The 57,671-nt window shown below is 55.3% G+C and carries 48 protein-coding genes, 3 tRNA genes, 2 rRNA genes and 2 pseudogenes (1 of these 55 running past the window's edge); 31 read left to right on the forward strand and 24 right to left on the reverse strand.

What is annotated here, in order from left to right; translation table 11 throughout:
• Positions 1 to 4: 4 nt before the first annotated feature.
• From rrf (ABFX35_RS13925) to rrf (ABFX35_RS13935), 3 genes are all read left to right on the forward strand, one after another.
• A 5S ribosomal RNA gene (rrf, locus tag ABFX35_RS13925) occupies positions 5 to 120 on the forward strand.
• Between the two features lie 13 nt (positions 121 to 133).
• Positions 134 to 209: transfer RNA gene (locus tag ABFX35_RS13930), tRNA-Thr, on the forward strand.
• Between the two features lie 41 nt (positions 210 to 250).
• Positions 251 to 366, forward strand: a 5S ribosomal RNA gene (gene rrf / locus ABFX35_RS13935).
• A gap of 143 nt (positions 367 to 509) precedes the next feature.
• Here the strand turns inward: rrf (ABFX35_RS13935) and nudI are convergent.
• The 4 genes from nudI to rsgA all read right to left on the reverse strand — a co-directional run bounded on the left by nudI (position 510) and on the right by rsgA (position 6,492).
• On the reverse strand, positions 510 to 935 hold the full coding sequence (gene nudI, locus ABFX35_RS13940) for a nucleoside triphosphatase NudI (protein ID WP_346081766.1): 426 nt from the start codon (positions 933 to 935) through the stop codon (positions 510 to 512).
• Between the two features lie 163 nt (positions 936 to 1,098).
• On the reverse strand, positions 1,099 to 4,452 hold the full coding sequence (gene mscM, locus ABFX35_RS13945; RefSeq protein WP_346081768.1) for a miniconductance mechanosensitive channel MscM: 3,354 nt from the start codon (positions 4,450 to 4,452) through the stop codon (positions 1,099 to 1,101).
• Between the two features lie 14 nt (positions 4,453 to 4,466).
• Positions 4,467 to 5,363 (reverse strand): archaetidylserine decarboxylase, encoded by an 897-nt coding sequence (gene asd, locus ABFX35_RS13950; protein ID WP_346081770.1) that lies wholly within the window; start codon positions 5,361 to 5,363, stop codon positions 4,467 to 4,469.
• A 79-nt stretch (positions 5,364 to 5,442) separates the two neighbouring features.
• Complete coding sequence (gene rsgA, locus ABFX35_RS13955; protein WP_095846247.1) at positions 5,443 to 6,492, reverse strand: small ribosomal subunit biogenesis GTPase RsgA; 1,050 nt, start codon at positions 6,490 to 6,492, stop codon at positions 5,443 to 5,445.
• A 182-nt stretch (positions 6,493 to 6,674) separates the two neighbouring features.
• Here rsgA and orn point away from each other — a divergent pair, with 182 nt between their 5' ends.
• The 6 genes from orn (at position 6,675) to ABFX35_RS13985 (ending at position 11,337) form a co-directional block, all read left to right on the forward strand.
• Positions 6,675 to 7,220: an oligoribonuclease gene (gene orn / locus ABFX35_RS13960; RefSeq protein WP_095846246.1), complete on the forward strand. Its 546-nt coding sequence runs from the start codon at positions 6,675 to 6,677 to the stop codon at positions 7,218 to 7,220.
• 170 nt (positions 7,221 to 7,390) lie between these two features.
• Positions 7,391 to 7,466: transfer RNA gene (locus ABFX35_RS13965), tRNA-Gly, on the forward strand.
• A gap of 252 nt (positions 7,467 to 7,718) precedes the next feature.
• On the forward strand, positions 7,719 to 8,771 hold the full coding sequence (locus tag ABFX35_RS13970; protein WP_346081774.1) for an ABC transporter substrate-binding protein: 1,053 nt from the start codon (positions 7,719 to 7,721) through the stop codon (positions 8,769 to 8,771).
• Positions 8,771 to 9,496 carry a substrate-binding domain-containing protein gene (locus ABFX35_RS13975; protein ID WP_346081776.1) on the forward strand — a complete coding sequence of 242 codons (726 nt, stop codon included), beginning with the start codon at positions 8,771 to 8,773 and terminating at the stop codon, positions 9,494 to 9,496. Before ABFX35_RS13970 ends, ABFX35_RS13975 begins: the two co-directional genes overlap by 1 nt.
• 220 nt (positions 9,497 to 9,716) lie before the next feature.
• Positions 9,717 to 9,792, forward strand: a tRNA-Gly gene (locus ABFX35_RS13980).
• A 225-nt stretch (positions 9,793 to 10,017) separates the two neighbouring features.
• Positions 10,018 to 11,337, forward strand: a complete 1,320-nt coding sequence (locus ABFX35_RS13985) for a tyrosine-type recombinase/integrase (protein ID WP_428832195.1) — start codon at positions 10,018 to 10,020, stop codon at positions 11,335 to 11,337.
• A gap of 2 nt (positions 11,338 to 11,339) precedes the next feature.
• Here ABFX35_RS13985 and ABFX35_RS13990 read toward each other — a convergent pair whose 3' ends face one another.
• Positions 11,340 to 11,594, reverse strand: a complete 255-nt coding sequence (locus ABFX35_RS13990; RefSeq protein WP_346081778.1) for a helix-turn-helix domain-containing protein — start codon at positions 11,592 to 11,594, stop codon at positions 11,340 to 11,342.
• A gap of 86 nt (positions 11,595 to 11,680) precedes the next feature.
• Positions 11,681 to 11,938, reverse strand: coding sequence for a helix-turn-helix domain-containing protein (locus ABFX35_RS13995; RefSeq protein ID WP_346081780.1), 258 nt, complete (start codon positions 11,936 to 11,938; stop codon positions 11,681 to 11,683).
• Between the two features lie 104 nt (positions 11,939 to 12,042).
• Here ABFX35_RS13995 and ABFX35_RS14000 point away from each other — a divergent pair, with 104 nt between their 5' ends.
• Together ABFX35_RS14000 and ABFX35_RS14005 are read left to right on the forward strand one after the other, a co-directional pair.
• Positions 12,043 to 12,288: a helix-turn-helix domain-containing protein gene (locus ABFX35_RS14000; protein ID WP_346081782.1), complete on the forward strand. Its 246-nt coding sequence runs from the start codon at positions 12,043 to 12,045 to the stop codon at positions 12,286 to 12,288.
• 800 nt (positions 12,289 to 13,088) lie between these two features.
• A pseudogene (locus ABFX35_RS14005) lies at positions 13,089 to 13,242 on the forward strand (phage integrase N-terminal domain-containing protein); the annotation flags it as partial.
• A 21-nt stretch (positions 13,243 to 13,263) separates the two neighbouring features.
• Here the strand turns inward: ABFX35_RS14005 and ABFX35_RS14010 are convergent.
• Complete coding sequence (locus ABFX35_RS14010; RefSeq protein WP_346081784.1) at positions 13,264 to 14,895, reverse strand: FRG domain-containing protein; 1,632 nt, start codon at positions 14,893 to 14,895, stop codon at positions 13,264 to 13,266.
• A gap of 1,072 nt (positions 14,896 to 15,967) precedes the next feature.
• Between ABFX35_RS14010 and ABFX35_RS14015 the strand changes: the two genes are divergently transcribed.
• Both ABFX35_RS14015 and ABFX35_RS14020 read left to right on the forward strand, forming a co-directional pair.
• Positions 15,968 to 16,288: a DUF2845 domain-containing protein gene (locus ABFX35_RS14015; RefSeq protein ID WP_346081786.1), complete on the forward strand. Its 321-nt coding sequence runs from the start codon at positions 15,968 to 15,970 to the stop codon at positions 16,286 to 16,288.
• 86 nt (positions 16,289 to 16,374) lie between these two features.
• Complete coding sequence (locus tag ABFX35_RS14020; RefSeq protein WP_346081788.1) at positions 16,375 to 17,010, forward strand: hypothetical protein; 636 nt, start codon at positions 16,375 to 16,377, stop codon at positions 17,008 to 17,010.
• A 655-nt stretch (positions 17,011 to 17,665) separates the two neighbouring features.
• Here ABFX35_RS14020 and ABFX35_RS14025 read toward each other — a convergent pair.
• Complete coding sequence (locus tag ABFX35_RS14025) at positions 17,666 to 17,935, reverse strand: helix-turn-helix domain-containing protein (protein WP_279028428.1); 270 nt, start codon at positions 17,933 to 17,935, stop codon at positions 17,666 to 17,668.
• Positions 17,936 to 18,038: 103 nt separating this feature from the next.
• Entirely contained in the window at positions 18,039 to 18,302 is a 264-nt protein-coding gene (locus ABFX35_RS14030; protein ID WP_279028419.1) for a helix-turn-helix domain-containing protein, read from the reverse strand.
• A gap of 106 nt (positions 18,303 to 18,408) precedes the next feature.
• On the opposite strand from ABFX35_RS14030, the gene ABFX35_RS14035 reads away from it, so the two are divergent.
• On the forward strand, positions 18,409 to 18,654 hold the full coding sequence (locus tag ABFX35_RS14035; protein ID WP_279028421.1) for a helix-turn-helix domain-containing protein: 246 nt from the start codon (positions 18,409 to 18,411) through the stop codon (positions 18,652 to 18,654).
• 262 nt (positions 18,655 to 18,916) lie between these two features.
• Here ABFX35_RS14035 and ABFX35_RS14040 read toward each other — a convergent pair whose 3' ends face one another.
• The 3 genes from ABFX35_RS14040 to ABFX35_RS14050 form a co-directional block, all read right to left on the reverse strand.
• A complete protein-coding gene (locus ABFX35_RS14040) occupies positions 18,917 to 19,171 on the reverse strand; it encodes a phage integrase N-terminal domain-containing protein (protein ID WP_279028422.1) in 255 nt (84 codons plus the stop codon).
• Between the two features lie 360 nt (positions 19,172 to 19,531).
• Positions 19,532 to 20,269 (reverse strand): SDR family oxidoreductase, encoded by a 738-nt coding sequence (locus tag ABFX35_RS14045; protein WP_279028424.1) that lies wholly within the window; start codon positions 20,267 to 20,269, stop codon positions 19,532 to 19,534.
• 585 nt (positions 20,270 to 20,854) lie between these two features.
• Entirely contained in the window at positions 20,855 to 21,094 is a 240-nt protein-coding gene (locus tag ABFX35_RS14050; protein WP_346081792.1) for a ribbon-helix-helix domain-containing protein, read from the reverse strand.
• Between the two features lie 402 nt (positions 21,095 to 21,496).
• Between ABFX35_RS14050 and ABFX35_RS14055 the strand changes: the two genes are divergently transcribed.
• Together ABFX35_RS14055 and ABFX35_RS14060 are read left to right on the forward strand one after the other, a co-directional pair.
• Positions 21,497 to 22,477, forward strand: coding sequence for a bifunctional helix-turn-helix transcriptional regulator/GNAT family N-acetyltransferase (locus tag ABFX35_RS14055; protein WP_346081794.1), 981 nt, complete (start codon positions 21,497 to 21,499; stop codon positions 22,475 to 22,477).
• A gap of 207 nt (positions 22,478 to 22,684) precedes the next feature.
• Positions 22,685 to 22,783, forward strand: a pseudogene (locus ABFX35_RS14060) (hypothetical protein); the annotation flags it as partial.
• Positions 22,784 to 22,866: 83 nt separating this feature from the next.
• Here ABFX35_RS14060 and ABFX35_RS14065 read toward each other — a convergent pair.
• Complete coding sequence (locus ABFX35_RS14065) at positions 22,867 to 23,493, reverse strand: TetR/AcrR family transcriptional regulator (RefSeq protein ID WP_346081796.1); 627 nt, start codon at positions 23,491 to 23,493, stop codon at positions 22,867 to 22,869.
• A gap of 226 nt (positions 23,494 to 23,719) precedes the next feature.
• Here ABFX35_RS14065 and ABFX35_RS14070 point away from each other — a divergent pair, with 226 nt between their 5' ends.
• Genes ABFX35_RS14070 through ABFX35_RS14085 form a run of 4 tightly spaced genes read left to right on the forward strand, consistent with a single transcriptional unit; the run spans position 23,720 to position 28,195 of the window.
• Positions 23,720 to 25,195 carry an efflux transporter outer membrane subunit gene (locus ABFX35_RS14070; RefSeq protein WP_346081797.1) on the forward strand — a complete coding sequence of 492 codons (1,476 nt, stop codon included), beginning with the start codon at positions 23,720 to 23,722 and terminating at the stop codon, positions 25,193 to 25,195.
• The gene (locus ABFX35_RS14075; RefSeq protein ID WP_346081799.1) at positions 25,192 to 26,766 is read left to right on the forward strand and encodes an MFS transporter; all 1,575 of its coding nucleotides are present in this window, start codon (positions 25,192 to 25,194) and stop codon (positions 26,764 to 26,766) included. Before ABFX35_RS14070 ends, ABFX35_RS14075 begins: the two co-directional genes overlap by 4 nt.
• Before the next feature lie 21 nt (positions 26,767 to 26,787).
• On the forward strand, positions 26,788 to 27,798 hold the full coding sequence (locus ABFX35_RS14080) for an HlyD family secretion protein (RefSeq protein ID WP_095846225.1): 1,011 nt from the start codon (positions 26,788 to 26,790) through the stop codon (positions 27,796 to 27,798).
• 58 nt (positions 27,799 to 27,856) lie between these two features.
• Positions 27,857 to 28,195 (forward strand): DUF190 domain-containing protein, encoded by a 339-nt coding sequence (locus tag ABFX35_RS14085; protein ID WP_346081802.1) that lies wholly within the window; start codon positions 27,857 to 27,859, stop codon positions 28,193 to 28,195.
• A gap of 16 nt (positions 28,196 to 28,211) precedes the next feature.
• Here ABFX35_RS14085 and ABFX35_RS14090 read toward each other — a convergent pair whose 3' ends face one another.
• Entirely contained in the window at positions 28,212 to 29,213 is a 1,002-nt protein-coding gene (locus ABFX35_RS14090) for an alpha/beta fold hydrolase (protein WP_346081804.1), read from the reverse strand.
• 606 nt (positions 29,214 to 29,819) lie between these two features.
• On the opposite strand from ABFX35_RS14090, the gene ABFX35_RS14095 reads away from it, so the two are divergent.
• Positions 29,820 to 30,758, forward strand: a complete 939-nt coding sequence (locus ABFX35_RS14095; RefSeq protein WP_121554927.1) for a LysR family transcriptional regulator — start codon at positions 29,820 to 29,822, stop codon at positions 30,756 to 30,758.
• On the opposite strand, the gene ABFX35_RS14100 is transcribed toward ABFX35_RS14095, so the two are convergent.
• The gene (locus ABFX35_RS14100; RefSeq protein WP_095846219.1) at positions 30,755 to 31,696 is read right to left on the reverse strand and encodes a LysR family transcriptional regulator; all 942 of its coding nucleotides are present in this window, start codon (positions 31,694 to 31,696) and stop codon (positions 30,755 to 30,757) included. The genes ABFX35_RS14095 and ABFX35_RS14100 overlap by 4 nt on opposite strands.
• Before the next feature lie 160 nt (positions 31,697 to 31,856).
• Between ABFX35_RS14100 and speB the strand changes: the two genes are divergently transcribed.
• The 4 genes from speB (at position 31,857) to ABFX35_RS14120 (ending at position 37,664) form a co-directional block, all read left to right on the forward strand.
• Positions 31,857 to 32,861: an agmatinase gene (gene speB, locus ABFX35_RS14105; protein WP_346081806.1), complete on the forward strand. Its 1,005-nt coding sequence runs from the start codon at positions 31,857 to 31,859 to the stop codon at positions 32,859 to 32,861.
• Between the two features lie 4 nt (positions 32,862 to 32,865).
• Positions 32,866 to 33,702 (forward strand): transporter substrate-binding domain-containing protein, encoded by an 837-nt coding sequence (locus ABFX35_RS14110; protein WP_095846217.1) that lies wholly within the window; start codon positions 32,866 to 32,868, stop codon positions 33,700 to 33,702.
• A 48-nt stretch (positions 33,703 to 33,750) separates the two neighbouring features.
• Positions 33,751 to 35,286 carry an amino acid ABC transporter permease/ATP-binding protein gene (locus tag ABFX35_RS14115; protein WP_346081808.1) on the forward strand — a complete coding sequence of 512 codons (1,536 nt, stop codon included), beginning with the start codon at positions 33,751 to 33,753 and terminating at the stop codon, positions 35,284 to 35,286.
• Between the two features lie 446 nt (positions 35,287 to 35,732).
• The gene (locus tag ABFX35_RS14120; RefSeq protein ID WP_346081810.1) at positions 35,733 to 37,664 is read left to right on the forward strand and encodes an oxidoreductase; all 1,932 of its coding nucleotides are present in this window, start codon (positions 35,733 to 35,735) and stop codon (positions 37,662 to 37,664) included.
• 143 nt (positions 37,665 to 37,807) lie between these two features.
• Here ABFX35_RS14120 and ABFX35_RS14125 read toward each other — a convergent pair whose 3' ends face one another.
• The 4 genes from ABFX35_RS14125 to ABFX35_RS14140 form a co-directional block, all read right to left on the reverse strand.
• Positions 37,808 to 41,197, reverse strand: coding sequence for a TIM-barrel domain-containing protein (locus tag ABFX35_RS14125; RefSeq protein ID WP_346081842.1), 3,390 nt, complete (start codon positions 41,195 to 41,197; stop codon positions 37,808 to 37,810).
• Positions 41,198 to 41,220: 23 nt separating this feature from the next.
• Positions 41,221 to 42,441, reverse strand: coding sequence for a hypothetical protein (locus ABFX35_RS14130; protein WP_346081812.1), 1,221 nt, complete (start codon positions 42,439 to 42,441; stop codon positions 41,221 to 41,223).
• Between the two features lie 24 nt (positions 42,442 to 42,465).
• Complete coding sequence (locus ABFX35_RS14135) at positions 42,466 to 42,666, reverse strand: hypothetical protein (RefSeq protein ID WP_147439838.1); 201 nt, start codon at positions 42,664 to 42,666, stop codon at positions 42,466 to 42,468.
• Between the two features lie 954 nt (positions 42,667 to 43,620).
• Positions 43,621 to 44,100 carry an Lrp/AsnC family transcriptional regulator gene (locus ABFX35_RS14140; protein ID WP_346081815.1) on the reverse strand — a complete coding sequence of 160 codons (480 nt, stop codon included), beginning with the start codon at positions 44,098 to 44,100 and terminating at the stop codon, positions 43,621 to 43,623.
• A 361-nt stretch (positions 44,101 to 44,461) separates the two neighbouring features.
• On the opposite strand from ABFX35_RS14140, the gene ABFX35_RS14145 reads away from it, so the two are divergent.
• The gene (locus ABFX35_RS14145) at positions 44,462 to 44,884 is read left to right on the forward strand and encodes a DUF2000 domain-containing protein (protein WP_279025286.1); all 423 of its coding nucleotides are present in this window, start codon (positions 44,462 to 44,464) and stop codon (positions 44,882 to 44,884) included.
• A 70-nt stretch (positions 44,885 to 44,954) separates the two neighbouring features.
• Here the strand turns inward: ABFX35_RS14145 and gltP are convergent, their stop codons facing one another.
• On the reverse strand, positions 44,955 to 46,271 hold the full coding sequence (gene gltP, locus ABFX35_RS14150; RefSeq protein WP_279025283.1) for a glutamate/aspartate:proton symporter GltP: 1,317 nt from the start codon (positions 46,269 to 46,271) through the stop codon (positions 44,955 to 44,957).
• Positions 46,272 to 47,108: 837 nt separating this feature from the next.
• Here gltP and acs point away from each other — a divergent pair.
• The 3 genes from acs (at position 47,109) to actP (ending at position 51,121) form a co-directional block, all read left to right on the forward strand.
• Positions 47,109 to 49,067 carry an acetate--CoA ligase gene (gene acs, locus ABFX35_RS14155; RefSeq protein WP_346081818.1) on the forward strand — a complete coding sequence of 653 codons (1,959 nt, stop codon included), beginning with the start codon at positions 47,109 to 47,111 and terminating at the stop codon, positions 49,065 to 49,067.
• A 93-nt stretch (positions 49,068 to 49,160) separates the two neighbouring features.
• Complete coding sequence (locus ABFX35_RS14160) at positions 49,161 to 49,472, forward strand: DUF485 domain-containing protein (RefSeq protein WP_279025280.1); 312 nt, start codon at positions 49,161 to 49,163, stop codon at positions 49,470 to 49,472.
• Positions 49,469 to 51,121 (forward strand): cation/acetate symporter ActP, encoded by a 1,653-nt coding sequence (gene actP / locus ABFX35_RS14165; protein ID WP_279025279.1) that lies wholly within the window; start codon positions 49,469 to 49,471, stop codon positions 51,119 to 51,121. The genes ABFX35_RS14160 and actP overlap by 4 nt, the downstream gene beginning before the upstream one ends.
• A 76-nt stretch (positions 51,122 to 51,197) precedes the next feature.
• Here the strand turns inward: actP and ABFX35_RS14170 are convergent, their stop codons facing one another.
• From ABFX35_RS14170 to ABFX35_RS14185, 4 genes are all read right to left on the reverse strand, one after another.
• Positions 51,198 to 51,542, reverse strand: coding sequence for a DUF4156 domain-containing protein (locus tag ABFX35_RS14170; RefSeq protein WP_095846204.1), 345 nt, complete (start codon positions 51,540 to 51,542; stop codon positions 51,198 to 51,200).
• Positions 51,543 to 51,839: 297 nt separating this feature from the next.
• A complete protein-coding gene (gene groL, locus ABFX35_RS14175) occupies positions 51,840 to 53,486 on the reverse strand; it encodes a chaperonin GroEL (RefSeq protein WP_279025276.1) in 1,647 nt (548 codons plus the stop codon).
• Positions 53,487 to 53,531: 45 nt separating this feature from the next.
• Entirely contained in the window at positions 53,532 to 53,825 is a 294-nt protein-coding gene (locus ABFX35_RS14180; protein ID WP_095846202.1) for a co-chaperone GroES, read from the reverse strand.
• A gap of 241 nt (positions 53,826 to 54,066) precedes the next feature.
• A complete protein-coding gene (locus ABFX35_RS14185) occupies positions 54,067 to 54,555 on the reverse strand; it encodes an FxsA family protein (protein ID WP_279025274.1) in 489 nt (162 codons plus the stop codon).
• Positions 54,556 to 55,188: 633 nt separating this feature from the next.
• Between ABFX35_RS14185 and aspA the strand changes: the two genes are divergently transcribed.
• Both aspA and ABFX35_RS14195 read left to right on the forward strand, forming a co-directional pair.
• Positions 55,189 to 56,625, forward strand: a complete 1,437-nt coding sequence (gene aspA, locus ABFX35_RS14190; RefSeq protein WP_346081822.1) for an aspartate ammonia-lyase — start codon at positions 55,189 to 55,191, stop codon at positions 56,623 to 56,625.
• 117 nt (positions 56,626 to 56,742) lie between these two features.
• Positions 56,743 to 57,671, forward strand: partial view of an anaerobic C4-dicarboxylate transporter gene (locus ABFX35_RS14195; protein ID WP_279029510.1) — the 5' portion only. 373 nt of this gene lie beyond the right edge of the window; only the first 929 of its 1,302 coding nucleotides appear in the window; it begins with the start codon at positions 56,743 to 56,745; the stop codon falls past the right edge of the window.

The raw sequence follows: 57,671 nt of genomic DNA on the forward strand, positions 1-57,671 counted from the left end.
TTTGCCTGGCGGCAATAGCGCGGTGGTCCCACCTGACCCCATGCCGAACTCAGAAGTGAAACGCCGTAGCGCCGATGGTAGTGTGGGGTCTCCCCATGCGAGAGTAGGACACTGCCAGGCATCAAATTTGCGTGCTGATATGGCTCAGTTGGTAGAGCGCACCCTTGGTAAGGGTGAGGTCCCCAGTTCGACTCTGGGTATCAGCACCACTTATAGTGAGTGGGTTAGTAGTTCGGCACAAAAGAATTTTCCTGGCGGCGATAGCGCGGTGGTCCCACCTGACCCCATGCCGAACTCAGAAGTGAAACGCCGTAGCGCCGATGGTAGTGTGGGGTCTCCCCATGTGAGAGTAGGGAACTGCCAGGAATCAATTAAAGTAGAAAGCCCCGTGCGAAAGCGCGGGGCTTTTTGCTTTGTGCCATTCGTTAATCTGCGGCAGCGGTGTTTATCCTTATGCCTGGCCGGGAAAGCGGGTGTCCATCGGCACCACATTTCCCCCGCGGACGGCTCTACAGCAGCCCTTTGTGCGCCAGCGTGATACGCGTGGCCTCGTTCAGATCCAACTGCCCTAGTTGATGCAGGCTCACCCAGGCAACCTCCTGGAACTCCTCATTGAACGTGATCTGGCGGTTGGCGCTGACGCAGTCAAAGATAAGATACACCATGTAGATTTCTTCTTGTTTACCACCTGGGTAGGTTTTCACCCGAATATCATCTCTGAACGTCCATGGCGTGATCTGGGTTATTTGCAGCGCATCACCCAGTTCTTCCCTGATCTCCCTTCTTAGCGCCGTTTCCATGGTTTCCCCCGGTTCCATCCCGCCACCGGGTAGCGCCCACTGGCCGGGAAAGACGCCCCGATCGGCCGCCATTTTACACAATAGGTATGCCCCGTTATTTTCAATCAGTGGGCAGACGATAATCCTCTGGCGCATATGCCGCCTCCGTAGCGCAATTATTGCTATCACTATATCAAACATCCCGTGGCTACAGGTTACCAGCATCAGTGATAGCTGGCTGGCACGCGGGATATAAAAAAAGCCGGCAACGCAATGCGCTACCGGCTTTTCTGCCCCGGATTACCCGGCGTGTTATCGCCTACAGCCCGCCAGACTCGCGTTTAGTGCTGGGCGTTGGGGTTGAAGGCGCCGTGCGGCCGTTGTTGGTCATCCGCGATAGCGTTTCCGTACGCACCTGGAACGGCGGATAAGGCAACGCAATACCGTGCTGCTGATAGCCGGCCAGGATCAACTGATGTATTTCGTGGCGTAGCGGCATACGGTGGCCCATCTCGGCGGCATACATTCGCAGTTCGAAGATTTGAATACCCTGCTGCAAATCGACCAGATACACCTCCGGCGGCGGGTTATCCAGCACCAGCGAGCAGCGCACGACCGCGTTATGCAGAATGCGGGTGACCTCTTCGCTGTTGGCTTCTGCTGGCGCCGGCACCGTCAACACCACACGGGTAATGGCGTCTGACAGCGACCAGTTAACAAACTGCTCGGTGATAAACGCCTTGTTCGGCACGATAATCTCTTTGCGGTCCCAGTCTGAAATCGTCGTGGCGCGGGTATTGATCTTGGTGATGGTGCCCGTCAGGTTGCGGATCGTCACCGTATCGCCAATGCGGATCGGCTTCTCGAACAAGATAATCAGGCCGGAGATAAAGTTCGAGAAGATTTCCTGCATGCCAAAGCCCAGCCCCACGCTGAGCGCGGTAACCACCCACTGCAGCTTCGACCATTCGATGCCAATCCAGGCGAAGCTGGAGATCGCGCCAAACAGCAGCAGCAGGTATTTGGTAATGGTGGTGATGGCATAGCCGGTGCCCGGCGTCAGATCCAAATGCTGCAGCACCGCCAGTTCCAGCAGCGCCGGCAGGTTGCGCACCAACAGCATGGTAATGATCAACACCACGATGGCAATCATCACCGCGCCCACGGTGATCGGCTGGATACTCTCCACGCCGTTGATCGTCGAGGTGACATCCCACAGCGTGATGTTTTCCAGGAAACTGAAGGCGGAATGGAGTTCCGACCACAGCACGATCATCGACACCAGTGCGGTCAAGGTCAGCAGAGAGCGCACCAGGCGCAGCGACTGCGCGCTGATGGTATCCAGATCGATCTCGGCGTCATCCACGTCGATGGCGCCTTCAGTGCTGTTTTGCGGGTGCGATGTTTCTTCCTCGCCGCGGGCGCGCTGAGCCAGAATATCAGCGCGCCGCTGTTTGGCGCGATCGAAGGCGATGCGGCGCCGTTGGATCAGCATCCAGCGGCGGATGATATGGTAAATCACCAACAGCAGGAACCAGATGGCCACCGAGGTTTCCAGGCGCGCCAGTAACGCCTGCGCCGTTGTCAGGTAGCCGATGGCGGCGGCAAGCGCTGCAACCAGCGGCGCCGATTGCAACAGCCCCCAGAGCGCGCTGTTGAACATGTTCTCGCCGGAGCCTTTCTTATCCAGATACAGCGGGATCCCGGCACGTTTCAGGCTGTTGGTGACCAGGCTCAACGCCAGGCACAAAAGAATGAAGCACAGCCGCCCCAGCGTATTGGAAAACTCACGGTCGTTAAGATTATCGAAGGTGATCAGCGCCATAATCAGCGGCACAATCAGCCAGACCGACATCTTGTAATAGCGCATGGCGCGCGAGACTTGCCGCACCGGCCAGCGGAAGTGAACAATGAACAGCCCCTGTGGATGGGCGAAGGCGGCGCTGATCATGCATAGCCACAGGATCGGCAGCGTGGCCGTCACGCCATCGCCAATCGCCACCGCCACCGGGTATGGCCAGGCGTTTTGCAGGCCATAGCCTAACGCCGCCCACAGCACCGGCAGCGGGATCGCCACCAGTATCGACCAAAATACCGTGCGCATCGTCAGGAAGAATTCATCCTGGGTGACCTTGCCCACCCGGCTGCTGGCGCGGGCGAGGAAGGCGTGATAGTGCTTGCGGGAGTTGATGCTGAAAATCACCAGCAACACCGCGCCTAACAGCGGGATCACCGTGGCCCTGCTGGTCACCATCATCATAAAGGCGCCGCTAAGCTGCGACAGCGTATCCAGCGACAACAGGCGCGTTAGATCGTGCGCGACGTTAATCGGGTAGGAGAGGGTGATTGGGCTGACATCCGGCACCCAGAACAGATAGCGGTGCGCCGCATCCCGGATTTCGTTCAATGCGTCGGCCAACTGGGTATTGGCGACCTTCAGCTTGGTCAGTTCCAGGATCTGGGTGTCGCAGCCGGAAAGCAGCGAATTCAGCAGTTCCCGTTGGGTGCGGATCTGCGCATCGACAATGCGCTGCTGTGCTTCGGTCAGATCGGCGCCGTCGTCCTGTTTCAGTGCCCGTGCGCGCTGTGGTAACTTTTCCAACTGGCTTTCGAACTGCAGGCGTTGTACGCGCAGTTGCACCATATCACTATCAAGTTGCTGTGGCCTTGGCATATCCGGCAGCGTTGCCACCTGCGCCCGCAGGGTTTCCCCCAGCACCGGTGATGAACCCAGCCATTGGGATTGTTCGATGATGGTACTCAGCGCCTGGCGCACCTGCAGCGTTTGTGCCGCAGCCTGGCGCTGCTGGGAAGCGATCAAATCCATACGCTGCGCCTGCTGGTTAAGCGCGGTGGAGAGTTCGCGGTTGATTTGCAATTGTTGATTGATGCTGGCCGGCAGATCGCCGTTCTGCTCCGCCAGTTGTTCGGTTTTTTCCAGCGCCAGTTCGGCTTCACGCTGGCGCTGGGCATTCAGGTTATTGCGCAGCGCCTGTAATTGGATGTCGATTTTCTCATGGCGCTTTTTGAAGATATCGGCACGCATACGCGCCAGTTCCTGCCGGTTATTGGCGGAAAGCTGCGCCAGATCCAGCTCATCAACCTTGCTTTTACGTGCGGCGGCTTCGGCCTGCAACAGAAAAAGCTGCGCCTGGGCCAGCGGCGTGGTGGGGTTGGCCGGCTGGGCTTGCAGGCGGCGTTGCACTTCCGTTAACGCCCGCCGTGCCTCACTTTGCTGCTGCGGCAGTTGGCTGAGCGAATCGCTTATTTCACGCGTGCGATCCTGCTCTTGCTGCAGCAAACGCGCTTGTTCCAGCAGTTGGCTGCTGGTTTGCAGGATCTGCTGTTCCAGCTCGCTGGCCGGCAGGTTATCCCCGGAGGGAAGCGTTTTGGCTTCTTCGATGGTCTGCTGGCGGCGCAGTTCCTGCGTCATTTTCGGAAAGTCGTCGATCACTCGCTGGTACTGCTCGGCGTTAGTGAGTGATTCTTTACGCTCCGCCAGCCAGTTAATCGCGCTTTGCAGCGCCACGACCGCTTCGGCCTGGCCGGGCGCGCTTTTGTTGCTTTCCGCCTGTTTCAGCTCCTGCCGGAGCTGTGCTTCAGTGGGAATGGATGCTGCCAGCGCTGGAAATGCCAGCGACCAACTGAGCAATAACATGACAATCAGGCGCACAGCATCGGCCCCTTTTAAACGTGTGGAGAGTCAGGTACGGCCGGCGCCGCAGCGATTTCAGCAAAGGCTTCACCCATCCGGGTGACGGTGCCGTTATTCAGCCGTGGCTCAAAATGCACACTGCCGGCGGTAAACAGGTTGATCACTGTGGAGCCAAGCTTGAAGCGGCCCATTTCTTCCCCCTTGGCCAGGCTGATGGCCCCTTCCTCGCCTGCTGCCGGGTAGGTCCAGCGTTTGATAATGCCCTCGCGCGGCGGGGTTACGCTACCAGCCCAGATGGTTTCGATGCTGCCGACGATGGTCGCGCCCACCAAAATTTGCACCATTGGCCCCACGGCGGTATCAAACACGCAGATCACACGCTCGTTGCGGGCAAACAGGTTGGGGACGTTGGCGGCGGTTAACGGATTGACCGAGAACAGATCGCCCGGCACGTAGAACATCTCGCGCAGCACGCCGTTGCAAGGCATATGCACGCGGTGGTAATCACTGGGGGCCAGATAGGTGGTGGCGAACAGGCCATTGCGGAACTTATCCGCCAGCAGGTAATTGCCTGCCAGCAGCGCTTCCAGGCTGTAATTGTGGCCCTTAGCCTGGAAGATCTGATCGCCTTGAATCGGCCCCAACTGGCTGATGGCGCCATCTGCGGGCAGCACCAGCACGTTATCGGTGCCGGCAATCGGGCGCACGCCGTCGCGCAGCGGGCGAACGAAGAAGTCGTTGAAGGTAGCGTAGGAAGCCAATTCCGGGTTTTGCGCTTCTTGCATCTTGACCTTGTAAACGCGGGCGAAAGCTTTAATCGCCAACTGGGTCAGCCAGCCGCCTTTTTTTTCTGCGCCCCAACCGGCCAGGCGAGTTAACGCCTGTTTTGGCAACCAATACTGTAAGTTAATCTTGATGCTATCCAGCACGTAAACCTCTTGAATTTGGGTAAAGGGCGCGCATTGTAGCGGCATGGCCGCCACTGTCAACGCGCGCCCGGTTTGGGGTTTAGCCTTCGGCTTCCGGGAAGTTTTTACGGACTTTCACCTGCGCCATGCTTTCCAGGATGCTGTGGTAGTTGCTAAAGCGCACCTGTGCGATTTCACCGCGTTCGACCGCCGCACGCAGCGCGCAGCCGGGATCGTTGTCATGGCTGCAATCACGGAATTTACAACCGCCTAAATAATCACGGAATTCGACAAAACCCTGGGTAATTTGTTCCGGCTCCAGGTGCCACAGGCCAAATTCACGCACGCCTGGCGAATCGATCACATCGCCGCCATGCTGGAAGTGATAAAGCCGTGCGGCCGTGGTGGTATGTTGCCCCAGGCCAGAGACATCGGAAACGTCATTTACCAGAATTTGCTCTTCGGAAGGGGGCAGCAGGGCATTGAGCAGGCTGGATTTGCCCACGCCGGATTGGCCGGCAAAAATACTGATACGGCCGGCCAACGCCTGTTCAAAGGCTTCCATACCTTCGCGGGTACGGCTGGAAACCTCCAGCACGCGGTAGCCGATATTGCGATAGATAGCCATCATCCCGTCAACCTTGGTGCGGGCCTGCTCATCTAACAAATCGATTTTGTTCAGTACGATCAGCGGTTCGACTTCCAGTGTTTCGCATGCGACCAGATAGCGATCGATAATATTCAGCGAAAGCTCCGGCAAAATGGCGGAAACGATGACGATCTGATCGATATTGGCGGCGATCGGTTTAACGCCGTCATAGAAATCGGGGCGCGTCAGGACCGATTTGCGCTCGTGCACGGCTTCAACGATGCCCTTCACCCCGGCATGGCTGCCAACGCCGGGCCGCCAAACCACGCGATCGCCTGTCACCAGCGAACGCAGCGTACGGCGAATGTTACAGCGGTGCTGGCTACCATCCGCTGCTTCAACGTCGGCGTGCATGCCAAAACGGCTGATGACGATGCCCTCCTGCGGTTCACCCAGTTGGGAGTCATCCGGCTCAGGCTTATTGTCTGTGCGTTTCAGACGGCGTTGGACATTCGCCTGAACGCGGCGTTGTTGACCTTTGGACAGTTTGTTCTTGCTCACTGCACCTCACATGCTCGGCTTTGTCGCCGGTGGCGACTAAAAAGACTATGATACACACTATTTTATATTAAATAACCGTTGTTCACCGCCAGGCGGCGCGTACTGAACCCCGTGGGCGAACGGCACAGCACGCCCGGCTGCCCAGGCTTGGTTTACCTTTCGGCTTTTATGCAGGAAATATCATGACAGGAAATGAAAACAACCTGATTTGGATCGATCTGGAGATGACCGGGTTGGATCCTGAACGCGATCGCGTTATTGAGATCGCGACCCTGGTCACCGACGCCAATCTGAATATCCTGGCGGAAGGGCCGGTGATTGCCGTGCACCAGTCTGCCGAGCAGTTGGCGCTGATGGATGACTGGAACGTGCGTACCCATACCGCCAGCGGCCTGGTTGAGCGGGTAAAAGCCAGCCAATACGACGATCACGCCGCCGAGTTGGCGACCATTGCCTTTCTGGAACAATGGGTGCCGGCAGGGAAATCGCCTATCTGCGGCAACAGCGTGGGGCAGGATCGTCGCTTCCTTTTCCGCTATATGCCGCAGTTGGAAGCTTACTTCCACTATCGCTACCTGGACGTCAGCACGCTGAAAGAGCTGGCGCGCCGCTGGAAGCCGGAAATTCTGGCCGGTTTTAAAAAGCAGGGTACCCACCAGGCGCTGGATGATATCCGTGAATCGGTGGCGGAACTGGCGTATTACCGTGAGCATTTTATTCAGCTTTGAATGATACCGGGCGCCAGCGGCGGAAAACTCGCCCAATTGCCGATTTAATCAGCAGTCGGCGCTAAAATGCATTTTTTTGCTATAAGGGGCTTGCGGCGAAGCGAATTTCTCGTATAATGCGCACCCCGTACCGGTGAAGAATTTTGCAAAAAGTTTGTTGCTGATACGCTGCGGGAATAGCTCAGTTGGTAGAGCGCAACCTTGCCAAGGTTGAGGTCGCGAGTTCGAGCCTCGTTTCCCGCTCCAAATTACAGGCCTGTGGATAGCTCTGCAGGCTAGCGAAAAAAGGGCCTTCGGGCCCTTTTTTTGTTGCTTTTCCGCTGAGCTGGCGCTCGCTATCTGAACATCCCCAACGTGTTTTTCTTCAATGCTGAAAGATAAATCCGCGGCAATTCCACCAACGCGGTTATGGAATCGTATCGTTGCCTGCTTTACCGGTTAGGTGCGCCCCTTTATCATTATATCGCGAGTTATATAACGATAATGTGGAGTCATAAAATGGGATATGGTGTGCGCCGTGGCGTTATAGCAGTATGTCTATTGCTGCTACCGCTATTTAGCTGGGCAGACCGCGTGGTGACCGATCAGTTAGGGCGGCAGGTGACGATACCGGATCGGGTAGATCGCGTGGCGGTGCTTCAGCACCAGACCCTCAACCTGCTGGTGCAACTCAATGCGACAGACAAAATTGTGGGCGTGCAGGCCGACTGGAAACAGCAACTGGGCGAACACTATCTTCGCCTGGCCCCACGGTTGGCCGGTATGGCGCTGGTGGGGGATCTCACCCATGTGAACGCCGAATCGCTGGTGGCGTTGCATCCGCAGGTGGTGTTCGTCACCAACTATGCGCCGCAAGAGATGATCGACAGCATCAGCCGCCTGGGCATACCGGTGATCGCCATTTCATTGCGCCATGACGATCCGGGCCAGCAGGCGCGCCTCAACCCCAGCATGGCGGATGAAGAACAGGCTTATAACCTGGGCGTGCGCGAAGGGATCCAACTGATCGGCGAGGTGGTGAATAAACAGCAAGAGGCCAAAGCGCTGATCGATGCCACATTCGCCACCCGCAAACTGGTGAGCGAACGCCTGAAAAACCTGCCGGCGGCCGAGCGCGTTCGTGCTTATATGGCCAATCCCGAACTGACCACCTATGGCTCTGGCAAATACACAGGGTTAATGATGGCGCATGCCGGCGCACTGAACGTGGCGGCCGCCACCGTCAAAGGTTATAAGCAGGTTTCTATGGAGCAGATTGTCGCCTGGAACCCACGGGTGATTTTTGTTCAGGATCGTTACCCGCAGGTGGTGGATGCAATCAATACTGGTGCCGAATGGCAGGTGATCGATGCGGTACAGCACCACCGGGTTTATCTGATGCCGGAGTATGCCAAGGCGTGGGGCTACCCGATGCCTGAGGCCATGGCGCTCGGCGAACTCTGGATGGCGAAAAAGCTCTACCCGGAAAAATTCCGCGATATTGATATGCAACAGCAGGCCGACCGTTGGTACCAGCGTTTTTACCGCACCCACTATCAGGGCGCCGAATAATGCTACGCGTGCTGGCGGCGGGCAGTCTGCGCAGCGTGTGGGGGCCGCTGATGACATGTTTTAGCGCGCGCAGCGGCATCAACGTCAGTAGCCAGTTTGGCCCGGCGGGGTTACTGCGCCAACGCATTGAGCAGGGTGAAGGTTGCGATCTTTTCGCTTCCGCCAACCAGGCGCACCCGGCCGCGCTGTGCCGGCAAGGGTTGGCGTTGGCGACGTTGCCGTTTGCCGCCAACCGGTTGTGTTTAACCGTGGCGAGCAACTGCCTGACCGCTGGAGAGAATTGGCTGAGCCTGCTGATGAACCCGGCGCTGCGCCTGGCGACTTCCACCCCGGTGAGCGATCCCTCCGGCGATTATACCTGGCAACTGTTCGATACCCTGGACCAGCGCCATCCCGGTCTGGGCGCTACGCTACGCCAGCGGGCGTTGCCGTTGGTCGGTGGCCCACACAGCCCAGCGGTGCCATCTGGGGCGCTGGCGGCAAGCTGGCTGATCCGCAGCGGGCAGGCCGAGATGTTCATCGGCTATGCCAGCTACGCTGAAAAGCTGCGCCGGCAGCCCGATCTCGCGGTATTGCCGATCCCTGATGATTACAACGTTGCCGCCTGCTACGCGCTGGCCCAATGTACCGTGCAGGCAAAGCCGCTGGCCGATTTCCTGCTTTCGCCCGCAGCGCAGGGCATACTGGTGGCTGCGGGCTTTGGTGGCGCCAAACTCGGCTGTTAAGCACGCCACTATGGCAATGGCGTGGCGATTTTTGGGCAGCAGGCGCGGTTGTTGGCCGAAAGTTGCCCGCTTTGGCGTTGTTGTAACCAATCGAACCGCTGGCGTGAAAAAAGCACTTGCCATGCCCGGCCATCAGGGCCATAATTCGCGCATTCCAAACGCTTTCAAGTATTAAAGCCTTTATTAATTAAAGAGTTAAATACTTTATTGCGTTGGTATTGCGGGAATAGCTCAGTTGGTAGAGCGCAACCTTGCCAAGGTTGAGGTCGCGAGTTCGAGCCTCGTTTCCCGCTCCAATTTCTTTTCTATAGACTTCCTCCAAAGTCTGTAGCTCTCTGATTCAACAGGGTAGTCGCTCTGTTGAGCATCCAGCGAAATCCACTGAAAACCACCGTCAACCACGCCGAAGTAGTACACAAATTAGTACACGAAAATCGGGTGCGTTACGGATGTGGATTGTTTGCTGAGTCGCTTCCCTGTGCGCGGTACACCTCTCTTCAATCTTGAAGGAGGCAACCCCTATGGCGTTAACCGATGCCGTCGCCCGGCAGGCCCGCACCACCGGCAAAGCCTATACCCTGAACGATAGCGATGGGCTGTCACTGTTCGTGACCGGTAAAGGCGCGAAGAAATGGCACTTCCGCTTTTCGTTGCAGGGGAAACAGCTGCGAATATCGCTCGGTTCTTATCCCGCCGTCTCCCTGAAACAGGCGCGCCAGCAGCGCGACGAACTGCGTGCGCAGTTGGCTGCGGGTAACGATCCGCGTAGCTATCGCCAGCAGTCCAACGCTGCGGCGCAGAATACCTTTGCTGCCGTATTCCGCCAGTGGCGCGACTTCAAGGCGCTGAGTCTGGAGAGCGGACGACAAAGCACGCTGTCGCAGATCGATCGCATTTTCGCTAAAGACGTGCTGCCGTCGCTGGGTAGCCTGCCGATTTTCGATGTAGAGCCGTCACATATTTTGGACGTCTTGCGCCGGATAGAGCGGCGGAGGGCATTTACCACCGCGGAGAAAGTAAGAACGTGGCTGAACCAACTGTTTCGCTATGCCAAAGTGGAAAAAGGCGTGCGTTACAATCCGGCAAGCGATCTGGATATTGTAGCCGCGCCCCGACCGCCGGTGACGCACAATCCCTTTTTGCGTATGGATGAGTTACCGTCGTTTTTGCGCAAGCTGCGCGACTACAACGGGCAGGAGACAACCCAACAGGGCTTACGCCTGCTGTTGTTGACCGGCGTGCGTACCGGCGAGTTGCGCCTTGCTGAACCTGACCAGTTCGATCTTAAGCGTGGGCTGTGGATTATTCCGCCCGCATCGGTCAAACAGTTGCAGGTCAGGATGCGCCGGGAAGGTAACAGCGTCCCGGCTTATGTGGTACCACTGCCGCGACAGGCCATCGACATCGTGAAAGCGCTTTTAACGTTGCAGAAGCGACGACCGGCGCAACGCTACCTGCTTCCCAACTGCAACAACCTGCAAAAGCGCATCAGCGAAAATACGCTTAACAGCGCGCTGAAACGTATGGGTTATGCAAACCGACTAACCGGTCACGGCATCCGGGCGACGATCTCGACGGCGCTTAACGAACTCGGCTATCCGAAAGAGTGGATCGAGGTGCAGCTATCCCATGCCGATCCTAATAAGATCCGGGCGGCCTATAACCATGCGGTTTACGTTGAGCAGCGGCGGATGATGATGCAGGAATGGACCGACAGGTTGGATCGGTGGGAGGGGGGGGGAAGCGGTGATGAAAACCGCTGTGCCGCGAGGTGTCGGTGCGATCGGTATCGCGGCAAGCAACTGGATGCAGCCTGTGGAAGGCGCGCCGTTGTTACGTGAAATTATTTTGCGCTAAGCGGCTTATGTTTCGCCGGGATCTTGCCAATGATGCTAGTGGGATCGATTGAGAGCAAACGGGCAAGGTGGACAAATTCGACGATGTCTAACCGGCGCTCTCCGTTTTCGACCTTGGCGATAAACGACTGAGGGCGATCCAGCACCTGAGCCAGACTTTCCTGCGTGACCCCTTTCTCTATGCGTGCCTCGCGCAGCGCCTTGATAACGCGTTGATATTCATCGGAGTAAATGGAAGCCATCTGATCAATTCCGTTAGAAAAACCGGATTGACTATCCATGACGGATTGATTTATCCCAAAATAGGATTAACAGCATTGGCGGTTGATCAGGATTTATGTCTATTTAACTGTTTTTTATTAATTATTTTTTCTAAGACAGTGGCGATATCGATGGATAGCAGATGCGCGATACAGGCAAATTCTACAACATCCAGCCTGCGTTCACCATTTTCGACTTTGGCGATAAACGACTGTGGTCGGCCTAACGATTCGGCCAGACTTTGCTGGCTGATGCCTTTCCTGATTCTGGCTGCCCGAAGCGTTTTTATAACGCTTTGATATTCTTCTGAATAAATTGACGCCATTTCGTTAACCTTGACTGATATCCCAAAATCGAATATCAGTCATTTCATTAATTATCCCAAAATAGGATAATTAATGAAATTCGTTACGGAGAGGAGTTAAAGAGATGAATAAAAATGACTGGCATCCTGCTGATATCATTGCATCTTTGAGAAAGAAGGGAACAACGCTGGCTGCGGTTTCCAGAGCGGCGGGACTGGCCTCGTCCACGCTGGCGAATGCGTTGACGCGACACTGGCCGAAGGGTGAGCGCTTAATTGCTGACGCACTGAAAAAACAGCCGGAAGAGATCTGGCCTTCACGTTATCAGGATATCGGGCGTGGGCAGGGCGGAGAAGGGGAGATGGATTGAAAACCCACCCGGTGAAAATTTACAAAATTTTTTTCATCCTGTTAGTGGATTTAGACGCTCCTTACTGGATTTCTATGGAATAGAAATCCAGTAAGGAGCCAACAAGCGCAGCGCGTTAGCCGCTTGATAGACGGATTTTGGCGCAGTAGATTGTCAGTGTCACACCGCTGCTGCAAGCAGCATTCCCATGTTGCCACGACCTTCAAGGCAACGCGCAGGCCCAGCCTGTGTGGTCGACTCCCAACCCGCCCCGCTACCACTTTGCGGGTGATCGCTGCGGCGATGGTAGCTCACTTATCCCAACGCCTTAGGGCTGCATCCCGTTTGTTCTTCGTCAAGCAACTGCTTTTTGCATACGCACTGATGCGTACAACACTCCTTATAGCTGGCGCAACCGTCTGCGGCCTTTTGCTGCCTCAGCGAATGCATCCATGAGGCAGCGGCGTCACTTCATACGGCGCAAAGCCGTTGCAAGTGACGCCGCTAACGATCCCTGCGCTAGCCCCTACGCCACAGCGCTTTCCGGCGCGACCTGTCATCTGACGCACATTTTCTGCGCCAATTCTCATCAACCCACTTATCAGAGGAGGACTGAACCGATACCTGAGGCAGGCTTTCAGCCTGAGGGGATTACCCTGCTGATGCAGGCGGCTGCACCGAGTGCATAACCGATATCCCCGCCATACCTCAACCGCTGCCGCTCCGGCGCGCAGGTATTGTTCAGTACGGCACGGTTTCCCCCGTGTCGTAAATCGCCATGCGCCGGAGAACAGAGGTTATTGAGGATCGGGGGATAGCATATGTCACGATTAAGCCGGGAAATGCAGACGTTAGCCCGACAGGCTGGCGGCAGCCAAGACGGTACATGACCGACTAAAGATTGCAGAGCGGCTTGCCAGTCACCTGCTGACTTTGAATATTCAGATCCGCACGGTGCAGCATCTGAAAGCAAAATGCTTATTCTATTGATTTGATTTAAGGATTACCGACGAAATCCAGCTTAGCGGGGTTGAATAGGATGACTGGCCTCTTTTGAGCGAGTTGGGCTGGGATTATTTGACGTGCAAAAAGTCTAGCGAATGCTTCGAATTCAAACATGCAGTCTGGCTTTGAACAGGAGTAGAACGCCCCGTGAGCGGAGGAGACCATCTTCTGGTCCTTACAACTGTCTCTCCAGCTCGAATCAAGACATTGGAAGAGCGCATCGCCGCTGCAAGAGGCGCGTGAAATCGTATTTAAAATGTCGTTTCCAAATTCGATCTCAAAAGCATCGGGCATCCATTTCTTAAAGCTGCTGTTCCTAATGTGCCCCACCATTGAGTCGCAATTACCAATTAAGAATAACTGCGTAAGTGCCCCCATTGCTTCGGCGATATCGTCGTCCTTGTAGGGCAGATTTCGCATGCCATTCCATGCGGATTGAATTGCGCATAGATACTGGTCGACTTCCAATTGCCCCACAAGCCCATCGACTTTCCAAACCGTTGCACGAGCCCGCAAGCCTGATTCTCGCGACAGAGCGCCAAGAAATGCGGTTCTGACCTGCAAATGAGCGGAAGGTGCACCGAGCCCAGACCGAACACTGATGTCGATACTATTTCCCACTACGTCATGGAACTGTTCCTGACGCTCCAAGAGCCATGGAGAAAGCTTCGCCTTGCTCCAGCTTTCGAGTTGCACTGGTGCTTTGGCAAACACCGACTTCTCGTATCTTGCCGGATCGCTGATCAACGATGCTATCTTGACCTTTACCCCTTTCCTGATTAGATCATCTATCATCTTATGCATGTATTTTTGCCCTCTTCTCCGCTGTTCTAAGACTTTAAATTCGTCGAGGAGTTGTTCAAGATGGCTCTTTTGTGTGGGATAAATTTGATGTCGAGGCGGATACGCAGGTAACCCAGTCCATGGAAATTCAATTCGATCCATGTCGTATATGCGATACCAATCGTGGTTTACATATAGGAAGTGGCCGTGCTGAGCCTGAAGACGCCATAGATTGCTGACATCAACTGACACTGGTTCGACCTTGATATCCGCACCAATAAACTTTGCGTGTTCCTTGTAGAAGTTGACAAGATGTTCGGTGTTAAGACAGAAGATTGCTGAGACTGTGCTTTCATCGAGTTGCTGCGACGTATCCGATGCGAAAAATCCGGCGACGCTCGGATCAGTGGTGAAGTCGATGTAAGTTGTCGGGTAGCCGTAATGTTGTAGTATTGCGAACAATGAATTTTGGTTGGCGGTGTCTGCGAGGTACGCCAATTCAGGGACAAGACGTGCCCAATCAAGGAAACGGGCAATATCTTTGTTGAGGTCGTCCAGTTTCGCGCCATATTTCAGCTTCCGTTCCATTGACGATGATGGCATCCAATCAGCCCGCACTTGGCCGCGAAACCAGTTGTATTTCCCCTCACGCTTGAGGTTCGAGGCGAGTTCAATCGCCTCTTCGACGTTCGCCACTGTTGCAATTCGCATAAATATTTCCGAAAGCTCGCCATATGATGCAGCAAGCATAGTGCGACAAGGAGGTTTTTCAAAAAGAACTTTGCAATGACGAACTCCTTCAGCAATCTTCCAGCGCTGCTCGTCACGAACTGTGCCCACAACGATAACTGTGGTTGTTTAGTACTGTGGGGCGATCTCATTGTGCCTACCCACTGCGACGAGCTAAGAATTAAGGAGAGACCCTGTATACCCGGCTTTACTAGCGTGCATGGATGTCGTGCGCTCTTCAAGCTCGATATCAAATCACAATTGAAGGGCTTGACAACGTAGCTGGGTAGTTGTGAAGCCACACACTAGCCAGCGTACCTTGTGTCCGGCCACCTGCGCCGGGTCGCCGCCATATACGAACACTCGCCGAGAACCTGCTGTTCCTAGGGGGGAGACAATCGTTTCCAGACTGGCAGCTTGGGAGTACTGCTTACCTCTGTAGAGCGTCTACCTTTTGCAATATAGCGACCCTACACGTCAGAACTGTGATCGTGAGGCTCGCTACAAAGCGGTCACCGGCCTGCGACAGCCCTTATGCTTCCGAGGGCTCTGGCATTACCTGTCATCTGACACACATTTTTTGAGCCAATTCTTATAAACCTACTCATCAGAAGAGGACTGAATCTATACCTGAGGCAGGCTTTCTGCCTGAAGAGGTTACCCTGCTGATGCTGGCAGCTGCACTGAGTGTATAACCGATATCCTAACTGCTCCGGTGTGCTGGTATTTTTAATAGTGTGGCACGGTAAATCGGTGTCGTAAATCGCCGCGTGCCTGAGAACAGAGGTTATTGAGGATGGGGGATATCCTATGTCACGATTAAGCTGGGAAGTGCAAGCGTTTGCAGCTCTGCAACAGAAATGCACAGGACTAGCGCTGATGTTGCAATTGGCTAAAATGATAGATTGGTGATGGGCACGAGCGGTTTGTGAAGCAGGGTTATGGTAGAATATAATAGGCCAGTTAATTTATAATTTCTGTCTGCTAGCGAGACCAAAACGACGCAGCGTTCAGAATATTTTAGGCATATTTCAGCACAAAATTACTCCGTGCTGACCACAGAAAATCCTTTAATATGTAAATTTTTAGTGAAATCATTCAGTAATGACATGTAATCATTCAGGTCGATGCTGCATTTCGACGTTGCTTAATTCAGGCGTTATACCTAAAAGGAGACAGATGTATGGAATGGTATTGGTGGGTAATATTTTTAATTGTTGGTTTTGTAGTGTTAAATGCCTTCCATAATAAGAATAGGCGAGCGAAACTCATGAATAAATACGGTGACGCTGCTCTCGTAGATAGGTTGATGAAACGAATGTTTTGGCAGGGGCAATCAAAAGAGCAATTATTGGATTCTTTGGGTAAACCATTAGATATTGACCAGAAAGTTTTGAAAACAAAAGTCAAAGAAGTTTGGAAGTATAATCAAACTGGAAAAGGCCGCTATGCCTTAAGAATTACTATAGAAAACGGAGAAGTTATTGGGTGGGATAAAAAATAGTCATAAAAACGGCTATTTTTTATTTTTTCCACGGATTTTCTTCTATTTTTTAGATAAATTTGAGTGTCGGTTTTTATGGAGAATATATGATTGTAAATGAATCCTGTAATCTATATGGGGCATGGGTAGAGCCTAAATATATAATCCCTGCTTTTATGATGCTGTTATCTTCGGGACTATTTCCATTTATTCTCCATAAATATAAGATGATAAGGGAGCGTGAAGAAAAGTTATTTGATACTCGAAAAACGGAGTATCAATCCTACTTCAAAACAATGGAGGCAGCAGCCAAGCTGGCAGGACAGGACTACGATAAATTCCTTTCGGAAACACTTCCGGCTGCGAGTTTAAAACTGTATCAATCAAACAGCTCTCCTGAGTCAATCGTTGAGTATCAAAGAGTAATGCAGAATTTTACCAAGGGAATAAATGAAGGATTTCAAAAGGCTACAAATGAGTTGGTCAGCCTTCGTATTGTATGTTCGGACTCGCTCACAGAGTTATTAGACCAGTTTGAAGGTATTTATCATAAAATTATGAGCTTGCAACCTCAAATGCTCGAAGAACTTAGAAGTACAGTGACTCTTGAATCATTTATTACAGGTAAATTTTATTTTGATACTCCCAGTAAGGTTAAAATGATGGAATTAGGGTCCGAGTTAGTTGAAGTAAGAAACCAAATAATCAAGAGAATGAGATATGAACTAGGCTATAAGAATTAATAAAATTTATCTATTAACTAATGTTAATTCGTGAAATGAGATGTCGGAGATTTAAATGGATTGTTGACGATTTTAATTTGATGTAGATATTGGTTTTCTCTTGAAATAATATCATCTTCGTATTATAGATAATAATATTTTACTAAACATTAAAATTCTTTATCATTGAATCAAGGGACATAATAATAGACTGTTATTAATTAATAAATAAAATTTCATTTCCTAATTGGAAATTAATAATAAATGATCACGAAATATTGAGATACTTGCTTTTTTGGCTGTTTGCTCAAGAATTGACCACTACGAAAAAAGTCATATTGGAAGATAAAATATAATTTACCGACACCTTGCCAACCTCCCCAGCCTAGTACACAATATAGCCAGTTAACCAACGAGGTGTACCAAAAACCCTTTTTGAATCAGCAGATTGAGCGATAAATGACTATCTCGTTTCCCGCTCCAAATTACGGGCTTGTGGATAACTCCGCAGGCCAACAAAAAAAGGGCCTTCGGGCCCTTTTTTTGTTTCCAAAGCACACCTCTTAAAATCTCCGTCAACCACGCCGAAGTCGTACATCAATCAGTACTCGAAAGGATTGTTGGTTGGGTGATTCCTTTGTGTTGTTCGTCATCGCCGCTGTTAGTGAGTTTATTATTATCCCTTTTTCCACTGCACGGCTTCACCCTCATATAATTTCAGGATGATGTCTGCAAAGTCGTCATCAAGGGTATAAAAATAGCTTTCAGGGACGTTTAGGACACGCGCAAAAGCGCACATCGTTTCAAATGTCGGGCGATGTGTGCCGCTTTCATACTGAGAGACGCGCGATCGTGCCGTTGCTTCTTCAATGCCAGCGAGTACTCCCAATTTTTCCTGAGTCATTTTGGCACGCAAACGGGCAGCTTTAAGGCGAGCAGGTAACATAGTGGCACCATCAATAATCAATATTGACGTCATGTTTAGCATTGCTTTACATATGAGTTGTTTAGAGTCCCTGAACAGCGTCAGCCAGTGAAAAGAGAAAGATTCAGAAGGAATACGTTTTGTATTGGCGGTAAAGATCGAGAAGCATGGCCGCAAATTTATCATCAACGGTGTAGAAATAACCCTCCGGCACATTTAGGACTTTCGCAAAGGCACACATCATTTCGAATGTCGGGCGATGTATGCCGTTTTCATACTGCGAGACGCGTGACCGCGCGGTCTCCTCTTCAATACCCGCCAGCGTACCTAGTTTTTCCTGAGTGAGATGCGCGTTTAATCGCGCGGATTTAAGACGCCTGGGAAGCATGATCAACACCGTAGATAAGATATTGACTTAGTGTTTAGCATTACTTAACATTGTAGTTGTTTAGAGATACTGAACATGGCGGTTTGAAATCATGGAGGAGAAGAATATGGACGGTAATGACTGGCATCCGGCGGATATCATTGCTGGTTTAAGAAAACAGGGAACAACGCTGGCTGCGGTTTCCAGAGCGGCGGGGTTGGCCTCGTCCACGCTGGCAAATGCGCTGACACGGCACTGGCCGAAGGGCGAGCGCTTAATTGCTGATGCATTGAAAAAACAACCGGAAGAGATCTGGCCTTCCCGCTATCAGGGGAGCCAGCGCGGGCAGGGTGGGGAAGGGGAGCAGGATTGAAAACCTGAAGGGGCTTGATGGCTGTTTGTGGCGTCATCTGCTGGCGACCATATCTGGGATACTGTGAAATAGGGCAGAGAGCCTTTTTCTGGGAGGCCCACAGCTCCTTGATATCTATTCCCTTCGGCCATTTCCTGCCTTTTTGATCCAGAAACCCCTTTTTATCGTCCAAGATAGAGTGACACGATTTGTCGTCTTTCATGTCCCAGTTTCCGACTAATGACTTGCCTCGCCTTACGGTCGATGGCTTGTTGATCCGGCTTCAATTGGCCATATCGCCGGGGCCAGCCAGCCGGTTCTTTAGTGTGCCGGCGGACAAATCCTCTGATTGCCAGCGCGTCAGTAGGGTGTTGATATTCTTACCTTTAAGCGAAGTAGCGCGCATCTGGCGGAAACCTCCCTCACGTAACTGGCGAGCCATCAGCGTCAGAGACTGTTTTCTGTCAGCCTGCGTGGTATGGCTGCCGTCCCGGTTGTGTCGGCAAAGCTGTTTCAGCGTCCATGTCAGGTCATCCAAACCAGCCTCCTTTTGGTCGGTCTTTTTGCTACAGTTAATTCGCTTGTTCCGAGAGGAGATCGGGTTAGTGTAATGGCCAACTCGCCGCATTCACTGCGACAAGATCCCCGAAGGGCAGGGGCCAGACGCTCAGAACGTCTGTTGCCTCAGATTGAGGTATCCGCCTTGTTTCCTGCTGGAAAGCTGAGCTGAGGGGACTGCCTGAAAAACGTGATAAAATCTCCTTTGTTGCAGATGGATGGAAAGAAATTGATGCAACGCAGATTGAATAAACAGTGGCAAGATGCGGCTAAATCTGACAGTTGGCGAAGAGCGAGGAGTGGACGTTGAGCACTCTGCTCAACGTCGCCAAATTGAGCCTTAATCTCCCAGTTTTTCGCGAGTGGGGCCTTCAAAGTAGATGTTACTTATATGGCAACTACGCGGTTGACCCAGCACAAAACGAATGGTTTCCCAGATCGAACGCGCATTCATTAGACGTTCCCCCATTTTGGATTGGCTATCGACAAACGTATTTAACCCTGTCAGTTCGAAATCCGGGGGGTACAACCCAGTCACACGTATATTCTCTTCGGACAGCAGGTGAGAAAGTTTATTTGTAAAACCACTAAGCCCATGTTTACTGGCAAAAAAAGCGGGGTGCGCAATTGAATCCGTAAAATTTGGAATCCCACAGGAAGATATAATTGAGACAATATCCGCGCTTTCTGAACGTCTTAACCCGGGCAGCAATGCCTGAGTCAGTAAAATCGAACCTGTCAGTCCTGAACTGATAGTACTGATAATTTCCGTGTCTGGTTGATCGTCTAACGATCCTGACAGCCACTGAGCAGCATTGAGAATCAAAATGTCTATGGATTTGTCTGAAGTTAATAACTGTGAAGAAAACAGAGAAAGGGCATCAGGTTGGGTTAAATCACAGGTATACCCTTTTGCAATCCCGCCTTCAGCCGTAATGATGCTGCAGGTTTTGTGAATATCATCAGCACGCCTCGCGCTAAAATCCACCTCGACGCCTTCTCGCGCCAACCACACGCAGAGCGCCTGACCAAATCCACCGCCGCCACCGGTAATCACAGCTCTTTTACCTCTCAGCATCTTCATCCATCCTTTCTTAATGACTGTGTGTGGAGGTAGATATACATGAGGAGGTGGATTGGCATCTTTCAGTTAGTGCCATTTTCACATAAAAGGGAGGAATAAGCTGTACTACAAGATGTTTAATAGCGAACTAGGTGGGAAGACAACGTCTACTCCTGGCACTGAGCTGACAGTCAGATCTGATAGAACCAGAGTGGTAATATGTCAGATTAAGTACGAATCAACGCGCCCTAACTCATTTAATAATAACCACTCCTAAGCACCATCAAATGCCAAAGTCCTCTCGAAACCGATCGATCTGATGCATCCGCTCGTGCAGAACCGTCACGATACCGATGTCGCCGTTTGATAGTCTGCGCCAGTAGATAACATGTCTCTGTAGCGAAAGAAGAAACCGTCTACTCCAAGTTCAGCGGATATTTTCCGCGATACGACTTCATGGGGTTATATCTTGTAATTTACTGAAAAATAATGATAATGTAGCAATCTGCTTGCTCTGTACCCCATCGCTTGCGCGTGTATCGGTAGATCTCGTCAAGACGATAAGAGGCGGCTTCCTGTATGCGAACATTAGCCATACGGTCAGGTCTTGTTGCGTGCGATGATATCTGCGGCAGTCAGTGATATGTCTGAAGACTCTGGTGCAGCAAAGGCATGAGTCAGTTCGGCCTTGAGTCGTTCGAATGCTTCCGCCTCCACTCGCTCTTTGTCCCGGACGTACTCGCTGACGTTGTCGTAAGCGCCGTTTTCGCCTACGTTGGCGGCCACAAAGTCGCTTAACGATCCTTTGAGGCGAACGGTCATTGTCGTGATTCGGGACATGGTCTGTTCCTCATTGATGAATCTCGTATTGAATATAAGCAAAAAATAATACAAAAACAACGTCAGTCCATATGCCATAAGGTATAGGTTAGATAAATAAAATGGTTTTTTATCATAATGTTATGTATGTTTTCGCATTGCCTCGGGTTTCTATCCTGGATTTTGCCTAAACAGACGAGCCGGCAGCATGATGAAGTGCGCAACTGTACGCACCGTCCCTGAGGTTTCCCCACGTTTTCATGGAACCAAGGCCATCGGATCGATGATGGACTGGGCGGTGACCGTACTCGATCAAACCATCTCAAGCACATTATTGAATCGGAACGATACCGACGCTGCAGTTGACAGGGAAAAAGGCACATGGTTGTATTGTGCAACTACTTGCTCTGTGGCGGAAAGTAAATGACTGCTCTCGATCTTATCAATGATATTCGTATGGCTTCGCGGTTGATGGTTCGTGAACTGGGGTTTATGAATACCACGCTGGCCGCCACGGATTATTCCCCCTCTGCCGTGCATACGCTGGTGGAGATTGAGAACCATGGCGCGTTGACGGCGGCACAACTGGTGCAGATTCTCGGGCTGGAGAAATCGAGTGTCAGCCGGATGCTGGCGAAACTCATCAGCGCCGGTGAATTGCAGGAAGTGCCGTCGCCAGACGATGCACGATACAAAAAACTGCAACTGACTGAAAAGGGCAAGCAGAGCGTCGCCCGCATCAACAGCTACGGCGCAATGCGGGTGCGCGAGGCGATGGCGCACCTGAATCCTTCGCAGCGTGAAACCGTTGCCCGGGGCCTGTCGGCCTACGCGTATGCACTTGAGATGTGCCGAAAAGGAACATCGCAACGGGATGGCGCGAAAGTGGAAATCATCACCGGTTACCGGCCAGGAATGATCGGCCGCATCAGTGAGATGCATGCAAACTATTACTCACAACATTATGATTTTGGCTACTTTTTTGAAGCGAAAGTGGCCGCTGGGTTGGCTGAATTTGCCGGCAGGCTCGATAAGGACTGCAACGGTATCTGGCTCGCCATGCGTCACGGGCGCATCGTGGGGGCGATCGCCATTGACGGGGAAGAGCTGGGAAATAGCGAGGCCCACTTGCGCTGGTTCATTCTTGATGACGACTGCCGTGGTGGTGGCATCGGGCGCCAGCTTCTCGCCCAGGCGATGGCGTTTTGCGATCGGCAGGCGTTCTCTGCAGTACAGCTCTGGACATTCAGTGGGCTTGATGCCGCTCGTCGGTTGTATGAATCGTTCGGTTTTAGGCTGACCAAAGAGTGGCAGGGGGAGCAGTGGGGACGCCCGATGCTGGAGCAACAGTTCACATACATAAAAAGCGCCTTTGAGCCTGAGATTTCCTCGACGTTGCCGTAAGCGCCGTTTTCTTCGCCTGCTATGGCCCATCATGGTTCGGGACAGGGTTCGTCCCACATGCATGTGGCCGCGTATTAGAAAATCATCAAAAAATAATACAAAAACCACGGCGAGCCATATGCCATAGTTCAGTATTTTCATGGTGATAGCCATGGCGCCAGTATGAGGTTAAGGCGCTACCGAATATTCCCGTACTTCGCACACACTCCGTTATACCTGCGCGATGTTGGGGGACGTAAGGAAAATATTCCGGCGCTGGCACAGGCCGCATCTGACGATGTGTGTACCTGTTTCTCTCACAACTAACCAGCCAGACGATCACCGAACTTGATAATACAGCGGCATCGTCCATTTCTGCGATGCCGCCTGGATTGCCCGCTACACCCCTCTCACGCGCGCCGCACCGCGAAGCGCCCGATAAACGTCTCCACGGCCAGCCGCACCCAGCGGTCCAACTGCTCGACCGAGGGCCGCGAGCCGGGGTGCAACAACCCTTCCAACTGGCCTTCGGTGCGCACCATGCTGATGAAAAGCGAAGCCGCAGTCTCTGCGCCGATGGTGTGGATGTCGATATCACCCGCCCGCGAGGCATCGCTTAACCGCTCGGCCACCATCGCCGTCACCATTTTAGGGCCGGCCAGGTAGAAGAGCCGACCGGCCTGCGGAAAACGCGGCGCCTCGGCGACCACCACGCGGAACAGCGCCACGCCGGTATCAGACAGCACAATATCCAGATAGGCCCTGCCGATGTCCGTCAGCGTTTTGGCCAGGTTGCCCGGCGCCGGTTGGATCGCCTTAACGGTGGCGGCCATTACCGCGCACTGGCGATCAATCACTGCGGTAAACATGGCTTCTTTACTGGGAAAGCACGCGTACAGCGTCTTTTTCGAAACCCCGGCCTCCCGTTGGATCATGTCCGTCGTCGCTGCGCTAAAGCCGTGCGTCAGGAACACCGCCGCGGCGGCATTCAGGACAATGGCCGTTTTTTCATCATGGGGATCAGCAGTTTCGCTCACGGGGGCTCCTGGGTTGCAGTGAAGGCCAAATACTGCCGGCAGTATACCTATCGGTTTCCAATCAGAAAACCTATTCATATTGTGAATGTTTGGTAATTGACGTGTTACGGATTAATCTATAGGATACCGATCGGTATCCATTGGCGCAGCCCGTTCGCGATGCCCCTTTGTTTGTAATGGTTAAGTAAAGAGACCAGCCAGTACTGCTCTCGGTTTGAGGAAATAAATGAATCGTTCTGCCCGATGCGGATTGTTGTATCAAGGCCCCCCTGCGTTAGCACTTCTTCTGTTATTGGCTGGCTGCAGCACCGCCCCCTCGGTGCAGGCGCCATCGATTGGCCCGGCAACGGCGGCGTTGCAGGCGCGTGAATCGGCAGTCAGCAGCCAACCCGCCCTGAGCGATGCGCCGGCACCGGCGCGCTGGTGGGCACTGTTCAATGATGCCACGCTGCTGTCGCTGGAATCGGCGGCGGGCGCCAACCTGGATCTTCAGGCGGCGGCGCTGCGGATTGAAGAGAGCCGCGCACAGTTAGGGATCGCCAATGCAGCCCGCCAGCCCACCCTGGCGGCCGATGCGGGCTATGCACGTTCGGCCATCAGCGAGAACTCGCCAACCCACCGCCTCGGCGCCCCCACCCGTGGTTACGACACTTGGTCGATGGGGCTACAGGCTGCATGGGAGCTCGATTTTTGGGGCCATTTGCGCCATGTCGGCGAATCCGCCCAGGCGAATCTGGAAGCGGCTTCCTATGGCAAAGCGGCGGCGGAGGTTTCCGTTACGGCGGAGATCGCCCGCACCTATCTGCTATTGCGTGGCATACAGGCGCAGGCGGAACTGGTGGAAGAGAACCAGCGTATCGCCCACGATCTGGTGCGCATGGCGGAGAGCCGCGAGCGCAACGGCGTTGCCAACCGCTTCGATGCGGCATCGGCGCGTGCGGATGCCGCCGAACTGTCGGCGCGCTTAACGCAGTTGAACCACCAGCGCGATGGCTTGATGAATGCCTTAGCGCTGCTGTTGGGCAAACCGCCGCGTGAGCTTGATACACGCCTGGCGGCGGCGAAGCTGCCGGCGATGCCGGCGCAACTGCCGATTGGCGTGCCTTCCGAGCTGGCCCGGCAGCGGCCGGATATCCTGCAGGCGGAGGCGAAGCTGCGTGCCGCCGTGGCAGACATCGGCGCCGCCCAGGCCGATTTCTACCCGCGCATCAGCCTGACCGGTTCGCTTGGCGTGCAGGCGTTTGATCTGACGGATCTCGGCAGTTGGGATTCCCGCCGCTATTCGTTCGGGCCAATGCTTTACCTGCCGATCTTCGAAGGCGGGCGGCTGCGCCGCCAACTGGAACTGAGTGAAACGCGCCATACGCTGGCGGGCATTGCCTATCAGCAAACGGTGCTGCGCGCCTGGCATGAAGTAGACGATGCGCTGGGCGCCTATGCCAGCGAACTAAAACGGCATGAACAACTGCAAACGGCGCTGGAAAATAACCAGATAGCGCTGACTGTCGCGCAGCGTTCCTATCAGGAAGGCACTGCGGATTTCACCACTGTGTTGATTGCCCGCCGCACGCTGCTGGCGAGCCAGGCGGAACTGAGCGACTGCGCTACCGCTTCGGCGCTGGCGGTGGTCGCGCTGTATCGGGCGCTGGGTGGCGGCTGGTCACCGGCGCTGCAGGCTGAAACGGCCAGGGCGCCGTCATGAGTGCGGCCGTGTCTGCGCCTGCCGCCGCGTCATCGCAGTCGGTATTTGGCGTCCGGCTGGCCGTCGGGTTGTTGGGGGTGCTGCTGGCCGCGATGGTGGCGGGCCTGAGCAGCCGGGTGCCGGCGTTGGTGCTGGTGGATATGCAAGGCGGGCTGGGCTTCGCGAAAGACGATTTCTCTTGGCTTTCCACCGCCTATTCGGCTGGCGAACTGGCGGCGATGCCGTTTGCCGCCTGGTTCGCGATTACGTTCTCGATGCGCCGCTTCCATTTAACGATGCTGGCGGCGGCGATGGTGCTCGCCGCCGTGCTGCCCTGGGTGCGCGATCTGCACTTGCTGCTGGCGCTGCGTGTGCTGCATGGCCTGTGCGCCGGCTCGCTGGTGCCGATCCTGATGATGGCGGCCCTGCGTTTCCTGCCCGCGCCGATCCGGCTGCACGGCCTGGCGCTGTTCGCCATGACCGCCACGCTGTCGCCCAATGTGGCGCTCTGGCTGGCCGCCCTGTGCGTCGATCATCTGGAAAACTGGCGTTGGGCCTATTGGCATGTGATCCCGCTCGGGCTGATCGCCATGGCGATGGTCGGCTGGGGTATCCCCAAAATGCCGCCGGCGCTGCCACGGCTGAAACAGGCGGACTGGTTTGGTATGGCGCTTGGCCTGCCGGGCCTGATGCTGTTGGTGGTCGGTATCGATCAGGGCATTCGCCTGGACTGGTTCAACTCGCCGGTGATCGTTGCTTCGCTTGGCGTTGGCGCGATCTTCACGGCGCTGTTTCTGGTGTGTGAGTGGTTCCACCCGGCGCCGTTCGTCCGGTTGGATCTGCTGAAGCGCCGCAATATATGGCTGGGTTTTATCGCGCTGCTCGGCCTGCTGGTGGCGATGTTTGCCGGCGTCGGGCTGCCGGCCAACGCGCTAGCCGGCCTGCACGGTTTTCGCCTGGCACAGACCGCGCCGCTGGGGCTGATCGTCGGGCTGCCACAACTGGTGCTGGGCTCGTGCGTGGCGGTGCTGCTGTATCAGCGCTGGGTCGATGCGCGCTACGTTTTTGCCGCCGGCCTGGCCTGCATGGCGGCGGCCTGTTGGTTGGCTTCAGGGATTACTGATGAATGGATGGTGCGCCAACTGCTGTGCGCTACGCTGCTGCATGCCATTGGCCAGCCGTTGGCTATGGTGGCGATGCTGTTTCTGATTGTCAGCGTGGTGCAGCCGATGGAAGGGCCGTTCCTTGCCGGCCTGGTGAATATCGTGCGTGTGATAAGCACTATCCTGGCTGGTGCCTTCATCGGTCAATTGAACCTGCTGCGCACCCGCTTCCACTATGAGGCGCTGCGCGATCAAACCGGCAACCTGATGGCCCATTGGGACGGTTTTGCTAGCTCGCCCGCCGCATTGGCCGAGCAGATTGCCCGGCAGAGCAGCGTGTTGGCGGTGGCGGATGTCTATCGGGTTATCGGCCTGATACTGCTGCTGATGATCCCGCTGGTACTGAAGTTCCAATACATTCCCGCGCCCGTGGTGCCGCGGATGGTGCCATCTGCACCGCCGAAAACCCAGGCCGGCACAGCTTCCTGATTAGCTTAAAGAAAAGAGAAAATGACCAAGAAATATCATCTGCAAATCATCATCGCTATCGTTGCCGTCGCCGTGGTGGCCACCGCGTTTTGGCTGCTGAATCGACCGGAGGCCAGCGCTGATGCGCAAAGCACCGACGATGCCTACGTGCAGGCCGATTTAACGGTGATCGCCCCGCAAGTCTCGGGTGTGATCACCACGGTTTCCGTTGACGACAATCAACAGGTGCAGGCCGGCGCACCGCTGTTTCACATTGACGATCGTGAACTGGCGGTTGCGGTAAGCAATGCGCAGGCCGCCGTCGCGAGCTTCCAGGCGCAGTTGGATCGCCAGCAAAGCGTCATCGCCCAGGCGCGCGCCGCGGTTGGCGCGTCGGGCGCCAATCTCAAACTGGCCGAACGCAACCGCCAGCGTTTCGCCAACCTAGCCCGTGATGGCTCCGGCACGGTGCAGGCGCAACAGCAGGCCGAGGCGGAATGGGCCGTGCAGCGCGCTGCCTATGAGCACGATCAGGCCGGGTTGCGCGCCGCCGAACAGCAGGTAGCTGTGCTGCATGCCGAATGGGAAAAGGCGCGGGCGGCGAAAGCCGATGCCGATTTGAAGCTCTCCTATGCCAGCGTGGCCGCACCGGTCGCCGGCATCGTTGCCCAACGCCATGTGCGCGTGGGCGGCTATGTGCATTCCGGCGAACCCCAGCTCACTCTGGTGCCGCTGGATAATATTTACATCGAAGCCAATTTCCGCGAAACCCAACTGGCGCGCGTGCAGGTTGGTCAACCGGTGGACATTACGGTGGATGCGCTGCCCGGCGTGCGCCTGAAAGGGCACGTGGCAAGCCTGGGGGCGGCCAGCGGCGCGAGCTTCTCGCTGGTGCCGCCGCATAATGCCACGGGCAATTTCACCAAGATTGTTCAGCGCCTGCCGATCCGTATCCGCTTAGAGGGCGGGCAGCCGGCGGCGCAGCAACTGCGGGTGGGGATGTCGGTCACACCGACCGTGCATGTCGCAGGCACTGGCGCAAAATCTGTGTGATGATGCAAGGGGCGTAACCGCCGGCGGCGGTCAACTTACTTTTCTGCAAAGGTGAAATATGCGCGGCTATCAAATGACTTTCTTTACCCAGCAAGACCGCATGCACGGGCGGCTGCCGCTTGCCCAGTGGCTGATTGAAGAGGCCAAACGCCAGGGCCTGCGCGGGGCGACGCTAAGCGGCGCGCTCGGCGGGTTGGGGCATGACGGCGCCATGCATACGGTCAACCTGTTCGATCTGTCCGATCAGCCCGTGCAGGTCACGCTGGTGGTTTCCGAAGACGAGGCCCAGCACTTTATGCAGGTGTTGGCGCAAGAGCAGGTGAATCTTTTCTATGTTAAGGTCGCCGCTGAATTCGGGGTGCTGGGCGGGGCCCCCGCTGCGGAAGCCGAGGGCTGAATCCTGCGGCCTGCCATCACTGTTTCAGATTATCCAGCAGCGCCTGATGGAACCTGTCGGGTTCTTCCATTTGTGGCGCATGGCCCAGGCCGGGGAATTCGATCAGCTTCGCGCCGGGGATGCGTTTTGCCGCCTCTTTGCCCAATACCTGATAGTGGCCCAGGCGCGCTTTAACCTCTGGCGGCGCAATATCACTGCCTATCGCCGTGGTATCGGCGGTGCCGATGATCAGGGTGGTGGGCACGCGCAGATCCGGCAGTTCATAATAGATGGGCTGGGTGAAGATCATGTCGTAGATCAGCGCCGAGTTCCATGCCACTTTTTCATGGCCTGGCCCGCTGTTCAGGCCGGCCAGCATATCCACCCATTTATCGTATTCGGGTTTCCAGCGGCCAACATAATAGGTTGTTAACTCGTACTTTCTAACGCTTTGCGCCGAGAGCTTCAGCTCCCGCTGGTACCACTGATCGACGGTGCGGTAGGGCGCGCCCTTGGCCTTCCAGTCTTCCAGGCCTATCGGGTTCACCAGCACCAGTTTTTCCGTTTGTTGTGGGTACATCAGGGCATAGCGCGTCGCCAGCATGCCCCCCGTTGAGTGGCCAATAATAATGGCTTTATCCACGTTGATGCTCTGCAACAGTTGCCGGGTGTTGGTTGCCAATTGCTGGAAGGTGTATTGATAATTTGCGGGCTTGCTGGAAGTGCAAAAGCCGATCTGATCGGGGGCAACTACGCGGTAGCCCTGCGCGGCCAGCGCCTTGATCGTTTGTTCCCACGTGGCGCCGCAGAAATTTTTCCCATGCATCAGCACCACCACCTTGCCATTGGCCTGCGCGGTGGGTTTGATATCCATATACCCCATGCTGAGGCTTTGTTGTTGCGAGGTGAAGTTGAAGCGCTGCAATGGATATGGGTATTGGAACCCTTCTAACTGCTCGCCATACGATGCGGCAAACCCCGGCGCCGCGCCCAGGAGTGCGCCCGCCAGGCACAAGCCACTAAGCCATGTTTTAGCCATCTAACGCCCCTTGATCCATGATGTCGAATTTGCCTGTAATTCACTCTACCAGCCGTATTCCGGTGGATAAAGGGGCAGCCCAGCTTTTACGCCATCAAGAGCGGTGGAGGAAAATATCGCCACTGGATAATAAAAAGCAGTGCACGCACCACGGGCCATCGCCAGCGGGGTAATGGTGCAAGGCCAGTTTTTTGTTGCCTGGTTTATCGTTTTTTTCTTTGGTGGGTAAATCAGATAAATAACAGGATGTTAGTGCTGATGATGGCGCCGAAGCTGATGGGCATAGGCCTTTCTCTGCGCGGCAGTCAATGTGGCGATGGCGTTATGACTGATTAATTTTCAATAGATTAGTGTGGAAAAGTGGTTTTGCCTCATGTTGGTGCGATGTTTTTTAACAATCGGAACAAATAAATAACCACAAGCTAAATCCCTTTACTATTTTGCAGCATGAAATGCCATTGTTATTCCTTCAATTCCGGCCGCTGGGGCGTATAGGCCCGGCCAGCCAGTTGGGTTGCTGGCATAGGAGTTGCTTAAGTTCCATACCATCGCTTTTTTGTATTTAGAACAATAAAAAGACGTGTTTTTTTATCGAGGTAGTAAGACATGGCTCATTTCACTCTGCGTCAATTAAAGTATTTCACCACCGTGGTGGAAACCAAAAGCATCGCCGAGGCTTCGCGCCAACTGCACATCGCCCAGCCTTCCATCTCCACTGCGGTTAAAAATCTGGAGGACAGCTTCGGTATTCAGCTGTTTATCCGCCACCATGCCCAGGGAGTTTCCCTGACGTCCAGCGGCAAGCGTTTCTATTACAAAGCCCGCGAACTGCTGCGCCAGTCGTGGGCGTTTGAGCAAAACGCGATGGCCGATAACGACGTTGTCGCGGGTAAAATTTCCGTTGGCTGCTTTGAAACCGCCGCACCGGTGTTTCTGCCGCAGATGATGCGCGGCTTCCAGCGGCGCCACCCAGGCATCGAGGTGCAGATCCATGATGGCGAGCAAAATGAGCTGGTTCAGGGGCTGCACAGCGGGCGTTTTGATCTGGCGATCCTCTACCGCCACGATCTGGACGACGGCATCGCCACCGAGATGCTGAACGCCCCGTCCAAGCCTTATGCGCTGCTGCCCATTGGCCACCCCTTGGCGCTGCGCAGTTCGGTCACGCTTGATGAACTGAGCCGTGAACCGATGATCCTGCTGGACGTGGTGCCCAGCCGCGACTATTTCGTGAATATTTTCCGCGAAAACGGGCTGATGCCGAAGATTGCCTACAGCTCGCCGTCGATTGAAATGGTGCGCTGCATGGTCGGGCAGGGCTTTGGTTTTTCTTTGCTGGTCACCCGGCCTTTTACCCCCATCACCTATGACGGCAAGCAAGTGGCGATGGTCGAAGTGCAGGGGGATATTACCGGCTCGCAACTGGTGCTGGCATCGCTGCGCCACAATCCGATGACCAAACCGGCGCAGCTTTTTGCCGACTATTGCAAAGAGCAGCTGTTAATGCCGGGCGAGATGGATATCCCGCCGGGGAAAGTGGCTTAAGATGTAGCCTTGCTCCGTTTTGGCGTGGATAGCCTATACGCCTTGCGGTTTTTCGACGCGGTGCGCAGCAGATCGCGGATGGTGCGGATCAGGATCTCTTTGCTGCGCCCGCGGCGGAAAATCAGCGAAAACGGCGCCTGGTAACCGTAGTCGGTGGGCAACATGGCGCGCAGCCGCCGCTTTTCCACCCAGGGCAGCGCATAGTGCTCTGGCAGGTAGCCGATATATTTCCCGGACAGGATCAGCAGCAGCTGCGCTTCCATACTCTCTACCGTTGCGGTGCTTTGCTTGAAGCCGCGCCGGCCAAGATCGGAAGGGCTCCAGTAGCTGCGCGTTACCATTTTCATCTGCGCAATGTGCGCCACTTTCGGGTGGCGGATATCAAACAGCTCATGTTGATCGCTGCAGTACAGCCAATGCTGCTCACGGTACAGCGGGTGGTTAATCACGCTGTTGCTTTGCAGCGGGAAAGTGCCGACCGCCACATCCAGTTCGTTGTCCAAAATGCCTTGCAGCAGCGCGTGCGGGCTTTTTATCTGCAGGTTGATGTGCACCAGCGGGAAGCGATCGCTGAAGCTGGCGATGGCGCCGGCGATCGGCAACATCGGATCGGTGACGGTGGAATCGATCACGCCCAGCCGCAAAATGCCGCCCTGTTCCCCCTTGAGGGAATCCGTATAGCGTTCAAAGTCTTCCAGGTTGTGCAGCAGGTTCAGACTTTGCTGCAAAAAGGCATCCCCTTTCGGGGTAAGGGCGAAGCCGCCGCGGCCGCGCGTGCACAGCACAAAGCCCAGCTTTTCTTCCAGCTCGCTCATGTAATTGCTGATGGCGGAAGCCGTCAGGTTCAGCTCTTGCTGGGCGCGGGCGTAACCCTGATGTTTGGCCACGGTGGCGAAAATATACAGCAATCTTAGGTTAGGTATTTTTCCCATAAACATCAGTGCCTTTTTATTCGTATAAGAAAAATTTACTTCAGGAATAACTGAACTGATTTTTTCTATTCTGCTATTTTTCCCCACGCGCCGTCTACTGCACTATTTCCCTATGTATGCCGGGCCTATCCCCGCCTGGCGATGGCGCAGATGGGAGAGTTTTACAATGGCGACACGTGATTACCACCCCCGGAGCGGCGCGGATAACCCGCAGCCGCAAAGCGCGGATGAGATACCGCGCTATGCCGGGCTGCCGACGTTTTTCCGCCTGCCGGTGGGCGCCCAGGCCGATGCTCTGGATATTGCGCTGGTGGGCGTGCCCTGGGATGGCGGCACCACCAACCGCGCCGGCGCCCGCCACGGGCCGCGCGAGCTGCGTAACGCTTCCAGCCTGATACGCCGCGTTCACCCGGTCAGCCTGCTTTCCCCCTACGATCTGGCGCACGTCGGCGATATCGGCGATGTGCCGGTGAACCCGATCGACGTGATGGATAGCCTGGCGCGTATCGAAGCCTTTTATCAGGAACTGGTGGCGCAACAAACGATACCGCTCACCGCCGGCGGCGATCATCTCACCAGCTTGCCGATCCTGCGCGCATTGGGGCGCGCCCAGCCCGTGGGCATGATCCACTTCGATGCCCATTCCGATACCAACGACAGCTATTTTGGCGGGCAGCGTTTCACCCATGGCACCCCGTTCCGCCGGGCGATCGAAGAAGGGGTTTTGGATCCTGCTCGCACGGTGCAGATCGGCATTCGCGGTTCGCTGTACGCCGCGGACGATGGCGCTTTTGCGGCTGAAAGCGGTATCACCGTGATCCCGATGGAGCAGGTTGCCCGTGAAGGGATCGATGCGGTGATGGCGCGTGCGCGGCAGATCGTCGGCAGCGCGCCGACCTACGTCAGTTTTGATATCGACGTGCTTGATCCGGCCTTTGCCCCCGGTACCGGCACGCCGGAAATCGGTGGCCTGACGTCGCTGCAGGGGCAGCAATGTCTGCGTCACCTGGCCGGCCTGAACCTGATCGGCGCGGATGTGGTGGAGGTTTCGCCGCCGTTCGATCAGGGCAACCTGACCAGCCTGACCGGCGCCACCATGATGTTCGAACTGCTTTGCCAGCTTGCCGGCGCTTACCACCGGCGTATTTCCTCTTCCGTTTTGCAGGAGTGACACCATGAAATTACCCGTTACCGCACGGCGCAGCCTGCGTTGCACCGCATTACTTTCTCTGCTGCTGGGCAGCCTGAGCGCGCAGCCGGCGCTGGCCGCTGAAGCAGTCCCGACGCTGACATCGGGCGTGCTGAAAGTGGGCATTGAAGTGGCCTATCCGCCGTTTGAATCCTGGCAGGGTGACAAAGTGGTGGGTTTTGATGCCGAGCTGGCGGCGCTGTTGAGCAAGCATCTGGGCACCCGCCTGGCGCTGGCCGATACGCAGTTTTCCGGCCTGATCCTGGGATTGAATGCCGCCCGTCATGACGCGGTGATCTCTGCCCTGTATGTGACGGCGGAACGTACCGCCCAGGCCGATGCTATCCCGTATGCCGATACCGGCGCCTATATTCTGGTGCGCAGCGACAGCGCCGTGAAGCCGAAAGACGAAAAAGCGCTGTGCGGCCTGACCGTTGGTTTGCAACAGGGCACGGCATGGGTGAAGCAACTGCAGGATCTTTCCAGTGATTATTGCCTGGCCAACGGCAAAGCGGCGATCGCCGTGAAAGAGTACCCCACCGCGCCGGAAACGCTGCAGGCGCTGTTGGCCGGCCACATCCAGGCACAGGTGGACATGGCCGGCGCCGCGCGCATGTTCGTGGAACGCAGCCGCGGGCGGGCGGCCATCAGTTCCCCTGCGATCATCTATCCGCAGACGCTGGGCATTTACGTCAAAAAGGGCAATCAGGCCCTGCTGGGCGGGTTGAAAACGGCGCTGCAGACCATTCGCGACAACGGCGAATACGCTGCGCTGTTGGCTAAATATCAGCCCTATGGGATTACCGATACCGCGGCGCGGTAATGCGCCGCCGGGTTGTGTTCGGCTGCGAAAGTGAGTGTGGATATTGTGATGATGTTTGACTGGGCCTATTTCATTTCTTTGTTTTCCCTGAGCGCCTTTTGGCAGGCCAGCGCCACCGTGGTGGAACTGAGCGTGCTGAGCTGGCTGATTAGCCTGGTGCTGGGGTTTATCGTTGCCAGCGCCCGTCAGGCCAGGCCGGCCTGGCTGCGCGGTGCCAGCCAGGTGTATATCTGGCTGTTTCGCAGCGTGCCGTTACTGGTGCTGGTGGTGTTTATCTATAACCTGCCGCAGATGTTCCCGGCCGCCGGCGGCCTGCTGGGCAACGCCTTTATCGCCGGGCTGGTGGCGACCGTGCTGGCGGAAACGGCCTACATGGCGGAAATCCATCGTGGCGGGCTGCTTTCCGTGGCCAAAGGCCAGCATGAGGCGGGCCATGCGCTGGGGATACGTTTTCTCGGCGTGCAGCGGCTGGTGATCATCCCGCAGGCGCTGCGCATTGCGCTGCCGGCGCTGGTAAACGAATTTATCACCATCGTAAAACAAACCTCGTTGATCTCGGTGATCTCTTTGCCGGAGCTGTTGATGACCGGCCAGCGCCTGTACGCTCAGAACTTCCTGGTGATGGAAACGCTGGCGGCGGTCGCGGTGTATTATGTGCTGATCGTTTCGGTGTTTAGCGTGCTGTTCCAGCAGATTGAGCGCCATGTCAATGTGCAGGCGCGCCGGCCGCAGACGCTGGCCGAGCCGGCGCTGGCGGCGCTGCGCGAGGCGGCCCGGCCGTTGCCGCTGCGGCCGCCGGCCCAGCGCCCCGGTGAACCGTCGGCATTGTTGATGAAAAATATCCATAAAGCTTATGGCGCGCACCATGTGCTGAAAGGGATCCAACTAGCGGTGGCGCCGGGTGAGGTGATCAGCATTATCGGCCCGTCCGGATCCGGCAAAACGTCGTTGATCCGCACCGTCAACGGCCTGGAAACGTTGGATCAGGGCGAGATCATCCTGTTTGGCGAAAGCTACATCGTCGCCGGTTCCCGGCGGGAAACCGCCGAGATGCGCAGCGGCATCCGCCGTATTGGCATGGTGTTCCAGAGCTTTAACCTGTTCCCGCACCGCACCATTTTGCAGAATGTGATGCTGGCTACCCGCTACCATCGCCAGCCGGCGGACGAGGCGGCACGGCGTGCGCAGGCGCTGTACCTGCTGGATAAAGTCGGGCTGCTGGCCCACGCCGAAAAGTATCCCCATCAGCTCTCCGGCGGCCAACAGCAGCGGGTGGCTATCGCCCGGGCGCTGGCGCTGTCACCGGATATTATGTTGTTCGATGAGCCGACGTCGGCGCTGGATCCGGAGCTGGTGGGCGAGGTGCTGAAAGTCATCGGCGATCTGGCCCGTGAAGGCATGACCATGCTGATCGTTACCCATGAAATGGACTTCGCGCTGGCGATTTCCGATCGGGTGGTGCTGATGGAGCAGGGCGTCATCCAGGCGGACGCTTCCCCGGCGACGATCCGTGGCGGCGAAGCCGAGCCGGCGTTGCAGCGTATTCGCCAGTTTATGGGGGTGACGGAGAGCGCGGTGGCCTGATAGCGGCTTAACGCGATAAAAACGCCGCCGCGCTTGCCAAATAAAGGCCTGCGCGGCGCTTTATTTCAACCTGAATATTGCCGCGTATTTTAACTTCCGCAAACCGATTATTTCCTGTCTGGAAACGTTCCCGTTTTTTCCTCTGTCTAAATATCGTATTTCCATAAATCACCGGCGGCGTATGGGGTGACCACCAATAAATTAATCAGGTAAATGGGTATTATTTAGATTCCCGACGGGAATATATTATTAATTTCCTGTAATAATCACGCTGCCAGTGTGTAACTTTCCTGCTCATGGCTATTTACCCTGCGATTTCACATGCAGGCATTAGCCATTGATGATATTAATTACTATAATTAAATCCGCGAGTGATATATTCGAACGGCATTCCCATGCTATTCGAATAATCTCTTTTGTTTTTTATTAGCAGGACATATAAAAATATGTTTAAAAAATTGTTTCAACCCGAGAAAATTAACCAATGTGTTATTCCTAACAGACTGGTTGTCCCGGCCATGGTAACCGACCTCTGCAACAGCGATGGCACCGCTACGGACCGCTACATCGCTTACCATGAAGAAAAGGCCAAAGGGGGCTGGGGTTTAATTATCACAGAGAACTACGCTGTTAATGAAAATGCGATGGGATGTAAATATATTGGCGGCCTGTGGCGCGATGAGCAAATTGCCAGCCATAAAAAATTAACAGATACCGTCCATAAATATGACAGTAAAATATTTGCGCAGATTTATCATGCCGGCCGGCAAACATCCAGCCAGTTGAATGGCGGTGTACAACCGGTGGCGCCTTCGGCTATTCCTTGCCCGGCATTACAGGAAATGCCACGAGAATTAAACATTGAGGAAATTCAGCAAATCGTCAACGAGTTTGGCGATTGCGCCCGCCGGGTAAAACAAGCCGGCTTTGACGGGGTGGAAATTCACGCCGGGCATGGTTATTTGATTGCGGAGTTTTTATCCCCTTACGCCAATAAACGAACCGATAAATATGGCGGTAGCCTGGATGGCCGCATTCGCTTCCTGCAGGAAATTTATCAGACGGTGCGTCGCGAAGTGGGTGACGATTATCCGGTCACCATTCGCCTTTCTGCGGATGAAGGCTTTGTCGGCGGGCGCGATATCTCTGAATCCCGCGTGCTGGCGCAGATCTTCGATGACTGGGGCGTTGATGCGTTGCACGTCACCATGGGGGTGTATGGCGAGCACAATAAATCCTGCACCGTGCCGCCGATGTATGTCGGCCACGCCTGGGCCGTCTCGTTTTCCGAAGAGCTGAAGAAAACCATCAAGATGCCGGTGATTACCGTCAACCGCATTAACGATCCGCGCATGGCCGACAACGTACTGGCGTTGGGCAAAGCTGATTTCATCGCCATGGGGCGTGGTTCACTGGCCGATCCACACCTGCCGAACAAAGCCAAAGCCGGTGATCTGGCGTCGATCCGCTATTGCATTGGCTGTATGCAGGGCTGTTTGGCCAGCCTGCCGCTCGGCGTGCCGTTCACCTGCCTGGTTAATCCTTCGCTGGCACGCGAAGGCTCGCTGGATTACAGCAAAGTGGCGCAGCCGAAGCGCGTATTTATCGCCGGCGCCGGCCCTGCCGGGCTGGAAGCCGCGCGCGTTGCCGCGATGCGTGGCCACAAGGTGACGCTGTTTGAAAAAACCGGCCATCTGGGCGGGCAGTTCCGCTCTGCGGCATTCCCGCCGGGCAAGGGCGAACTGGCGACCTACACCGCCTGGTTGGCGCGTGAACTGGAAAAACTGAACGTTGAGATCCGCTTCAACACCCCACTGACTAAAGAGATCGTGGCGCAAAGCCAGCCGGATTCGGTGATCGTCGCGACCGGCGGCGAGCCTTCGGTGCCGCCGATTAAGGGCATCAAACAATCTCACGTGGTGTTGGCCGAAGACGTGCTGTTGGGTAATGTCACCACCGGCAAACGGGTGGTGATTGCCGGCGGTGGTGAAGTGGGGGGCGAAACCGCAGCGCACCTGGCGATGCAGCAGAAAGAGGTTGCCGTGGTGGAAATGCGCGATCGGCTGCTGCAGGAGCTGGACGGCGTCAGCAAGCTGCACCTGATGGCGCTGTTGAACGAATATGACGTAAAGCAGTTCGTCAATACCAAGCTCTGCGAGATCGAAGAAGGCCAGGTGGTGTTGGAAAATGCCGACGGGCAGTTCACGCTGGCTGCGGATACCGTGGTGGTTGCGTTGGGTTATCGGCCGGTGAATACGCTGGCGGAGGAACTGCGCGATGTGGTTGATGCGCCGATTGTGATCGGTGGTGCGGTGAAAACCAGTAATGCGCTGATTGCGGCGCGCGAAGGTTTTGATGCCGGCATGGCGATCGCCTAAGCGGGCGCCCGCGCAAGGTGCGCGTTGCGGCCGCATCCGCGCCGTACGCGCATAGCATCTCCACGCTGATAAAAAATGCCGGCCAGGGAAACCTGGCCGGCATTGTGCTTTTTGCTTGCCGTAATAGGGCTAACGGCCGGCGCTTAGGCGTTGATGCTCACCACCAAAGGCGTATCCAGCGCCAGTTTTGCGGTACGGGCTTTTAGCCAGATGCTGCCGCTTGCGTCGATATGCATCGCTTCGCCATGGTGCTGGAACAGCGCTTCTACCGAAGCCATATGGAGGGCGATCCTGGATTTCCCCACGCTGATGTTACGCACGGCGCTATCGTTTGCACGAATGCGGAAATAGATAAAGTCGTACAGCGGATAGTCATACTTCTGCGGCGCAATGGTGAGGGTGCGCTCGCCTTCCCCCGTGGCGGCCTGACGGATATCAATCACCGAGAACGCGCCGTCGCGTTCTGCGCTGCGGGTTACGCCGCCGTCATCCCAGTAGAGTTGGTAGCGGCTTTCGGCCGCCTTGCCCAGCGGATATACCGAGAGCACCAGCGGCTGCTGATACTTATCCAGCACCTGAATGTTCTTGAAGGCGGCCTGCAAATCTGCCTGCGCATGCCGTTCAGGAATGATGGCGCCTTCGCGGATAAACACCGGCAGGCTGGTGATGTCGGCGGTGATTTTCAGCCGTTGCCCGCTGGCGATCGGGTGGGCGATATCCACGCTGTCTTCCATCACATTGTAGCGGTACCAGTTGATTGCCTGCCCCTGCTCGCCATGCGGGAAGTAAACCGCTTTTTCCGCCGTATAGTGTTTTTCCTCACCGGCCGGGCTGCTGGTCATGATCGGCGCGACCAGCACCGTGTGGTCGATAAAGAACTGGGTCGCCAGAATATCGCGTTGGGCATCGCTGAAGATCGCATCGTCGCCCTGCCACAGACACATGGCCTTGATCAGCGGAGCGCCGGTTTGCGTGTTTTGATACATCGCATCGTACAGCAGGTGGTGCCAGCGCACGCGGAAGCGGATAAAGGCTGTCATGATGCTGCTGAAGGTATCACCGTTCGCCGTTGCTGCAGACGTGTAATGATAAATTTCCTGATAGGCTTTCATCGCGTCATAGTGGTTGCGCATCCAGGGCTGGAGACAGGCGGCCTGCACCCAACGCGTCATCAGCTCCGGTTCGCAAACGGCGCCGATATCCACATCCTCCGGCCCTAACACCAGGCGGTCATAAACCATCGGGTTATGGTTGCGGTAGTTTTTATCGCCGTAGAAGGTGCTGGCCGGATCGGCCGGCGCTTCGCCGGGCGCAAAGCCGCCGACGTCCGCCCCGGCGATCGGCAGGCCGGACATGCCCAGGTTAAGCACCAGCGGGACGGTAGCCTGGAGGTGGTGCCAGGTGGAGGCGTTATCGCCGATCCAGTGGCCGGCGTAATGCTGCAGGCCGGGATAGCCGCTGCGGCAGATGATATAGCTGCGTTTATAGCCCTTGAGTGTCTCTTCATGCGCTATCAGACCATGCTCGTAGGACGCGCGCGCCAGCATATAGGCGTGGAAGTTGCGCAGCTCGACAAACGGGGTTTTGCGGCCGTCGCCAAAGCGCGGATCGGTCAGATGCAGCTGGCCGTGATAGCTGCGCCAGTTGAAGGTGTTGGTGCGGCGGCGGTCGTCGCTCGGCGCTTCCCCGGTCAGCGACCAGCCAAACTGGTTGCGCGGCGATTCGGTGTCGGCGAAGTTTTTGCCGTCTTCGACGTGCGGCATGGCATCCGGCACCGTCATATCCTGCCAGACGAAGCCCAGCCCGTTTTTAAACAGATAAGCGTACTGATCGCCCCAGAAGCGGGCGGCCGCCGGGTTGCCGTAATCGGTCACGACCGAGCCGATCATGTCGCGCTCGCCGGTCTGCACGTTGATCCCGTAATCCAGCACCAGCAGGTTTTGGTCCGGGTAGTTGGTTTCGCCGATCCGGCTGTAGCTCAAGCCGGGATAGTCGCTTTCACGCCGGGGGCCGCGGAATTTACGTAGGTTGGCTTCGCCTTCGTTCTGCACGCAATAGCCGTTACGGATCAGGCCCTCGGCGGTGCCGTACTGTTTTTTGCCGCTGTTGGTCGGATCGTAGGCCACTTTATCGGCGCGGATAAACGGTGTGATATTGGTTTGGCACTGCAGATCAAATTGGGTGATCCAGTCAAACACCGAGATCCCCTGATCGACCTTACCGCTCGACCAGAAGCTGTCTTTGATGGTGAAGACTTTTTTGTCTTCCTGCACGTCGATGTCCACACCCAGCCCCTCGATCGGGATCTCTGCATCGCGGTGGCCCTTCACAAGATCCTCAATGTAGACTTTATTCGGATCTTTCTCGCTCTCTGGGCGCAGCAGACCGAGGCTACCGTATTTGGCCTGGAAGTAACCGAAGATGTACTTCGGCGGCATGACGGAGCGATCGTTCAGCAGGTGTTTGCCTGCCGCCAGATCCCCGTGCCCCATCAGATAGGTAAAGGCATCCAGCACGTTGGCCGCCTGGGCGGCGAACATATAGTGGCCATCGAACTCACCGTGCTGCACGCCGGCTTCCACCGCCGCAGCGTCGCGCAGCGCGCTTTTGAGCGAGAAGTAGCTTTGCCCGGTATTGTCCAGGAACACGCCGAGAAACTGTTTGCTGCCGTTGAGCGTGGATTTTTCGATGTAAAACGGCGCGTTAAGGTACATCGGCACGCAGGAGGTCGCCTTGAACGCGTCTTTATAAGGCACGCTTTGTGGGAAGACTTCCGGCTGGTTGTACCACAGGTTGTCGTAGTTGTAGCAGGTGACCTGCGAGCCGCTGTGATCGAGCCGCGCGCAGCCCTTGTAACCATAGCAGTCCTGTTGGGTGCTGCCGGTGGCGGGGTTGCGGCTACCCGTCAGGTTGTAGCTGAGGATCTCGCCTAAACCGAAGTAATGGGTGGCATGTTCCGCTTTGCGTTTCATGTTCACCACGGTGCCGACTTCCGGGCTGGCGTGGCACAGCGGGCCGGAAGAGATATCGGTGACGGCGCCGTCGGCCAGGCGTTTAACCTGTATCGAAAGTAGCCCGTCGTCGGCCCGGACAAACTGGACCTGGATCGTGCTCAACTGGATGCTGGCGCCATGCCGGTTCCAGCGCAGGATCGGTTGATAGCCCGCCGCTTGCTCATGCTGGCGGATGTGCGTGAGCCGTTCTACCTCCACCGGGCCGTACACTTTGTTCGGGTAATCGGCGAACGAGGCGGCACCAGGGTTGAAGCGCACTCTGAACGCATCTTTCTGGCAGGACGTCACCTGCAGTACCAGGCAGACATCGCGCCCGCTATTTTCCGCGCCGTTTTTGGCTTTGGCCCTGGCGTTGATGTAGAGCGTCCAGTCGTTATTGAAGCCGTGGGGCGAGTGGGGTTTGCCGTCCCAATAAACCGCATACAGTTCAATATCGTTACCCACGGACCAGTCTTCGACCGGGACATAATCATAGGTGTTATAGGGGCGCCACGATGCGGGAAGTTCTCTGTTTTTCATCACTATGCTGTCCTTGTTGGCGATCAGTTGTTGTCCGTTGAACGGTGAAATTCAAAGGCGACCCAAATGCTGTCGGTGTCGGCATAGTATTGATGGGGCGGGTAGAAGAAGCAGGGATCGTCCATGCTGGCGTTTTTAGCGATGTCGGATTCCCCTTTCCAGGCGTCATAGTCGGTCACCAGCGGCATCGGCAGGTGAGTATTGCCGGGTGCCAGCCGGAATTCTTCGTACATTTCCGGGAAGGCTTTGCCGCTATCAAACGGCGAGAACATGCCGCCTTCGGGCTGAACGGCGCGGTTATTGGTGACGGCTGCACGGGCTTTGGCCATATCGGTGAATTTCTGCATGCGGCCAAAGCCGATCAACTGGGTATGGACTTCCAGCAAATTGCTGCCATGCGCCGCATGGATCCCGGCGTCCGATCCGGCCGGCAGCCACCACAGGTTGACATACAATTCGTAAGGCAGCGCCTTGCTGCCCGCCGGCGCAGGCAGGCCGACCAACTGCCACGGGTTCACCTGGATTTTGTGGGCCAGGTGAAGCTGGTTTGAGATCCACAGCGGCAGATCGGGCATCCCGGCCGGATAGGCATATTTGGCCCATTGGGTTTTATTGCCAAAGATCCCCGATTCCACATTGCGGGTGCTGCGAACCTGGATCAGCGAGATCAGGCCGTTGGCGGAGGCATCCGCCGTGGTGATAACGGCGCCGGCCCGGATAATCACGCTTTGGAGCGGCGGGATGGCGCGGCGCAGTGGGCTATCGTGCAGCAGGTTATTATTCACCTGTTCGGTGGCGGCCACGAAAACGGCCTGTGGCCCCAGGTTGGTCAAGATTACGTCGGCGTTGGCCTGGTGGGCAAACAGGCCGGTGGTGTTGAATTCGTGCAGGTTGCTGACCATCACCCCATGAATTTGCTCCCCATTAAACGGGTATTCCGAGACGATATTCTCCCCTACGCCTGGCGTTTTGGTCAGGGTGGCGGGGGCCGCCGGGTTGGCGGCAGGATCGCCTGGGCGGTTTGCCGCAGGGCACGCGGCGCTAATCACGCCCGGTGGGCATTGGGCCGGGGCGGCTTTGCCGGCGCCGCCGTTCGCCAGCGCTTTCTGCCCGCCAACCAGCGCCACCGAGCCGGCCACGCAACCGCCATACATCAGGAATTTGCGCCGTGACAGCGAATGTCGCGTATCGCCCTGCGCTGAAGGTTGCCTTTCTGCCTTGAGTTTATTTACGTGTGTTTTCATCGTTGCCTCTAAGTATTTATGAGCTTAAAAATTCTTTTTCGCTGCCTGGTAAAGCAGGCTGGCGTTAACTGGGTGGCCGCTTTGGCGGCAGTGACTGGACGCGAAATATTTTCGGTAATGATTATTGAATGCATTACCGCGCTGGATTGCTGGCCGCGTTTTTGATGGATATTGTTGGTGGCAGCCAATAATCAGCGCTAAAAACAAGTCGGTCATCGTTGCCAAATAACGCCTTATTCCGCTGGAGCGGATACGCGAATATCCGCCTTCCGGCGCAATGAAACATAGCCTGGAGCCATGCCAGGTTAAATGGAATTAAGAGCCAGAGAATGGCGCACAGGAAGTATCCTGGTCTTATTCAGGAATAGGGCCCACAGCGCGGCTATCGGCTGCTAAAATTAAGCAGTCGATTCTGGTTTCATCACGGCACAGTGCATTCCACAAGGAATATTGCATCATCACGCTGCACACCGTCATCATTCGGCAATAATAAATTACCGAAGTTATTCTCTGGCTAACTATTTAATTCCACTAGGCCTTCTTCATTTAAAACAGTATGCGATGGTTTAATTTCGGCTAACTGCTTAATGATGATGGGGTTGCGGAGCAAATAGTCACGGTGGGTTAATGCGCCAGGCGCGATGGCCATGAGCGCGAATATTGCGCGGTAAAGTGAATGGGTTCATACGACGGATGGTTAAAAGATTTTTGGTCATAAGGCATTTTTAAGCAGTTTTCCGCACCAGTACACCGCCGCTTTAGTTGCAAGCGCTGGGCTGTCTGTTCTTGGCTAAAACAGTTGCGTTGTATTGGAACACGGCACCCACTATCTCCAAATATAATTATCCCTAGTTATAGAGGTAATTTCTCTCAATATCCAGTCTTGTGGCTTTTTTGCTGGCAAATTTTGCCGTTTTTTTGTCACTTCACTTTTTTTGTTTTATTTAAAAGAAAAATGGTTACCGTTGTTTTTATTTTGGTAATGAAGTTGAAAACAAGATGCATGCTTAATTTAAATTAATGATATGGTATTTAACATTTATTTTTTTGGCCGGGCATGGCATAGAGGGCAGTAGAATAAAAATGTGGCGGCTTATTATATACCCAAAATAATTCAAGCCGCAGAGCAAATACGTTTTTCGAACAGCGCACTGCGCCGCTTTCCGGCAGCGCAGCACGTTACAACGGTTTTTTAATCGGGAACTCGGCGAAGGGCTTGATCTCTTTGAGCACGAACATGCTTTGCATCTCTTTGATACCGGGCAGGCGCCGGATCACGGCCATGGCAAATTCGGCGTAGGAATCCAGATCCCGTGCCACCACCTGCAGCAGGAAGTCGGCATCGCCGCCGATGCTGTAACAGGCCACCACATCGTCCAGATTGGTCACGTCTTGCTCAAAGCGTTTGGCTTCCGCTTCGCTATGGCTGTCGATGCTGACCCGAACAAACACCATGACGCCCAGGCCAATTTTACGGCGATCCAGCACGGCCCGGTAGCTCTGGATCACTTCATCGTCTTCCAGTTGCCGCACTTTGCGCCAGCAGGGGGATGCCGACATGCCAATGGTTTCGGCCAGTGCCTGATTGGTGATGCGCGCATCCTGCTGCAGCAGGGAGAGGATTTTAATGTCTGTCGGATTTAGCGTGCTGTTTGGCATAACGTTCCTATTATTCGCGGTTTAAAGGTAAATACTACCCTTATTGGCTGGTGCGAACACGCTAAAAGGTCACCTTTACCCGCGGCGATCCCACATACTATACCCTTCATACTTCAAGTTGCAGGTGTGTTGGCTTTATTACTCGGCCCATCCCTGGGCCTCGCCCCGATGGGGCCGCTGCCAGCAGCGTTCAAATCTGCTCCCGGCAGATTTGTCGCTCACCCCAGTCACTTACTTATGTAAGCTCCTGGGGATTCGCTGCGTTGCCGCCTTCCTGCAACTCGAATTATTTTGGGTAAATTTTCAATGAATACGCGCGCTGCAGCAGCGGTTTTTTAATTTGGATAATCAAGGATCAACGATGAAGTTTGATGTGAACCTACATAAATGCACGATCGTGATTGATAAAGCGCTCAGCACCGGTCTTGCCATCAACGCCGCCAGCGTGATTGGCATTAGCTTTGGCAAAACGGTCGGGAACCTGGTGGGGCCGGATAAGGCCAGCCAGGACGGCGTGGTGTATCCCGGCGTGATCTATGCGCCTTTGCCCGTGCTGTTGGCTGAAGGCGATTATCTGCGCCAATTACAGCGCCGCGCCCTGGAGGAAGGGGATATCCACAGCATGCCGTTTAGCGCGCTGGCGCAATCCTGCCGAACCTATACCGAGTACGGCGAGCGGCTATCGGCAGCCGGCTATGAAGATATCGCGTTGGTTGCCATCGGCCTGATTGGGCCAAAAAAGAAAATCACCAGTATGACCGGGCACCTGCCGCTTTTCCGCTGAAGCCGGGGCCGGGCCGGCGCATAAAAAAACCCGCCTTGCTAAGAAGCGGGTTTTGTCTTCCCGGGGCCGGTTATGCCTGGTTCACCGGTTTGGCTTCACCGGATAAAAACGATTTCTCGTAAGCGAGCGCTTTTTCGCTGTCGAACTGGCCTTCCCATTTGGCGATGACCAGCACGGCCAGCGCATTACCGATCACGTTCAAGGCGGTGCGCGCCATATCCATGATGCGATCGACGCCGGCGATGAACGCCAGGCCTTCCAGCGGAATGCCCACGCTGCCCAGCGTGGCGAGCAGCACCACGAAGGACACGCCCGGCACGCCGGCAATCCCTTTCGAGGTGACCATTAACGTCAGCACCAGGACAATCTCTTGCCCCAGCGACAGCTCAATGCCGTACAACTGGGCGATGAAGATCGCCGCGATGCTTTGGTATAGCGTAGAACCATCCAGGTTGAATGAATAGCCGGTCGGCACCACAAAGCTGGTGATCGCTTTCGGGGCGCCGTAGGCTTCCATTTTCTCGATGATGCGCGGCAGCACCGTTTCAGAGCTGGCGGTGGAGTAGGCCAGGATCAGCTCGTCTTTCAGAATGCGGATGAGCGTCCAGACGCGCAGTTTGCACAGCCGCGCCACGATGCCCAACACCACCAGGGCGAAGAAGGCGATGGCCACGTAAACCAGCACCACCAGTTTTGCCAGCGGCAGCAGCGAAGCAAAGCCAAAGTTGGCGACCGTCACCGAGATCAGGCCAAACACCCCGATCGGCGCATAACGCATGATCATGTGGGTGACTTTGAACATGCTCTCCGAAACTGCTTTGAACACGTTCAGCAGCGGTTCTTTGGTCTGTTTTGGCAAGGATGACAGCCCCAGGCCAAACAGCACCGAGAAGAAAATGATCGGCAACATGTCGCCTTTCGCAATGGAGGCGAACACGTTCGACGGGATCAGCGAAAGAATGGTCACCACCAGGCTGTGCGAGCCGCTTTGCACTTGCTCGGTGGTCTTTTCATATTGTGAGATATCGACGGTGCTCAACGTCGACATATCGATACCGTGACCGGGTTGAAAAACATTGGCCAGCGTCAGCCCCACCACAATGGCGAAGGTGGTGATCACTTCGAAATAAAGAATGGTTTTCAACCCGATGCGGCCAAGTTTCTTGGTGTCGCCAACGCCGGCAATTCCCACAATCAGCGTGGAAATAACGATTGGCACAACAATCATTTTGATCAGCCGAATAAAAATATCCCCTGCCGGGCTAAGGATATTACTGACCAGCCACTCCCGGGATTCGGCCTGATTATGCAGCACTGCTCCAACGATAACACCTAATATCAGTGCGATCAGAATTTGCCAAGCCAGGCTAATTTTTACATTTTTCATACCCAAAAAAGTCCTCAATGACCCCATCCAGAATATGCAGCGGGCGCCGCATTCCGGATGGAATACTTAATCATTTGATACAGGCTTATGTTAATTCGAACTCCGCGCTCACCTGCCCTTCGTGTGGCGCAGTATAAATCTTTACCATCTGAACGGCGGTTTCTGCAAGACTTGTTTTATTCGTGGTAACGGCGTGGCAACGTGGTAAATTTGCCGCAGAAAAATCGCGCTTTACATAACTATCTGTTATTAAAAACATAACTTTATAATTAATGAATATCAAAGCGACCATTTTGTTTATTTTATAAGCGAAATAAATTTGCGTTATTCTGCGGTTAAAATGCATATTTAGTCTCTGCGGTTTGTTTGTTTATTGTTAATTTTTTGTTTTGCAACGGCACGCAGTTAGCATTTTTATCCTCACGTGAAGGTCTGTTCTGGTTGTTTTTTATCCTTATTAAACTTTATTAAATTACCTTGGTTTATTATTTAACCAGATTGCAGGGGGGATTTTTTAATAGCCTGCTTGTCAGAAAATTGATTAATAAATAGCCGTGTGCATAAAACCGGCACGGTGCGTTTTAATATTCAGCATACTTCCTGGTTAAATACCCTGTCGGCAATCATTCAAACGGCCAGAATAGCCCTGGCGTGTGCCGCAGCAGGGTGCAAGACATTGATACGGTTGTCTTGTCGGCGGCCACAGCGTAGAGGTAGCGTGTTGAAAATCAGCATATTCGTTGCGTGATCTACCGCTCAAAAAAGAAACAAAGACTCGTAGCAAACTACCATTAACCTTAAGTTGACATATCATTAACAACTTCAAGGAGAAAAGCTATGAGCCAATTGCATAAACACGCTATTCCTTCAGCCATTGCGGCGCGCACTTTGCTCAACCCAGAGCAATATCAACAGTATTATCAACAGTCTGTGCAAGATCCGGCGGCTTTTTGGCGCGAACACGGCAAGATCCTTGATTGGATTAAGCCTTATACCAGGGTAAAGAATACGTCGTTTGATCCGGGGCATATCAGCATTCGTTGGTTTGAGGACGGCACGCTGAACCTGGCGGCCAACTGTCTGGATCGCCATCTGGCAACCCGCGGCGACCAAACGGCGATTATCTGGGAAGGCGACGATCCAGCGCAGTCAAAAAAAGTCACTTATCAACAACTGCACCACGATGTCTGCCAGTTCGCCAATGTGCTGAAAAAGCTGGGGGTGAAAAAGGGCGATGTGGTTGCCATTTATATGCCGATGGTGCCGGAAGCGGCGGTGGCGATGCTGGCCTGCGCGCGTATCGGCGCGGTGCACTCTGTGATCTTCGGCGGCTTTTCACCTGAAGCAGTGGCCGGCCGTATTATCGATTCCAACGCCAGGCTGGTGATCACCGCCGACGAAGGGCTGCGCGCCGGGCGCGCGGTGCCGTTGAAAAAGAACGTCGACGACGCTCTAAAAAAACCGGGCGTGACCAGCGTCAGCAATGTGGTGGTGTTCCAGCGCACCGCGAAGCCGGGCTACTGGCAGCAAGGGCGCGATCTGTGGTGGCACGAGCTGGTGCAGGGCATATCCGCCGATTGCCCGGCGGAAGAGATGAACGCGGAAGATCCGTTGTTCATCCTGTATACCTCCGGCTCGACCGGCAAGCCAAAAGGGGTGCTGCACACCACCGGCGGCTATCTGGTGTATGCCGCCATGACCTTCAAGTATGTGTTTGATTACCATGACGGCGATATTTACTGGTGCACCGCCGACGTGGGTTGGGTGACCGGCCACAGCTACCTGCTGTATGGCCCCCTGGCCTGCGGCGCCATCTCACTGATGTTCGAAGGCGTGCCAAATTACCCGGGCGTTAATCGCTTGGCGCAAATCGTCGACAAGCACCAGGTGAATATTCTCTATACCGCGCCGACGGCGATCCGCGCCCTGATGGCGGAGGGCGACAAGGCCATTGAAGGCACCACGCGCGATTCGTTGCGCATCATGGGCTCGGTGGGAGAGCCGATCAACCCGGAAGCCTGGGAGTGGTACTACGAGAAGATCGGCAATGGCAAATGCCCGATTGTCGATACCTGGTGGCAAACGGAAACCGGCGGCTTCATGATCACCCCGCTGCCGGGGGCGACGGAATTAAAAGCCGGTTCGGCCACGCGGCCGTTCTTTGGCGTGCAGCCGGCGTTGGTCGATAATAGCGGCACGCCGCAGGAGGGGGCGTGCGAGGGCAACCTGGTGATCACCGATTCCTGGCCCGGCCAGGCCCGCAGCCTGTTTGGCGACCACGATCGCTTTGAACAGACCTATTTCTCCACCTTCAAGGGCATGTACTTTAGCGGTGACGGCGCCCGCCGTGATGAAGACGGCTATTACTGGATCACCGGGCGGGTGGATGACGTGCTCAACGTCTCTGGCCACCGGCTCGGCACGGCGGAAATTGAATCCGCGCTGGTTGCTCACCCGAAAATCGCCGAGGCCGCGGTGGTGGGCATCCCACACAGCATTAAGGGCCAGGCGATTTACGCCTACATCACGCTTAACCACGGCGAGGAGCCCTCGCCGGAGCTGTATGCCGAAGTGCGCAACTGGGTGCGGGAAGAGATCGGCCCCATCGCCACGCCGGACGTTCTCCACTGGACAGATTCACTGCCCAAAACCCGCTCTGGCAAGATCATGCGCCGCATCCTGCGCAAAATCGCCGCCGGCGACACCAGTAACCTGGGGGATACCTCTACGCTGGCGGATCCTGCGGTGGTCGACAAGCTGCTGGAAGAAAAACAATCAATGAAAGTTCCATCTTAACTTTTGCCGCCTATGGCCGTTCAGCAAGCCGGTGTGGTTGCTGAACGGCCGTGAAGCGCGCTGTGCTTATCAATACCGACTGGAGAAATTCTGATGAATGACGGCATTTATCAAGGCATTGAGGCAAACCCGCGCTTTCAGGCGCTGGTGCGCAAACGCGGCCGCTTTGCCTGGCTGCTTTCGTTGATTACGCTGGCCTTGTACGTCGGCTTCATCTTGTTGATCGCCTTCGACCCACAATGGCTTGGCACGCCGATCGCCGTCGGCTCCACCATTACCCGCGGCATTCCCATCGGCGTTGGGCTGATTGTCATTTCCTTTGTCCTCACCGGCGTGTACGTGTTCCGCGCCAACGGCGAATTCGATCGCCTGACGGCCGAAATTCTGCGTGAGGTGAAGCCATGAAGCGCCTGTTCCCTGCCGCCGTGTTGGTCGGCCTGCCGGGCGCCGCCTGTGCGGATGCGATTAGCGGCGCGGTGCAGCGCCAGCCGCTGAACATTCAGGCGATTGTGATGTTCCTGTTGTTTGTCGGCGCCACGCTGTACATCACCTATTGGGCTTCCAAACGTACGCGGTCGCGCCAGGATTACTACACCGCCGGCGGCCGCATCACTGGTTTTCAGAATGGCCTGGCGATTGCCGGCGATTTTATGTCGGCGGCATCGTTCCTGGGGATTTCTGCCCTGGTCTATACCTCGGGCTATGACGGCCTGATCTATTCCATCGGCTTTTTGATCGGCTGGCCGATAATCCTGTTTTTGATTGCTGAACGCCTGCGCAACCTGGGGCGCTATACCTTTGCCGATGTGGCTTCCTACCGGTTGCGACAAAAACCGATCCGCTCGCTATCCGCCTGCGGCTCTCTGGTGGTGGTGGCGCTGTATCTGATCGCGCAGATGGTGGGTGCCGGTAAGCTGATCGAATTGCTGTTTGGCCTGAACTACCATGTGGCGGTGATCCTGGTGGGCATCCTGATGGTGCTGTACGTGTTGTTCGGCGGCATGCTGGCCACCACCTGGGTACAGATCATCAAAGCCGTGTTGCTGCTGGCCGGGGCCAGCTTTATGGCGCTGATGGTGATGAAGTCGGTGAACTTTGACTTCAATGCGCTGTTCGCCGAAGCGGTGAAGGTGCACCCGAAGGGCAGTGCCATCATGAGCCCTGGCGGCCTGGTTTCCGATCCGATCTCGGCGCTGTCGTTGGGGTTGGCATTGATGTTCGGCACCGCGGGGCTGCCGCATATCCTGATGCGCTTTTTCACCGTTAACGATGCTAAGGAAGCGCGCAAAAGTGTGTTCTACGCCACCGGTTTTATCGGTTACTTCTATATTCTGACCTTTATTATCGGCTTCGGCGCCATTCTGCTGGTGAGCGGTAACCCGGCCTTCCAGGATGCTTCCGGCGCGCTGCTGGGCGGCACCAATATGGCAGCGGTGCACCTGGCCAATGCGGTGGGCGGCAACTTCTTCCTGGGCTTTATCTCGGCGGTGGCGTTTGCCACCATTCTGGCGGTGGTGGCCGGTTTGACGCTGGCCGGCGCGTCGGCGGTTTCTCACGATCTGTACGCCAGCGTGATCAAAGATGGTAAAGCGACGGAACGTGATGAACTGAAGGTGTCGAAGATCACGGTGCTGGTGTTGGGGATCGTCGCGATCGCGCTGGGGATCTTGTTCGAGAAGCAGAATATCGCCTTTATGGTGGGCCTGGCGTTTTCCATCGCCGCCAGCTGTAACTTCCCGATTATCATTCTTTCCATGTATTGGTCGCGGCTGACGACACGGGGCGCGATGATTGGCGGCTGGCTGGGGTTGCTGACGGCGGTGATCCTGATGATCCTGGGGCCGACCATTTGGGTGCAGATCCTGGGCCATGAAAAACCGATCTACCCTTATGAGTATCCGGCGCTGTTTTCCATGCTGGTGGCGTTTATCGGCACCTGGTTCTTCTCGGTGACGGACAGTTCGCCGGCGGGCCAGCAAGAACGGGTGCGCTTCCGCTCGCAGTTTGTGCGTTCGCAAACCGGGCTGGGGATTTCCCAAAGCAGCGCGCATTAACCTGCCGCCAGACCAAAAACAAACGCCCCTTCGCTGCTATCAGGAAAGGGGCGTTTTTGTGGCGGCTAACGGCAGGCTATGGGCACTTGTAGACCTGGCCGACCATTTTGCTGTCCAGCGGGGCAAAGCTCGACAGCAGGTTTTGGCTTGGGCTGTTAGCGCCATAGATGACGTTGCCGCCCAGCTCTGCGGCTTTGTTGCGCAGATCGTTCGCTGCGCCGCGCAGGCCGGTGCTTTCAGCATCGCTGCCAGACAGCCAGTTGCTCTGTGTACCGGTGACTTCGCCAACCAACCGGCACTCTGCCGCCGGTTTGGCATCGGTAAATTTAACCTGCTGACCCGCTGCCGTCAGCGTATTGGTGGTGGTGCAACCTGCCAGCAGCATGGCTGCCGAAAGACCCAGTAAGGCTTTAATCCGCATCTTCTTCCCCATATCACATTGAGAATTAAGCAAAGTTCTATCCCTTAAGCATGTGTTGCCGTATTACTTGGCCAAACGTCTTGAGTGACGGCCGATGGTGTATCAGTTTACACGCTAAATCCGCCCTGCCGGTAAAAATATCATCAAATGCCGAGTGGTAGCGCACGCAACATGAAAAAACCGCCCGGTGGCGGCACAAGTGCGTTGCTGGTGGGAAGGGGCGGCGTGGCGCATAAAAAAATGCCAGTCAGCATTCGCTGACTGGCATTCGATCTCACACCGGGGTGTGGGGGCTGATTACATCATGCCGCCCATGCCACCCATGCCGCCCATACCGCCGGCAGCACCCAGATCGGCTTTATCTTCTTTCGGCAGGTCGGTCACCATACATTCGGTGGTGATCATCAGGCCGGCAACAGAAGCTGCATATTGCAGAGCAGAACGGGTTACTTTGGTTGGATCCAGAATACCCATTGCGATCATATCGCCGTATTCTTCGGAGAAGGCGTTGTAGCCATAGCTGCCTTCGCCCGCTTTCACGTTGTTGGCGATAACAGAGGCTTCTTCACCGGCGTTGATAACGATCTGACGCAGCGGAGCTTCCATCGCGCGCAGGGCAACTTTGATCCCCACGTTCTGGTCTTCGTTGTCGCCTTTCAGGCTGGCAATTTTGCCTGCTACGCGGATCAGCGCTACGCCACCGCCGGCAACCACGCCTTCTTCAACCGCAGCACGGGTTGCGTGCAGGGCATCTTCAACGCGTGCTTTTTTCTCTTTCATTTCAACTTCGGTTGCTGCGCCAACTTTGATAACGGCAACGCCGCCGGCCAGTTTAGCCACGCGCTCTTGCAGTTTTTCACGATCGTAGTCAGAAGTTGCTTCTTCGATCTGCTGACGGATCTGGCTGACACGGCCCTGAATTGTGGCTTCTTCGCCCACGCCATCGATGATGATGGTGGTGTCTTTGTTGATCACAACGCGTTTCGCCTGGCCGAGGTCTTCCAGGGTGGCTTTTTCCAGCTCCAGGCCGATCTCTTCAGAGATAACGGTACCTGCAGTCAGGGTTGCGATATCTTGCAGCATGGCTTTACGACGATCGCCGAAGCCCGGTGCTTTAACCGCAGCCACTTTCACGATGCCGCGCATGGTGTTAACCACCAGGGTAGCCAACGCTTCGCCTTCAACGTCTTCTGCGATGATCAGCAGAGGTTTACCGGCTTTGGCAACGGCTTCCAGAACTGGCAGCATTTCACGGATGTTGGAGACTTTTTTGTCAACCAGCAGGATAAATGGGCTTTCCAGCTCAACAGAACCAGTTTCTGGTTTGTTGATGAAGTAAGGGGACAGGTAGCCGCGATCGAACTGCATACCTTCTACAACGTCCAGTTCGTCTTGCAGGCCAGAACCTTCTTCAACGGTGATAACGCCTTCTTTACCGACTTTATCCATCGCTTCTGCGATCAGTTTACCCACGGTTTCGTCGGAGTTGGCAGAGATGGTGCCCACCTGAGCGATAGCTTTGGAATCGGAGCAAGGCACGGACAGTTTTTTCAGCTCTTCCACAGCGGCGATAACGGCTTTATCGATACCGCGTTTCAGGTCCATTGGGTTCATGCCTGCAGCAACGGCTTTCAGGCCTTCGTTGATGATGGACTGAGCCAGTACGGTTGCCGTGGTGGTACCGTCGCCCGCAGCGTCGTTCGCTTTGGAGGCAACTTCTTTCACCATCTGTGCGCCCATGTTTTCGAACTTGTCTTCCAGTTCGATTTCACGTGCAACGGAAACGCCGTCTTTGGTGATGCTTGGCGCGCCGAAAGATTTGTCCAGCACAACGTTACGGCCTTTCGGGCCCAGGGTGACTTTTACTGCATCAGCGAGAACATTCACGCCACGCTGCATTTTTACGCGGGCGTCGTTACCGAATTTTACGTCTTTAGCTGCCATTGGTATTTCCCTTAAATTCGTTCAGAGTCAAAGATAAAAGCGAGATTACGCTTCAACAATTGCCAGAATGTCGCTTTCGGACATGATCAACACTTCTTCATTGTCGATCTTCTCTGCTTTAACGCCGTAACCGTCGTTGAAAATCACTATATCGCCGACTTTAACATCCAGTGGTTGGGTGCTGCCGTTTTCAAGAACGCGCCCTTTGCCAACGGCGACCACTTCACCACGAGTAGATTTACCCGCTGCAGAGCCCGTTAGTACGATGCCGCCAGCAGATTTTGATTCAACTTCTTTACGCTTGACGATAACGCGGTCATGCAATGGACGAATACTCATTGAACGCTCTCCTGTAAGAAGGTCTGTATCAGGTTTTAGGTTAATGTGCCGATCGTGTGTTACCGGCGTTGTTGAGATTTGAAATGGGGGCATTCCAACCGGCTTCAAGGGGGGAGATCAAAAAAATTTTGCTTTTGAGCGACATTCGGCGTGACGGCCATAAAAGAAACGGTTCGCGGGCCGGTGGGGGCCGCCAGGGCGGGAGGATCCCCGCTGGCGCGGGGATTATGGCTGTGGGCGATTAACGATCGTCGTTACGTTTATCATGCTCGTCCGGCTGGTGATCAAGCAGGTGGCCATCGTGGTCTTTGCGCTGAAATTCACCGTCGAAGGTGTTGCCGTTGGCGGCGCCAGCGCCCCAGCCGCCGGGGCGGTAAACGGAAAGATGCGGCATCAGCTTCAGCGTCAGGGATTTCTGAACCGGCGGTAGCAACAGCAGCAGGCCGAGGAAATCGGTAAAGAAGCCGGGCACCAACAGCAGGAAGCCGGCCAACACCAGCGACACGCTTTTCACCATCTCTGCCGCCGGGCTTTCGCCCGCGGCCAGCTTCTGCTGCATCTGCACAAAGGTTTTGACGCCTTGGTTGCGCACCAGCGAAACGCCGACGCAGGAGGTGAAAATCACCAGCAGCAGGGTGACTGCAACGCCAAGGACTGCGGCGACTTTGATAAATAAAGATATTTCTATGTAAACCAACAGAAATATCAGCAAGAAGGGTAACCAGCGCACAGTGCTCTCCTATTATATGGAATCTGCGCACCCGCGCGGCGGCGTATACGCGAAAAAGTGGGGCCGTTGCAGAGGCCGATTTTATTAGAGTGGGGATCCCGTGCGGGCATTTCAACCAAGCGGCCGTTTTTATTGCTGCGCCGAGGGATGTCGCCGCTGCGGCAGTCCACGCTATTAACCATAGATAACATCCGGTTATAGCGCCTTTTTTCAACCGCTTGGCTCTGCCGGGCGTGAAACAGCTCACAGAATGTAAAGACGGCACCGGTTGGTGCGCCAGATAGTGATCTGGATTCACTAATTTGTTCCAAAGCAGCATATGATCTTGATTGTCGAAAGCTGTTAAAACAATACTCCGGTGTTTATCGCCTCTGGCAATATAATTAGTTATACCCTTCATACTTCAAGTTGCAGGTGTGTTGGCTTTCCTCGCTCACCCCAGTCACTTACTGGAGTAAGCTCCTGGGGATTCGCTGCGTTGCCGCGTGATTCGGCCATACGGCCTCACCCCTTCGGGGCCAGCGCTAGCGCTGTTCAAAAACGCTTTTGCGTTTTTGTCCTGCAACCCGAATTATTTTGGGTATATACAGATATGCACGTCATCCACTCGGCAGCAACATAGAGAAGGCCCTCATGTCAAACAACATTCGTATCGAAGAAGATCTGCTCGGCACACGCGAAGTCCCCGCAGAGGCCTATTACGGCATTCATACCCTGCGTGCGATTGAAAACTTTTATATCAGTAACAGCAAAATCAGCGATGTCCCGGAGTTTGTGCGTGGCATGGTGATGGTGAAAAAAGCCGCCGCCCTGGCGAACAAAGAGCTGAAAGCCATCCCGCGCAATATCGCCGATATCATCATCCGCGCCTGTGATGAAGTGCTGGATAACGGCAAGTGTATGGATCAGTTCCCGGTGGATGTGTTCCAGGGCGGGGCGGGCACTTCGCTCAACATGAACACCAATGAAGTGCTGGCGAATATCGGCCTGGAGCTGATGGGCCACCAAAAGGGGGAGTACCAATACCTGAACCCCAACGATCACCTTAACCAGAGCCAGTCCACCAACGATGCGTACCCCACCGGTTTTCGCATTGCCGTCTATGCCTCGATCCTCAAACTGATGGATGCCATCAATGAACTGCGCGAAGGCTTTGCGCGCAAGGCGCAGGAGTTCGCCACCATTCTGAAGATGGGGCGCACCCAGTTGCAAGATGCAGTACCGATGACGCTGGGCCAGGAGTTCAAGGCCTTTGCCGTGCTGCTGAATGAAGAAGTGCGCAACCTGCAGCGCAGCGCAGAACTGCTGCTGGAAGTGAACCTGGGGGCGACGGCGATCGGCACGGCGCTGAACACCCCGGAAGGCTACCAGCACCTGGCGGTGCAGAAACTGGCGGAAGTCAGCAACCTGCCGGTGGTGCCGGCGGAAGACCTGATTGAAGCCACCTCGGACTGCGGGGCCTACGTGATGGTGCACAGCGCGCTCAAGCGGCTGGCGGTGAAGCTATCGAAAATCTGTAACGATCTGCGGCTGCTGTCTTCCGGCCCGCGCGCCGGGCTGAACGAAATCAACCTGCCGCAGTTGCAGGCGGGCTCGTCGATCATGCCGGCCAAGGTCAACCCGGTGGTGCCGGAAGTGGTGAACCAGGTGTGCTTTAAGGTGATCGGCAACGACAGCTGTGTGACCATGGCGGCCGAAGCCGGCCAGTTGCAACTGAACGTGATGGAGCCGGTGATTGGCCAGGCGATGTTCGAATCCATTCATATCCTCACCAACGCCTGCTACAACCTGCTGGAAAAATGCGTCAACGGCATCACCGCCAACAAAGCGGTGTGCGAGCACTACGTGTTCAACTCCATCGGCATCGTCACCTATCTGAACCCGTTCATCGGCCATCACAACGGCGACATCGTGGGCAAGATCTGCGCCGAAACCGGCAAGAGCGTGCGCGAAGTGGTGCTGGAGCGCGGGCTGCTGACCGAAGCGGAGCTGGATGACATCTTCTCGGTCGATAACCTGATGCACCCGGCCTATAAGGCCAAGCGCTATACCGATGAAAATGGCCAATAACACACACCTTTGCTAACGCGTTAGGCACGTGCATCCCGCGATCGCGTGCCTTTTTATTTTCTATGCAAAATTTTCACTTTTTATCTTTCTGATGCGTGATGATCTGGGGTAAACATGATGTTAGCGGTGGAATTGACGATCGTCCTGCTGGCGATCTTTCTGGGCGCCAGGCTGGGCGGTATCGGCATTGGCTTTGCCGGCGGCCTGGGCGTATTGGTGCTGGCGCTGATGGGCGTTAAACCGGGCAGTATTCCTTTTGATGTGATCTCGATTGTGATGGCGGTGATCGCCGCCATTTCAACCATGCAGGTTGCCGGCGGCATGGATTTTTTGGTGCAGCAGACGGAAAAGTTGCTGCGTAAAAACCCCAGGCACATTACCGTGTTGGCGCCTGTCGTCACTTACATCCTGACGCTGTTTGCCGGTACGGGCAATATTTCTCTGTCTGCGCTGCCGGTGATCGCCGAGGTGGCGAAAGAGCAGGGCATCAAACCCTCGCGGCCGCTATCTACCGCCGTGGTATCCGCCCAGATCGCCATTACCGCTTCGCCGATTTCTGCCGCCGTTGTTTATATGACTTCGGTTATGGAAGAGCGCGGGGTGAGCTACCTGAGCATGTTGGGGGTGGTTATTCCTTCTACTTTCTGCGCCATACTGTTGATGGCGCTGCTGGTGAGCTGGCTGTTTGATGCGCGTTTGTCTAACGATCCGGTCTACCAGAAACGTTTTGAAGAGGGGGTGATCGCTTTGCGCGGCAATGCCCTGAAGAGCGTGAAGCCCGGCGCCAGAATTTCTGTGTTGCTGTTTTTGCTCGGCGTGCTGAGCGTGGTGGCCTATGCGATCGTCAACAGCCCAAGCGTTGGCCTGGTGGAAACGCCGCTGATGAGTACCACCAGTGCGATTTTGGTGATCATGCTGAGTGTGGCGACCTTCATTACCCTGCTGTGCCGGGTGGATACCGATGCGATTTTGGGCTCCAGTACGTTTAAGGCCGGCATGAGCGCCAGTATCTGTATTCTGGGGGTGGCCTGGCTGGGCGACACCTT

The sequence above is a fragment of the Gibbsiella dentisursi genome, assembly GCF_039539505.1.
Lineage (GTDB): Bacteria > Pseudomonadota > Gammaproteobacteria > Enterobacterales > Enterobacteriaceae > Gibbsiella > Gibbsiella quercinecans.

Bases quoted from the DNA above. Each gene is read 5' to 3' on its own strand.
- ABFX35_RS14115 (WP_346081808.1), top strand. From the start codon at position 33,751: ATGATGTTTGACTGGGCCTATTTCATTTCTTTGTTTTCCCTGAGCGCC.
- ABFX35_RS13970 (WP_346081774.1), top strand. From the start codon at position 7,719: ATGGGATATGGTGTGCGCCGTGGCGTTATAGCAGTATGTCTATTGCTG.
- ABFX35_RS14130 (WP_346081812.1), bottom strand. From the start codon at position 42,441: ATGAAAACACACGTAAATAAACTCAAGGCAGAAAGGCAACCTTCAGCG.
- ABFX35_RS13975 (WP_346081776.1), top strand. From the start codon at position 8,771: ATGCTACGCGTGCTGGCGGCGGGCAGTCTGCGCAGCGTGTGGGGGCCG.
- ABFX35_RS14070 (WP_346081797.1), top strand. From the start codon at position 23,720: ATGAATCGTTCTGCCCGATGCGGATTGTTGTATCAAGGCCCCCCTGCG.
- ABFX35_RS14160 (WP_279025280.1), top strand. From the start codon at position 49,161: ATGAATGACGGCATTTATCAAGGCATTGAGGCAAACCCGCGCTTTCAG.
- ABFX35_RS14100 (WP_095846219.1), bottom strand. From the start codon at position 31,696: ATGTTTATGGGAAAAATACCTAACCTAAGATTGCTGTATATTTTCGCC.
- ABFX35_RS14015 (WP_346081786.1), top strand. From the start codon at position 15,968: ATGGAATGGTATTGGTGGGTAATATTTTTAATTGTTGGTTTTGTAGTG.
- acs (WP_346081818.1), top strand. From the start codon at position 47,109: ATGAGCCAATTGCATAAACACGCTATTCCTTCAGCCATTGCGGCGCGC.
- ABFX35_RS13985 (WP_428832195.1), top strand. From the start codon at position 10,018: ATGGCGTTAACCGATGCCGTCGCCCGGCAGGCCCGCACCACCGGCAAA.
- ABFX35_RS14055 (WP_346081794.1), top strand. From the start codon at position 21,497: ATGACTGCTCTCGATCTTATCAATGATATTCGTATGGCTTCGCGGTTG.
- ABFX35_RS13995 (WP_346081780.1), bottom strand. From the start codon at position 11,938: ATGGCGTCAATTTATTCAGAAGAATATCAAAGCGTTATAAAAACGCTT.
- ABFX35_RS14180 (WP_095846202.1), bottom strand. From the start codon at position 53,825: ATGAGTATTCGTCCATTGCATGACCGCGTTATCGTCAAGCGTAAAGAA.
- ABFX35_RS14090 (WP_346081804.1), bottom strand. From the start codon at position 29,213: ATGGCTAAAACATGGCTTAGTGGCTTGTGCCTGGCGGGCGCACTCCTG.
- groL (WP_279025276.1), bottom strand. From the start codon at position 53,486: ATGGCAGCTAAAGACGTAAAATTCGGTAACGACGCCCGCGTAAAAATG.
- ABFX35_RS14085 (WP_346081802.1), top strand. From the start codon at position 27,857: ATGCGCGGCTATCAAATGACTTTCTTTACCCAGCAAGACCGCATGCAC.
- nudI (WP_346081766.1), bottom strand. From the start codon at position 935: ATGCGCCAGAGGATTATCGTCTGCCCACTGATTGAAAATAACGGGGCA.
- ABFX35_RS14140 (WP_346081815.1), bottom strand. From the start codon at position 44,100: ATGCCAAACAGCACGCTAAATCCGACAGACATTAAAATCCTCTCCCTG.
- aspA (WP_346081822.1), top strand. From the start codon at position 55,189: ATGTCAAACAACATTCGTATCGAAGAAGATCTGCTCGGCACACGCGAA.
- ABFX35_RS14095 (WP_121554927.1), top strand. From the start codon at position 29,820: ATGGCTCATTTCACTCTGCGTCAATTAAAGTATTTCACCACCGTGGTG.
- ABFX35_RS14045 (WP_279028424.1), bottom strand. From the start codon at position 20,269: ATGCTGAGAGGTAAAAGAGCTGTGATTACCGGTGGCGGCGGTGGATTT.
- ABFX35_RS14025 (WP_279028428.1), bottom strand. From the start codon at position 17,935: ATGTTACCTGCTCGCCTTAAAGCTGCCCGTTTGCGTGCCAAAATGACT.
- orn (WP_095846246.1), top strand. From the start codon at position 6,675: ATGACAGGAAATGAAAACAACCTGATTTGGATCGATCTGGAGATGACC.
- ABFX35_RS14125 (WP_346081842.1), bottom strand. From the start codon at position 41,197: ATGAAAAACAGAGAACTTCCCGCATCGTGGCGCCCCTATAACACCTAT.
- speB (WP_346081806.1), top strand. From the start codon at position 31,857: ATGGCGACACGTGATTACCACCCCCGGAGCGGCGCGGATAACCCGCAG.
- ABFX35_RS14145 (WP_279025286.1), top strand. From the start codon at position 44,462: ATGAAGTTTGATGTGAACCTACATAAATGCACGATCGTGATTGATAAA.
- ABFX35_RS14170 (WP_095846204.1), bottom strand. From the start codon at position 51,542: ATGCGGATTAAAGCCTTACTGGGTCTTTCGGCAGCCATGCTGCTGGCA.
- actP (WP_279025279.1), top strand. From the start codon at position 49,469: ATGAAGCGCCTGTTCCCTGCCGCCGTGTTGGTCGGCCTGCCGGGCGCC.
- ABFX35_RS13990 (WP_346081778.1), bottom strand. From the start codon at position 11,594: ATGGCTTCCATTTACTCCGATGAATATCAACGCGTTATCAAGGCGCTG.
- ABFX35_RS14075 (WP_346081799.1), top strand. From the start codon at position 25,192: ATGAGTGCGGCCGTGTCTGCGCCTGCCGCCGCGTCATCGCAGTCGGTA.
- ABFX35_RS14120 (WP_346081810.1), top strand. From the start codon at position 35,733: ATGTTTAAAAAATTGTTTCAACCCGAGAAAATTAACCAATGTGTTATT.
- ABFX35_RS14050 (WP_346081792.1), bottom strand. From the start codon at position 21,094: ATGTCCCGAATCACGACAATGACCGTTCGCCTCAAAGGATCGTTAAGC.
- gltP (WP_279025283.1), bottom strand. From the start codon at position 46,271: ATGAAAAATGTAAAAATTAGCCTGGCTTGGCAAATTCTGATCGCACTG.
- ABFX35_RS14110 (WP_095846217.1), top strand. From the start codon at position 32,866: ATGAAATTACCCGTTACCGCACGGCGCAGCCTGCGTTGCACCGCATTA.
- ABFX35_RS14080 (WP_095846225.1), top strand. From the start codon at position 26,788: ATGACCAAGAAATATCATCTGCAAATCATCATCGCTATCGTTGCCGTC.
- ABFX35_RS14020 (WP_346081788.1), top strand. From the start codon at position 16,375: ATGATTGTAAATGAATCCTGTAATCTATATGGGGCATGGGTAGAGCCT.
- ABFX35_RS14000 (WP_346081782.1), top strand. From the start codon at position 12,043: ATGAATAAAAATGACTGGCATCCTGCTGATATCATTGCATCTTTGAGA.
- ABFX35_RS14035 (WP_279028421.1), top strand. From the start codon at position 18,409: ATGGACGGTAATGACTGGCATCCGGCGGATATCATTGCTGGTTTAAGA.
- ABFX35_RS14030 (WP_279028419.1), bottom strand. From the start codon at position 18,302: ATGCTTCCCAGGCGTCTTAAATCCGCGCGATTAAACGCGCATCTCACT.